Origin of the sequence: Huijunlia imazamoxiresistens (assembly GCF_037132455.1) — a bacterium.
Taxonomy (GTDB): domain Bacteria; phylum Bacteroidota; class Bacteroidia; order Chitinophagales; family Chitinophagaceae; genus Flavisolibacter; species Flavisolibacter imazamoxiresistens.
Map to the genome: position 1 here is coordinate 132,072 of NZ_JBBBEI010000009.1, position 57,671 is coordinate 189,742.

Consider the following 57,671-nt stretch of genomic DNA (forward strand, 5'->3'; position numbering starts at 1 on the left):
GAATGGTTCAAGGGCAGCGTCTACCAGGTGGTAAACAACGTGTACCTGAACACCGGTAAGGTAAAATATACCTTCGGCGCCGACGTCGCCTATACCCGCATGTACAACGTGTACGGCAGCGAAATGAATGGCCGCTTCTTCTTTACGGGGCTGGAAAATTTCCAGAACAAAACGCCCTACCGCTATGCACGTGAGATTGCCATTGTCGATGATCCTTCCACCAGGCTGCACCAGCTGGCTACCGGCATTTACGGGCAGCTGGAAACCCGGTTGGGCAAGGGCGTAAACCTGCTGGGGGGCATCCGGCTGGACAACACCCAGTACCTGAATGCGGCCAACTACAACCCGGTGGCGGATAAGGAGCTGGGCATCGCTACCGACAATAAGATCAATACACTGCAACTGCAGCCCCGGGTGGAGCTGATGTGGGATATCAACGAGAACAAAACGGACTTTATCCGGGCAGGTGCCGGGATCTTCGGTTCCAACCTGAACCCGTATTCCATGATCAACAACATCCTGTTTGACGGTACCAAGGTGGCGGCCGTGGACATGACCACCAACCTGCCCGCGGCGGACTTTGAAAGCTTCCGTGAAAATCCCGCCACGGCTCCCGGCAAAGAGCTGCTGAAGGATCCTTCCGTGGAAAAGCTGGTGACCATCAACACCAGCAGCAAGCAAGCCAAAGTGCCTACCGTGTATAAAGCCAGCCTTACCTATACGCACCTCTTTGGCGACAAGGTACGGCTGGGCATCAGCGGCTATGCCAGCTTTGCCCGCAACAACTACATGTACGTGGACCGCAACATGGTGGAGGACCCTTACTTCCGCATCGAGCAGGAAGGGGGCAGGGGCGTGTATGTGCCGGCTGCGAAGATCAATGCCCGCAACGGGGTGGCCAACTGGGTGGACAGTCGCAAGACGGCTGCCCTGGGCCGCGTGCTGGAACTGGTCAGCGATGGAAAGAAGAACCAGTATGCCGTGGTGATCGACGGAACCTACCGGTACTTTAAAGACGGCCAGATCACGGCCTCCTTTACCTGGAACGACAGCAGGGACAATACCTCCTATAACGGCAACGTGGCGAACTCCGCTACCCTCAGCCTGATGGTGAAGGACGATCCCCGCGACCTGGGCGGCATGGCCTATGCCGACAACCAGTTCCGCAGTAAGGTGGTGGTCTATGCCAATGCGCCCAGCATCCGGGGCATCACGGTAGGGGTGCGGTTCTCCGGCATGGGCGGCACCCGCTATTCGATGGCCGTGTCCGGCAACATGAACGGCGACTTTGTCAGCTCCAACGACCTGGCGTATGTTTATGATCCGAACAATGCGGCTACACCCAAATACATTGCCGACGGCATCAACGCCATCCTGGCCAACCCCGACGTGGAAAAGAATTTTAAAGAATACCTTACCCGGAACTATGGCAAGATAGCCGAAAGAAACGGCGGCATCAACGGGTTTTACGGCACCTTCGACATTCGCCTCGCCAAGAAAATGATGTTCTATAAAAAGCATGGCGTGGAACTTTCCGTCGATGTGTTCAACGTATCGAACCTATTCAACAAAGAATGGGGCGTCAACAAAAGCCTGGGCAAGCAAAACATCTATAACATTACCTCTTTCGATCCCAACAGCGAAACCTTCGGCTACCGCGTAAATACCACCACCGGCGTATCGGCCCTGGGCGGCACCCCTTTCCAGGCCCAGGTCGGCGTGCGTTATAGCTTTTAATGATTCAAAACTTTACAGACTTACCATGATCAACAAACGTTCACTGGCCCTGCTGCTGGCCCTGACAGCTGCGCACCTGCTTGGGTACGCACAAAGCAAACATGTAGTACTCATCAGCATTGACGGCTTACGCCCCGAGTTTTATAAAGATCCCAGCTGGGGCATGGTCAACCTGCGGCAGGCGCTGAAAAGGGGCTCTTATTCCGATGGCGTCAACGGTGTGTTTCCTACCGTTACCTATCCTTCGCATACGGCCATGATCACGGGCGAAAAACCCCTGAAGCACGGCATCTACTACAACACGCCCGTGGAAACCGAAAGCATTACCGGTAAGTGGAACTGGGACTATAAAACCATCAAAGTGCCGACCGTGTTCGACCGGGCAAAAGAAAAAAAACTGGTGACCGCCTCGGTCTTCTGGCCGGTATCGCTCAACGGCGCCGCCGATTACGTGGTGCCGGAATACTGGTACCTGCCGAAGAAGAAAGGGGAGGAGAAGGACGTATTGAATGCCCTGGTGGCCACCTCTACGCCCAAAGGATTGTTTACCGAGCTGCAGCAGCAGGCCACCGGCGCCCTGGAGGCTATTGACTTCAATGCCGATCATTACAGCATCGACGAGAATAATGCGCAGATCGCCTGTTACCTCCTGCGCAAGTACAAGCCCTCTTTGCTCTCGCTGCACCTGGTAACGGTCGATCATTTCGAGCACGAGCAGGGACGGGATGGCGATAAGGTGCGTGCCGCCCTCACCGTGGTGGATGCGTCCTTGCGCAAAATCGTGGAAGCCACGCAAAAAGCAGGTATTTATGAAAACACCACGTTTATCGTAACCGGCGATCACGGCTTTGTCAATATCCACCATACCCTGGCGCCAAATGTATTATTAAAGGCGGCCGGCTTGTACGCGCCGAACAGCGGCGATAACTGGAAGGCTTATTTTCATGCTTCGGGCGGCGGCACGTTTCTGCACCTGAAAGATAAAAACGATGTAGCCACGCTGAATAAGGTAAAAGCCCTGTTGGCGCAGCTGCCCCCGGACCAGCAAAAATACTTCCGCATAAAGGACCGCAAAGAACTGGATGCCATCGGCGCCGATCCCAACGCCGTACTGGCGCTGGCGGCGGAAAAAGGATACACCTTTACTTCCGACGCCAAAGGCGAATTTATCCGGGCCGCCAAAGGCGGTACCCACGGCTACTTTCCCGACTTTTCGGAAATACAAACCGGCTTTGCCGTATTTGGCAAAGGGATCAGGGCGGGCCAGGTAGTGCCGCAGATGAACCTGACGGACGTAGCGCCCCTGGTTGCCCACCTGTTGGGATTTTCCCTGGACAAGAACATTGACGGCAAGCTGTATCCGGAGATCCTGAACCATTAAGGTCACGTTGCTCCATCATCCAGGCATTCCGCTGTCCGCCGCAGGGGCAGCGGAATGCCTTTTTCATTAGCGGGCACCTGGTTTCGTTGCCTGCCGGGCGGGGACCGACATAATAAGGAAAAGCCTGCAGCGTAAACGATTGGCTTTTAGGTGTTTCTTCTTATTTTTCTTACTTTGCATTTCGTTAAAATTTTGGCTGCCGGGCTTACATCAGGGCGATGCAGGAAAAAACGGGCTACTTTTAGGTTACTGGGTATCCAGACCAATAAGCCTATGAATCAAGAACAGACTCCCGGCGCTTTCCAGCAGTTACTGGACGGCTCACCGGATGTGATTTGCTCCCTAAATACCGATGGAACCTTTATCCAGGTTAGCAAAGCCGCCTACCCGCTATGGGGGTACGACCCCGGCGAACTGGCCGGCAACTCCTTTTACAACTATATTCCGGCGGAAGACCGTCGGCAAGCCTTTTCCCTGCTGCAGGCATGCACAGGGGAAGCGGTGCACCCGTTTGAGCTGGCCTTTCTGCACAAAAATGGCTGCCCGGTACCGACAGCATGGTCGGCCCGCCGCCACGGCGACAACGGCCTGCTGTACCTCGTCGCCCGGCGCGTTTCCGAAAAAAAGGCGCCGGCTCGCCGGGAAGACGCCTCCAGCCCGGCAGGGCAAACCGGCCGGCAGTTAACGGAACTGCTGGAAAACCTGGGCGACGGCTTTTTTGCCCTGGACCGGGAGTTTACCATTACTTATTGGAACCGCAAGGCGGAGGACATTACGGGCCTGCCCCGGGCCGCCACCCTGGGGACCAGCCTCTGGCATAATTTTCCCGCCGCCGTCCACACGCAGTTTTTCCACCAGTATACCCTGGCCTTTGAAAAGGGCGCACCCGTACATTTTGAGGAATACTCCGCCACCGTGGACGAATGGTTCGAGATGAGCGCCTACCCCTCGAAGGACCAGCTGTTGGTGTACTTCCGGGACATTACAAAAAGAAAAAGGCAGGAACACGAACTGAAGGTCAGCAACGAGCGCTTCGAGTTCGTATCCCGCGCCACCAGTGATGCCATCTGGGACTGGGACATCGAAGCGGGCCAGCTCTATTTCAACGAGGCGTATACCCACCATTTTGGCCACTGTTGCACCGAAAATGCCGTGGACAGCTGGAGCGGCCACATCCTGGAAGCCGACCGCCAGCGGGTCGTAAAAGGAGTGGACGATGCCTTTGCGGACCCTTCCGCCACACACTGGCAGGAAACGTACCGTTTTTACCGCACGGATGGGTCCATCGCCTATGTGCACGCCCGGGGCTACATCATCCGCAATGAGGCCGGGCGGGCCATCCGCATGGTCAGCACGATGCAGGACATTACCCGGCGGAAGGAAGCGGAAACGGAGCTGCGAAAAAGTGAAAAACGCTTCCGCTCGCTGGTACAATCCGGTAAAGACATTATTGCCCTGCTAGATAAGCAGTTCTCGATCCTTTATATCAGCCCCAACTGCGGCCGCATCACCGGTTCCCCGGCGCACCAGCTGGAAGGGCTGGCTGCCGGTGCACTGGTGCACCCCGACGACCTAGAAAAGGTACGGGAAGCGGCGGCCCGGATCTTTGAGCAACCGCAGGTAGACCTGCCGCTGTTTCGCTACCTGACGCGGGAGGGCGACATCCGGTGGGGCGAAGCCACCCTGACCAACCAGCTGGAGGATGCCACCATAAACGCCCTGGTGCTCAATGCCCGCGATATTACCGCCCGCAAGGACGCCCTGGACAAGGTACATATGCTCTCCGCCGTGGTGGAAAATTCTCCCAACAGCGTGGTCATAACCGATACCCGGGGATGCATCAGCTGGGTAAACGAAGCCTTTAGCCGGAAAACGGGTTATTCCCTGCAACAGGCGGCCGGCCAACCTTCCCGCGACCTGGTGTACCCCGGACCGATCTGCCCGCAGACCCGTGCCTATATCGGGCAGCAGGTGCAACAGGGAGCGTCCTTCCGTTGCGAACTGGTACATTATACCCCCTCGGGCGAAAAGCGGTGGGCCGACATCCTGGGCCAGCCCATACGCGACGAACAGGGAAGGATCAAGCAGTACTTCAGCATCCAGACCGATATTACCGAACGCAAAGAATATGAACAGGCCCTGCACATCTCCGAACAGCGCTTCCGGCTGCTGTTCAACGAAAGCCCTTCTCCCAAATGGGTGTTCCATGCCGAAACCCTCCGGTTCGTGGAAATCAACGAAGCGGCTATCGGGCTCTATGGCTACAGCAGGGAGGAATTCGAGAACATGACGCTGCTGGACATCCGGCCCGAAGAAGACAAGGCCGGCTTCCAGCGCCAGCGCCAAGGCCGCAGAAAGACCGAAGGAACGGTCAACTGGGGCCTTGTGCGCCACCGCAAAAAAAATGGAGAGGTTTTCCAGGTGGACCTGGTGGCCCATGCCATCGAGTTGCCCACCGGCCTGCATTATATCGTAGCGGCTTACGACATGACCGAAAAGCTCCAGCTGCAGCAACGGCTCCTGGCCGAAAAGGTGGCTGCCGAACGCGAGATGGTCAAGGCCATTATCGCCACCCAGGAACGGGAAAGAAGCGAGATCGGCAAGGAACTGCACGATAACGTGAACCAGATCCTGACCACCGCCAAGCTGTGCATGGAGAACACCCGCTATTACCCGGAACACCAGGAGCGGTTCGCCGGCAAGGCCGTAGAGATGGTACAAACCGCCATCCAGGAGATCCGGGCGCTCTCGCGGCGGCTGGTCTGCCATTCGCTGGAGGACGTTTCCCTGACCGCTGCCCTGAAAGAGCTGGTGGAGCAATACGAGGCGCTGAACCGGTTCGGGCTGACAGGTCATTTTGCTTTTGGCGAACAGGGACTGGACCGGGAGCTGAAAACCACCCTGTACCGCATTGTGCAGGAGCAGCTGAACAACACACTGAAGTACGCCCAGGCGACGGAGGTGCAGTTGTCGGTGGTGGAAGAAGGTGCTTGTATAAAGCTGGTCATCGAAGATAACGGGGTGGGCTTTGACCCCTCGACCTGCAAAAAGGGGCTGGGGCTTTCCAACATCCGGAAAAGGGCCGAGCTTTTCAAAGGCAAGGTACGCCTGCGTTCCGCCTCGGGAAAAGGTTGCCGCCTGGAAGTGGTCTTCCCGGTGGCCCAGCCCGTTCCCGGCCGGCTCCATACCCGGCAGCGCAAGCATGCCGCCTGACGCCGCTCTTCGCTTCGTACGTTGATGCACTGCGCCATAACCGCAATAAAAAAACCAGGGTAAAATACCCTGGTTTTTTTATTCAGGGACGGCTGTCCAGCCTTACCCTTTTAGGTGGATGGACCAGGGTAAAGAGGAAGCCCGCAGGGCTTCACTGTGAATAGCCCCGGGTGCAACCCGGGGAATGGCCGAGGTTTATCACGACAACCCCGGATGGGGTTGATTGTGTCCTGCTTGATTTATAAAAGGTTTCAATCCTGAAAGATTTTTCGAAAAGCCTTTCTAGTCCCGGATTGCTTGTATGTTGAGGGTCCCACAATCAACCCCATTCGGGGTTGTCGTGATAAACCTCGGCCATTCCCCGGGTTGCACCCGGGGCTATTCACAGTGAAGCCCTGCGGGCTTCCTCTTCATGCCAGTCCATCCACCTAAAAGGGTATTAGGAATCGGCCTTTTTGCCTTCGGCGCCTTTCCGCATCCGGTTCATGTATTCCGAGGGCAGCATATCGTATTTGGCTTTAAAGGACTTTGCAAAATAGTTGGGCGTGGCAAAGCCCACCGAATAGGCCACCTGCGCTATGTTCATGTCGCTTTTCTCCAGCAGCACGGCCGCTTTCTCCAGCTTCACCGAGCGGATGTATTCCACCGGGGTCTGGCCCGTCAGCTCCCGCAGCTTATGATAGAGCGATACCCGGCTCATGCCCATCTGCCGGCTCAGGTCCTCCACGGACAGTTGCGAGTTGGTCAGGTTCTCTTCCAGGTACACCATGACCCGGTTCAGGAACTTGGCATCGTCCGATTCAATCTCCACTTCGGGCGTCAGCACCTTGATCTGCTTGGTATAGGTGTCTTTCAGGGTGCGGTTCAGCACCAGCAGGTTGTTGATCTTGGCGTTCAGCACCTCGAAGTTGAATGGCTTGGTGATATAATCGTTGGCCCCGGTTTCCAGCCCCTTGATCTGTGCCTCTTCCCCCGTCAGGGCCGTGAGCAGGACCACCGGGATATGGCCGGTCCGTTTATCGCCTTTGATCTTGCGGCAGAGTTCGATGCCGTCCATCAGGGGCATATGGATGTCGGTGACGATCAGCTGCGGGTGGTGGGCCAGGGCTTTTTGCCAGCCTTCTTTGCCGTTGGCCGCTTCGTATACTTTATAAAAAGCCTTCAGGTTGTCTTTGAGGTAAAACCGGAAGTCCTCGTTGTCCTCCACCAGTAAAATGGACGGAAGGTTGGACAGCACCGGCGCGGCGGCTGCGGGCGCTTCGGCCGGCTCGCTTACCGTTTCGGGTTCGACGGTTTCTTCCGGCACGGGTTCCGGTTCGGAAGCCGGCAGGAGCGGCGCTTCGGCTTCTGCAGCGGGTGCTTCGGCACTGGTGGCCGGTTCCGGCAGGGGCGTGAAAGGCAGGTGGATGGTAAAGGTGGTGCCCTGGCCCGGCTCGCTGGCCACCGCTATGGTGCCGCCGTGCAGGTGCACGAACTCCCGGGTGATGGCCAGGCCGATGCCGGTGCCCTGGTTCAGCACGGCGGCCGTGGTATCGCTTTGAAAGAAGCGCTCGAAGATCAGCGCCTGCTTGTCCGCGGGAATGCCGATCCCCGTATCGCAAACCTTCAGGGAGACCCAGTCGGCCCCGGACGGCTGCGGCAGGGGTTCCAGCTCCAGGCGGATCGAGCCGCCGGCCAGCGTAAACTTAAAGGCATTGGACAGCAGGTTGAACAGGATCCGCTCCAGCTTGTCCCGGTCAAAGGCCGTGTACAGCCGGTCGATGCTGCTTTCAAAGGTGAAGCTCACCTTTTTCCGTTCGGACAGGTCCCGGAACGAGTCGGAGACCTCGCGGGTAAAGGCCACCAGTTCGCCTTCGGATGGCTGCAGCTTCAGCTCGTGTTCTTCCATTTTCCGGAAATCCAGGAGCTGGCTTACCAGGTTCAGCAGCCTGCGGGCATTGCGTTTGATCATCTGCAGCTGGCCGGAAGCCCGTTCGTTCTTTTCCCCCGTCAGCAGCTGGTCCACCGGCCCCATGATCAGGGAAATGGGGGTGCGGAACTCGTGGCTCAGGTTGGTAAGGAACTTGATCTTCAGGCGGTCCAGCTCGCGTACCCGTTCCGCTTCCCGGCGTTCCTGTTCCAGCCGCTGGCGGGCCTGCAGCCGCTCCTGTTCCAGGGCGAATTTCCGCTTCAGCCGCTGGATGCCCTTGTGCCGCAGGTAGGCGACCAGCCCCGCCAGCGCCAGCACGTAAAAAATGTAGGCAGGTATCGTGCGCCAGAAGGGGGGATGGACAAATATTTTAATGGAGGTCTCCGCCGAATTCCAGGTGCCGTCGTTGCCGGCCCGTACGTGGAACACATAGGTGCCGGGATCGAGGTTGGTGTAGGAAGCGGTGGTGGCCGTTCCCACGTTGTTCCAGCCCTTGTCGAAGCCTTCCAGCTTGTAGGCGTACCGGTTTTGCTCGGGGGTGGTATAGTTCAGGGCCACAAAGCCCAGGGAGAAGTTTTGTTTGTAGTCCAGGTGGATCTCCCGGGCCACCGAAATATGTGCGGCCAGGGGACCTTTTTCGGAAGGGGCCACCGGCTTATGGTCCACCCGCAGTTCGGTCAGCAGGATGGAGGAGACGTTCTTGTTTTCTTTTTGCTGCCCGGGGTCGAAGTAGTTGAAGCCTTCCAGGCCGCCGAAGAACAGGGTGCCGTCCGAAGCGCGCAGGCCCGCTCCCCGCACGAAGTTGTTGTGCTGCACCCCGTTGTGGTAGGTGTAGTTGGAAAAAAGCTTTGCCTGCGCATCGAAGCTGCAGATGCCTTTGTTGGTGCTGGCCCAGATCTGCCCGCGCCGGTCCTCGGCCAGGGCGTATACGATGGTGCCGGGCAGGCCCTCTTTTTCCGAAAAGGTAGCGAAGCGGTTCGTTTTCCGGTCCCACCGGCTCAGGCCCCCGTTCAGGGTGCCGGCCCAGATGTTGCCCTGGCGGTCCTCCAGCAGCGACAGCACCGCGTCGGCGGCCAGCTGGCGGGTGCTCTTATTATAAATGGTGAATCGGCCGGTTGCCGGGTCAAGCACCGTGATGCCGCCGCCATGGGTGCCCAGCCAGATGCGGCCGTCGCGGTCTTCCACGATGGCCCGGATGTAATCGCTGCCGGGCAGCTGCCGCTCGTTGGGCCCCGAGGGGTGCGACACGTATTTGAGCACCAGCTGGTTGTCTGCATTGAACACATGGACGCCCTCGCCGTTGGTGCCCACCCAGATGTTGCCATGGCGGTCTTCGCGGATGGAGAACAGGTCATTGGAGGAGAGGTCTTCCGGGCGGGGGCCCCGTTTCAGCTGGCGGTAGGCGCCGGTGGCGGGGTCCAGTATAAAGAGGCCGTTGCCAAAGGTGCCGATATAGAGCAGGCCTTTGCGGCTCATTTCCAGGGTCAGGATGGACAGGCGATCCCGCCCCGCCTTGCCCTGGGGCTGCAGGGGAAACTGCCGAAAGACCTCGGTTTGCCGGTTGAACAGGCTCAGGCCGCCGCCGTCGGTGCCCACGAACACGTTCCCCGCCTTGTCTTCGGCAAAGGAGGTGACCACCGGGGCGTTGAGGCCCTTTTCGTCAAATACGTTGGCCTGCTTTAAGTGAAAGAGGTTCAGGTTCCGGTCGTATTTGTTGACGCCGCCCTGGAAGGTGCCCAGCCAGTAGATGCCGCCGTTGTCGATGTACACGCTGCGGATGGACTTGTCGGTCAGGCTGTGGATATTCCGAAGGTCGGGGGCATAGCGGGTGACGGCGCCGGTTTGGGTATCCAGGATATTCAGGCCTTCTTCGGTTCCCAGCCAGATGCGGTTGCCTTCGGTGGCGAGGGCATAAATATGGTTGCTGCTGAGGGCGTTGGGGGCGCCGTCGGCGGGCGTATAATCTATAAAGGTGCGGGCGCCGGCCCGCAGCAGGCGGATGCCGTCGCGGGTGCCTACCCACAGGTTGCCTTTTTGATCTTCCGCCAGGGCCAGCACGGAGTTGCGGCGGGCGGCAGGCGTTTCGCCGCCGGGGGCCAGCACCTGCTCGCAGCTGCGGGTTTGGGGCCGGTACAGGTACAGGCCTTCTTCCGATCCTACCCACATGCGGTGGCGGCTGTCTTCAAAGACGCAGGTAATGTTCCGGTTCGCCCCGGGCCGGCCGGGGGCCACCCTTACGGGCGACAGCTTGCCGGTGGCGGAATCCAGGATCGTCAGCCCGCCCCAGTGGGCGACCCATACCTTGCCCTCGTGGTCGCGGAAGACGCTGCGGATCACGCCGTTGTCGCCATTGGTCTCCATATCCAGGGGGTAGCGGGTAAAGGCGTCCTTCTTCCGGTCATAAAGGGCCAGGGAGCGGCTGTTGGCGCCCACCCATAAATTACCCGCCCGGTCTTCGTGCAGGGCCAGGATCTCGTTGGAGGGAATGCTGGAGGGGTCGCCGGGCCGGTGGCGGTAAACGGTAAAATTGGTGCCGTCAAATTTGTTCAGGCCGTCTTCGGTGGCAAACCACATCAGCCCCAGGCGGTCCTTCCGGATGTCGTTGATGGTATTGGAGGAAAGGCCGTCCTTGGGCCGCAGGGCCGTAAAATTAAGGGGCTGGGCTCCTGTGCGGAGGGCCAGTTGCAGCAGGCAAAAGCAGATGGTCAGGAATCGTTTCAGGAACATAGGGCGCAATAGCAAGCTTTAAAGCGGCGGGGGAAAACCGTTAAATAATCAACTGCAAATATATGTAATACAGACGGTTGTTGGCGAATGGAACAAATGTTTATCCTGAAGGGCTACAGACCGTTCCAGGGACGGGGCTAACAATTGTTCCATAGGTTTTAACATAAGTGGCTGCCCCGGTTGCAGGCGCTGACTACTTTTATTGCCGGAAGTGAAACCACGATGGCACTCCGGTTCCAAACGATTACTGATACAAAAAACTAAAAGTTTCTGCCATATGAAAAGAGTTACCTGACCCCTCCTTTCCGGAGTCCCGCCGCTCAGGCGCCCCTCCGATCCTTTTAATAGATGCACCTGCCCACCTTCCGGGCGAATCCTAAAACTTAATTCTAACCACAAGATGAATCAACGTAAACGAGGCCTGCCGCCCGGCGGGACCCGGCTGGCATTGAAATGCCTGATAGTAGCCAACCTCCACCTGCTGTCCCTTGTTCCCCTTTCCGCCTTTGCCGGCACCAACCCCCCGGCCCCCTGGGAGCAGCAGTCCCCCCGTTTTGCCGTTACGGTCAGCGGGAAAGTTACCAATGAAAAAGGCGAACCGCTGGCCGGGGCCAGCGTCACTGAAAAAGGCACGACCAATACCACGGTCACCAGGGAGGACGGATCCTTTACCCTGACCGTCAAAAGCGCCCGGTCGGTGCTGGCCATCTCTTATGTAGGCTATACGGTAAAAGAAATCGGCGTCGCCAAAGAGCTCACCGGCCTGCTGGTGCAGCTGGCCCCGCAGACCCAGGCCCTGGAAGACGTGGTGGTGGTGGGCTACGGCCGGCAAAAGAAAGAAGGCGTGGTGGCCGCGGTAAGCACCACCACCGGTGCCGTGCTGGAGCGCGCCGGCGGTGTTTCCAACATCGGCGCCGCCCTGACCGGTAACGTGCCGGGCCTCGTCACCATGCAAAGTACCGGCCTGCCCGGCGAAGAAGACCCGCAGATCCTGATCCGCGGCGGGGGTACCTGGAATGGTACGGCCCCGCTGGTGCTGGTGGACGGCGTGATCCGCCCCATGACCAGCGTGGACATCAGTTCGGTGGAATCCATCACGGTGCTGAAAGACGCCTCCGCAACGGCGGTTTTCGGTTCCCAGGGTGGTAACGGGGTGATCCTGATCACCACCAAGCGCGGCCAGGCCGGGAAGGCCTCTATCCGGGCCACGGTGAACACCGTCATGAAACGGCCTTCGAAGCTGCCCGGCAAATACGATTCCTACGATGCCCTGCGCATTCGCAACGAGGCCATCGAGTATGAGCTGGCCGCCTCTCCCGCCTCCTGGAACGAATACCTGCCCCAGGCGGTCCTGGACAAATACCGCAACCCGGCCAACCAGGCCGAGGCGGAGCGTTATCCCAACGTGGACTGGGCCAAAGCCCTGTTCAACGACCACGCCTGGGCCAACAACGCCAACCTGAATATCAGCGGCGGCAACCGGCTGGTGAAGTACTTTACCAGCGCCGATTACCTCTACGAAGGCGACCTGTTCAAAATATACGACAACAAAAGAGGCTACCAGCCCGGTTTCGGCTTTAAACGGCTGAACGTGCGCAGCAACCTCGACTTCCAGCTGACCAACTCCACCCTGTTCAAAGTGAACCTTTCGGGTTCGCACGGTACCCGGAAAAGCCCCTGGGGCTTCACCGGCAACCAGTACGGTCCCTGGATCGATGCCTACACCACGGCGCCGGACGTGTTCCTGCCCGTTTATGCCGACGGCTCCTGGGGCTACTACGCACCCAGCGAAGGCAGGGCCGAGAACTCTGCCCGTTCCCTGGCCATCGGCGGTATCCAGTACCAGACCACTACCCGCCTGAACACCGACTTCAACCTGGAACAGAACCTCGACATGCTGGTAAAAGGGCTGAAGTTCAACGGTATGTTTTCCCTCGACAACACCTTCCTGGAAAGCAACCGCGGTGTCAACGACCTGTTCAACGATACCCAGCGCAAGTGGGTCGACCCCGAAACAGGGGCGGTACTCTACCGGCAGGCCTTTGACGGGGTGACCAACTTCGACTTCCAGGAAGGCATCAAGTGGGCGTCGGCCCCCGGCTCTGCCACCCTGAGCCAGCGCCGTACGTTTTACCAGTTCCAGCTCAATTATGCCAAAACCCTGGCCGGAAAGCACAACATTACCGCCATGGGCCTGATGAACCGCAATATCACGGCAAACGGCAGCGAAGTGCCCCGCTACCGCGAGGACTGGGTGTTCCGTACCACCTATAACTATAATAACAAGTACACGGTGGAATACAACGGGGCCTATAATGGTACCGACCAGTTTGGCTCCGAAAACCGCTTCGGCTTCTTCCAGTCCGGCGGGGTCAACTGGATCGTTTCCAATGAACCCTTTATGCGCAACCTGAAGGCGCTCAACCTGCTGAAGCTGCGGGCTTCGTACGGGGAAGTGGGCAATGACGCTCCCCTCGGGAATAACCGCTGGCTGTACCAGACCCAGTGGGTCTATAACGGCAAGGCCCGGCTCGGGATGAGCAACGAGGCCGCGGAGCAAAGCCCCTTTACCTGGTATTATGTAGGCGCGGAAGGCAACCCGAACATCCAGTGGGAAGTGGCCCGGAAAATGAACGTCGGCGCCGACTTCGAACTGTTCAAGGGCCTGGTGCGCGGTAAGGCCGACATCTTCCAGGACAAACGCTCCAAGATCCTGCTGGGTACCCTGCCGGTTCCTTCCTACTTCGGTGCCACGCCCCCGGTGGTGAACCTGGGTAAGGTAAACTCCAAGGGGTATGAGCTGGAGCTGCATGTGAGCAAGCTACTGGCCAACAAGATGCGCCTGTATACCGACCTGAACATGACCCATACCGAGAACAAGATCATCGAGGCCGCCAACCCGGAGCTGCTGCCGAACTACCAGAAAAGCGAAGGCTTTGCCATCGGCCAGACCCGCAGCTATGTGAGCAAGGACTATTACCAGACCTGGGATGACCTGTATGCCAGCACCGTCCACAATACCAATGACGACAAGAAGCTGCCCGGCAACTACCACATCGTGGACTACAACGGCGACGGGGTGATCGATTCCCGAGATGAAGTTCCCTATGGTTTTTCCGGCGCCCCCCAGAACTCCTACAACGCCACCTTCGGCTTTGACTGGAAAGGCTTCAGCGCTTTCGTTCAGTTCTACGCGGTGAACAACGTTACCCGCCAGGTGGTGTTCAACAGCCTTGCCTCGCAAAGCCACACGGTGTTCAACGAAGGCACCTACTGGTCGAAGGACAACCCTACCGCCGATGTGCCCATGCTGCGCTGGCTCACCACGCCCGCCGGCTATTACCGGGGTACGCAGTACATGTACGACGGTTCGTATGTGCGCCTGAAGAACGCGGAGATCGCCTACACCTTAAGCGGCGGCCTGGTCAAAAGGATGCACCTTTCCAGCCTGCGCATTTACCTGAACGGCAACAACCTGTACGCCTGGAGCAAAATGCCGGACGACCGCGAATCCAACTTCGCCGGTACGGGCTGGGCCTCGCAAGGTGCCTATCCGACCGTGAAGCGTTTCAACCTCGGTGCTAACCTCAATTTCTAAACTACGATTATGAAAAATTATATAAAGATTGCTTTGGCCGCTGCGGTGATGACCACTTCGCTGGGACTCACTTCCTGTAAAAAATTCCTCGACCGGGAACCGCAGGCCATTGTATCGGATAAAGACGCTTTTAAGAACTATACCAACTTCCAGGGCTTTACAGAAGAACTGTACCACTGTATCCCGGATTTTACCAACGGCTACTGGACCAACTCCTGGAACTGGGGTGAAGACGAGATCCAGTCCACCGCCCGCGATTTCCACTTCGTGGTGAAGATCGACAACGGCGATTTCTGGGGCTGGCAGTCGCAGTTCGACGGCTGGCAGGCCGGCTGGATGGACCGCAACAGCAACTCCACCAACGACGACCGCTTTGCCAAGTCGCTGTGGAAGCTGGGCTGGTACGGCATCCGCAAGGCCAACATGGGCCTGGAAAACCTCGATAAGATGACCGACGCCACCCAGGAAGAAAAGAACTTTATCAAAGGACAGCTGCTGTTCTTCCGCGGCTGGTTCCACTTCCAGTTCATCCAGTATTTCGGCGGCCTTCCCTATATCGACCACCTGATCGCGGCCGACGAGAAAATGGAATTACCCCGGCTGAGCTACCACGAGAGCGCCGAGAAGGCAGCCCAGGATTTCCGCCAGGCGGCCGACCTGCTGCCGGTAAACTGGGACAATACCAAGACCGGCGAGCGCACCCTGCGGAAAAACCAGCTGCGCATTAACAAGATCATGGCCCTGGGCTACCTGGGTAAAAACTACCTGTGGGCCGGCTCCCCGCTGATGAACAAGGTGTCCACCGGCAACGCCTCCTACAATGCCGACTACTGCAAAAAAGCGGCGGCGGCCTTTGCCGAGCTGCTGCAGCTCACCGAAAGCGGGGAAGCGCCGTACAGCCTGGTGCCCTTTGCGCAGTATTACCTCAATTTTTATACGACCGGTCAAAACTGGGCCATGCCCGGCGGCACCGAAGCCATCTTCCGCGGGCCGTATTATGGCGCCAACAACTCCAACTGGGGTACCTCCAAGCAATACCAGCCGGCGCCGGTAATTGAAGGGGGCGACGTGAAGTTCCTGCCCACGGCCAACTACGTGGATAATTACGGCATGGCCAACGGCCTGCCCATCAAGGACCCCACCCAGGCCGACACCGAATCGGGTTACGACCCCCAGTACCCCTGGAGAGGAAGGGATCCCCGCTTCTACAACGATATCGTGTACGATGGGGTAAAAACCGTTCAGGGCGGTATTCCGGCTTCCGATGCGCCCACAGCGGGCAAACAGGATTCCATTCGCTATGCCAACCTGGCGACGAACGGCCTGTACCGCAACATCAGCACCGGCAGCCGCACCGGCTACCTGCTGTACAAGTTCATTCCCATCACCGCCAACAAGTACGACAACGGCTACAGCTATGATAAAAGCCTCAACATCCACCTGCCGTACATGCGCCTGGCCGATGTGTACCTGATGTACGCCGAAGCCGCCGCCATGGGGTATAACGCGCCCAACGGCAAAGCCGAAGGTTTTGGCAAAACCGCCGTGGACGCCATCAACGTCCTCCGCACCCGCGCCGGCGTAGGCCCTGTGGCCGCCCAGTTCCTGGGTTCGACCGAGGCGTTCCTGAGCGAGGTAAGGCGCGAACGGGCCGTGGAGCTGGCCTTCGAAGGCCACCGCTTCAACGACCTGCGCCGCTGGCTGCTGCTGACCCAAAGCCCCTACACCCTGAAAAAATCGCTGGAGTTCGACCGGGCCGGGGCCATCAACACGGCCAATCCGAAGGAGAACAAGGTGCTGAACCTGCGCGAAGTGACCATCCTGGAACGCAAGTTCACCGACAAGCATTACTGGCTGCCTTTAAAGAACGCCGATGCCAACATGTACCTGGAGTTCCGTCAAAACCCGGGCTGGTAAACCGGGACCTGTATCCCAAAACCTGAATTACTAAACGAGAAAATCACAATGAAGCATATAAAAACAGTATTGGTGGCCGGTATGGTTGCCGGGCTTTTCCCGGCTACCCTGTTCGCTCAGGATTCCACCACCATAAACACAGGCAGCGCTGCATCCAATGAAAAGGTGCAGGTTGCCTTCCGCAAGGAAGCAAAACGGGATGTGCTGGGTGCCGTATCATCCGTAAATGTCGCGGAGCTTTTAAAACAGAATTATACCACCTACAGCCTGGAGGGCATGGACGCCCTGGCGGCCGGCTTCAACGGCAACAGCATGTGGGGCATGGGCGGTTACCTGTTACTGATCGACGGCATTCCCCGTGAAGCCACCAACGTACTGCCCACCGAGATCGAGCAGATCTCCTTTCTGAAAGGCGCCGGTGCCGTGGCCCTCTACGGCAGCAGGGCCGCCAAAGGCGTGGTGGCCATCACCACCAAAAGGGGACAGCAGGGCAAAATCCAGGTCAATGTCCGGGCCAATGCGGGGGTCCATACGCCCAAGGCGTTCCCCAAATACCTGGGCTCGGCCGAGTACATGACCCTGTATAACGAGGCCCTCCGCAACGACGGGCTGCCGGCTATGTACAACGACGAAGCGATCTATAACCATGCTTCGGGGAAAAATCCGTACCGCTATCCCAGTGTGGATTATTATTCTTCGGACTACCTGAAAAAGACCTACAACCGCTACGATGCCACCGCGGAAATTTCCGGGGGCAATGAAACGGCCCGGTATTATACCAACATCGGCTACCAGACCACCGGCTCCCTGCTGAACTTTGGCCAGGGGAAAAACAACGGCTCCGAACGGCTGAACATGCGCGGGAACATTGATGTAAACATCAACAAATACATCAGCGCCAACGTGGATGCGGCCGCCATGTTCAACACCGGCAAGGGCGTGAACACCGACTATTGGAACAGTGCCGCCAACCTGCGGCCGAACCGCTTCTCGCCCCTGCTTCCCTTAAGCATGATCGAAGCGGACGACTCCCTGGCGCAGCTGCTGGTAAAGAACAGCAATAATATCATTGGCGGCCAGTATATGCTGGGCGGCACCCAGCTGGACCAGACCAATCCTATCGGCACCATATACGCCGGCGGCACCAACCGGGCCATCAGCCGCCAGTTCCTGTTCAATACGGGGGTGAAAGCGGACCTGGGCAATATGCTGAAAGGGCTGACCTTCCATACCGCCTTTGCCGTGGACTACGCCACTTCGTACAACCTGTCGTTCAACCCTACCTATGCCACCTACCGGCCGATCTGGAACAGCTATTCCGGCACCGACCGGTTCTCCCTCACCTCGAACAGCGGTGACAAATTCGGCGTGGACGGCAATAACGGTATCCAGAGCGTCAGCAACAGCTGGTACCGCCAGACCATCGCCGCCAACGGCCATTTCGATTATGCCAACAGCTTCGCCGGACAGCACCATGTCTCCGCCATGCTGCTGGTGAACGGCTACCAGCAATCCGAATCGGGTGTGTACCAGCGCACCACCAATGCCAACCTGGGCCTGCAGGCGGGCTATAATTTCAACCATAAATATTACGTGGATTTCAGCGGCGCCCTGGTCAATAGCGGCCGCCTTCCCGAAGCCAACCGCACGGCCTTTAACCCGACGGTGTCCCTGGGCTGGCGCCTCAGCAACGAAAAGTTCCTGGCCAACTCGCCCGTGGTGAACGACCTGAAACTGACCGCCTCGGCCGGTATCCTGCACACCGACCTCGATATCCCCGAATATTACCTGTACCAGGGCTATTATACCGGGGCGGGCCAGTGGTATGGCTGGAAGGACGGTACCGGTATCCAGGCCACCGAGTCGCGCCGCGGCGACAACCCGGACATGGTATTCCCCAAAAGGGAAGAAGTGAACCTGGGCGTGGAAGGATCGTTCCTCAACAACCTGCTCCGTGTGCAGGGATCGTTCTTCGTGAACAAAATGACCGGCATGGTCACCCAGGCTTCCGCCCTGTATCCGGCCTACTTTACCACCGGCTTCCCGTCCTCTTCCTTTATCCCCTGGGTCAACTCCAACGACGACAAGCGCGTGGGCTTTGACTTTGCCGCCAACCTGAACAAACAACTGGGAGCGGTGAACTGGTCGCTGGGCGTGATGGGAACCTATTACAATACCACCGCCACCAAACGGGCCGAGATCCCCATGGAAAGCTACCGCTTCCGCCAGGGCAAGGCCGTCGACGGCATCTGGGGCTTGGAGAACCTGGGCTTCTTCAAGGACCAGGAAGACATCAATAAATCGGCGCAGCAAACCTTTGGAACGGTGAAGCCCGGCGACATCAAGTACAAGGACCAGAACGGCGACAACATCATCGATATCAAGGACGAGGTGTTTCTGGGGAAAGGCGGCTGGTACGGCGCCCCGCTGACCCTGGGCGTGAACCTGTCGGCCAAATGGAAGAACCTGAGCTTCTTTGCCCTGGGCACCGGCCGGTTCGGACAGTTTGCCCTGAAGAACAGCTCTTATTTCTGGGTAGACAACCAGGATAAATACTCCGTGGTGGTCCGGGACCGCTGGACCCCCGAAACGGCTGCTACCGCCACTTATCCCCGCCTGACCACCGCCAACAGCGACAACAACTTCCGCTCTTCCGACTTCTGGATGTACAGCCGCAACGCCTTCGACCTGTCGAAGGTGCAGGTTTCCTACGACCTGAGCGGTCAGCTGAAGTCGAAAAAAATCGTGCGCGAGCTGGGCGTCTATGTCAGCGGCTTCAACCTGCTGACCCTGTCTCCCGAACGCGATGTCCTGCAGCTCAACGTAGGCAGCGCCCCGCAAACCCGATTGTTCAACCTGGGCGCAAAAGCTACCTTCTAAACCTGCCGTTTCACACAAAAAGACCTATTAAAATGACAAAAAATATCCTGATCGCCCTGGCCGCCACCCTGGCCCTGGGCGGTTGCAAAAAGCTGACCGATCCCGCTATCGAAAATTACCGGCAGCTTGATGAAACTACATACATACCCAGTGATGCCCGCTTTCCGTTCGGCATCCTGCTCAACGGCTACAACCGCATCCCCACCAACTCCTGGTCGTTCAACGACGTGGCGACCGACGATGCCGTTTCCAATGACCGGAACAATGCGTTCCTGAAACTGGCCAACGGGCAATGGACGGCCAATAACAACCCGCTGGACCAATGGACCAACAGTTATGCCGCCATCCAGTACCTCAACCAGATGCTGGTGGAGGCCGACAAGGTAAAATGGGCCACGGAAGAAGCCGCCAGCAACCTGTTTGCCAAGCGGATCAAAGGGGAAGCATATGGGTTGAGGGCCCTGTTCCTGTTCCACCTGCTGCAATCCCACGCCGGCGTGTCGGAAAGCGGCCAGCTGCTGGGCGTTCCCATCAACCTGGAACCCCAGGGCGCCAGCTCGAATTTCAACAAACCCCGGGCTTCCTTTGCCGATTGCATGAAGCAGATCTATGCCGACCTGGACAAAGCCGAGGAACTGCTGCCCCTGGATTACGATAACGTAAACAGTACCGGGCAGATCGACCCCAAGTTCGGTACCCTCACCACCGTACAGTACAACCGGGTATTCGGAACGGCGTTCCGCGGGTTCCTTACCGCCCGCATTGCCAAAGCCATCCGGGCCAAAGCGGCCCTGCTGGCAGCCAGCCCCGCTTATGCCGCCGCCAATGCCACCACCTGGGAACAAGCGGCCACTTTCGCCGCCAACGTGCTGAACCTCAAAGGCGGCCTTTCCGCCCTGGCCCCCAACGGTCTTACCTGGTATTCCAATACCTCGGAGATCGCCGGCCTGGCCGACGGCGCCAACCCGCCCGAGATCCTCTGGCGGAACAACTACGGCGACAACCGCGACCTGGAACAGCAAAACTATCCGCCCTCCCTGTTCGGCAACGGGCGGATCAACCCCACCGAAAACCTGGTGCAGTCCTTTCCCATGGCCAACGGTTATCCCATCACCGATGGGGCCAGCGGATACAATCCTAATGCGCCCTACGACAACCGCGACCCCCGCCTGAAGCTGTTCGTGCTGGTGAACGGCGGCACCGCCGGGCCGAGCAACACCGTCATCAATACGGCGGCCGACGGTCCCACCAACGATGCGCTGAACCGCGTGGAAACTTCCACCCGCACCGGTTACTACCTGCGCAAGCTGCTGCGCCAGGACGTGAACCTCAACCCGCAGTCGGCCAACAACCAGCGGCACTACAAGCCCCATATCCGCTATACCGAAGTGTTCCTGATCTATGCCGAAGCGGCCAATGAAGCCTGGGGACCCACCGGAACGGCAGCCAACACCCCGTATTCGGCTTACGATGTGATCAAGGCGATCCGCAGAAGGGCAGGAGTGGGCACCACCAACGGCGACCCCTACCTGGAAGCGGCCAAAGGCAGCAAAGAAGCCATGAGGGCGCTGATCCGCAACGAACGCCGCCTGGAGCTCAGCTTCGAAGGATTCCGCTTCTGGGACCTGCGCCGCTGGAAAGAGGCCCTGAACGTGCCGGCAAAAGGCACCAGCATTCAGGCCGGGAAGTTCAACTCCATCCAGGTGGAAGAACGGGTATTCCAGAACCACATGATCTATGGCCCCGTTCCCAACAACGAAATCCTGAAGTTTAACGCCTTGCAGCAAAACCAGGGCTGGCATTAATCAGGGCCCCTGGCAAATCTTGAATCTTATTAAAAAATTCCTTGAAAAATAAACGAATGAAAAAGCTTTTTATATCCCTTATGGCCCTGGCCGCACTGGCATCCTGCAATAAGGAAAAGGAGTTCCCCGACTACGATTACCAGACGGTGTACTTCTCCTATCAGTACCCGGTGCGCACCGTCACCCTGGGGGAGGATATTTTCAACACCGACCTGGATAACCAGCACAAAGTCAAAATCATGGCCACCACCGGCGGCGTTTATGAAAGCAAAAAAGACCTGACCATCGGCGTAAACGTCGATAACTCCCTGGTGGCGAACGGGCAGGTATTCAAGGGCTCCACCAACGATATCGTGGCCATGCCCGCCAATTATTATTCGCTTACCTCCAGCAGCATCCTGATCCCCAAAGGCAGCCTGACCGGCGGCGTGGAGGTGCAGCTGACCGATGCGTTCTTTAACGATCCGAAGGCGATCCGGAATTCCTACGTCATTCCCCTGCGCATGAACGCCAAGGGCGACGCCGATTCCCTTCTCGCCGGCAAGGACTTTATCCTCTACGCCGTCAAGTACGTCAATCCCTGGCACGGCAATTACCTGCGCCGCGGAAAGGATGTCCTCTCCGGCAGCGTTACCGGCACCACCGTACGGCACCAGCAGTACGTGGAAGACGACGAGGTGAAAAAATTGTCCACCCGCTCGATGCAGCAGGTGGAATTCCCCCTGGTGGTGAAGGATAAGAACGGCAACAACGTCAATTGCACGCTGCTGCTGACATTCGACGGCGCCGGCAAGTGCACCGTGTCGTCCGCCACTACGGGCATTACCGCCACCGGCAACGGGTCTTTTGTAAAAAGAGGCGAGAAGAACAGCTGGGGCAGCAAGGACCGCGACGCCCTGTACCTCAATTATGAAGTGGCCCTTACAGATATGCGGGTAGCCTCTACCGATACCCTGGTGATGCGCGACCGTGCGGTAACCATGGAAACCTTTACCCCCCAAGCCAAATAAACGAGCCGCATTAACCCAACTAACTCCGTTTTAAAATGAAACTACTCAATCAACTGACGATAGGTATTGCCACCCTGGTAACCGCCGCTTCCTGTGCCCGCTACGAGCCGCTGGACTTCCAGGTGCAAAAACCCGAAAGCATTGCCCTGCAGGAAGATATCGACGCCTACCCGGCGCTGAAAAGCTATATCAACCGTGCCGCCCATCCGAACTTCAAGTTCGGCGTGGCCATGAGCATCAATGATTACCTGGGCCAGGCGGTGAAGTACCGGCTTGCCAACAAGAACTTCGATGAGATCGTGCTGGACTACGCCATGAAGCATGGCGCCGTAGTGCAGGCCGACGGCAGCCTGGCCCTGGAGAATGTAAAGAAAATGCTGGAGTCGGCCAAAGCTGCGGGCATGTCGGTGTACGGCCATACCCTGGCCTGGCATGCCAACCAGAACGCGGCTTACCTGAAAGGGCTGATCGCCCCGCTGTCGGTGACCGCTCCCGGCTTTGCCAACGACCTGTCGCTGACGGGCCTGCAGGACGCTTCCTTCACCGGCTGGACCCGCACCAACAGCGGGGCCGGTATTTCGGTAGTGGCCGGACAAGGCATGGGCGCCGGCACCAAAGCCCTTCAACTGACCGCTTCCGCGGCTTCTTCCACACCGGATGCCCTGCAACTGGTAAGCCCCGCCATCCCGGTGCGGGCGGGCCGCAAATACGAGATCGTAGCCTACATCAAATCCGACAAGCCGGGCGAAGGACGCATTTCCTTTGAAGGCCTGCAAAACAACACCCCCAAGGTGGACTGGATGAAAAAAGGCACGGCCACCGAAACCTTTACCACCGGTATTTCCTGGAAGGAGATCCGCTTCCAGGTGAGCGATTTCACCGGCAGCAGCATCAAGCTCAAGTTTGACCTGGGCTACAAGCCTGGCGTTACCTATTACCTCGACGTGAACAACCTGTATGTATACGATACCCAGGGCACGCCCCTGATCACCAACCAGGTTGCCGGCGGCGACTTTGAGTCGGGCAGCGGCTGGGGCGGCTGGGGCGGTGCCTCTACCCGGGGCATTACCGCCGATGGCCTGGGGGTAAACAACAAAGGCAAGGCCTTTTTTGTCACCAATCCCACCAAAGCGGCCAACTACTGGGATGTGCAAACCACTTATTCCTTTGCCGAACCGCTCAAGAACAACGAAACCTACAACCTCAGCTTCTGGGTGAAAGGTACCGCCCCGGGGATCATCCGGCCCGAGCTGCAAAGCGCCAACTACTCCTCCAACGGCTTCGGCCAGGTGTCGGTAACCACCGACTGGCAGAAGGTAAGCCTTTCCACCACCGCTACCGCCGCCGACCGGAGCCGGCTGATCTTCAGCTATGGCGAATTTGCCGGAACGGTGTATATCGATGACGTGGTGCTGAGCTCCTCCAAAGCCGCCGGCGGCAGCACCACGGTGGAGAAAACCGCGGCCGAAAAGGACATCATCCTGACCGAAGCCCTGGAAAAATGGATCACCGGCATGGTCAGCGCCACCAAGGGCCAGGTGAAAGCCTGGGACGTAGTGAACGAGCCCATGGACGACGCCCGCCCTTCCGAGCTGAAAACCGCCGCCGGCCGGACCTCCATTGCCGCCGACGAGTTCTTCTGGCAGGACTACCTGGGTAAGGACTACGCGGTAAAAGCCTTCAAGGCTGCCCGCCAGGCCGGCAACCCCACCGATATTCACTTTATCAACGACTACAACCTCGAGTACAGCCTCGATAAAACCCGCGGCCTGATCGAGTACGTGAAGTACATCGAAAGCAAGGGCGCCAAGGTGGACGGCATCGGCACCCAGATGCACATCAGCACCACCTCCGACAAGGACAAGATCGCCGAAATGTTCCGCCTGCTGGCAGCCACCGGTAAGCTGATCAAAATCTCGGAACTGGACCTGGGCGTGGGCGTGAAGACCACCGAGGCGAAGGCCGAACATTACAAGGCGCAGGCCGACATGTACAAATACGTGATTGAAAAGTACTTCGAGCTCGTTCCTGCCGCCCAGCGCTACGGCATCACCATCTGGAGCCCGCTGGACAGCCCCGCCGGCACGGGCTGGAGAGCCGGCGAGCCGATAGGCCTGTGGACGGAAGCCTTTGTGCGCAAACAGGCCTATGCCGCCGTGGCCCAGGCACTGGAGAAAAATACCAAGTAAAAACCAACCATTCATTCGTACAACCATGACAGAAAACATTCCCGGCCCCTTCGGACCGGGATGTTTTTTCTCAACCCTGCACCGCCCGGGGCGTTTGCCCGCGTGCAGGATCCGCTAAACCATATAAAAACATGAAGCAATCCTATAACCGGATATTCGGACTTTTAAGTTTATGCCTCGGCGCTTCTTTCGGCGTTGCGGCGCAGAACAGCATTCCCCCTTCGGTTTCCCCTTACCAGCAGGTGAGCACCTATGTCAATCCCGTGCTGCCGGGCGACCATCCCGACCCCACGCTGCTGAAGGTCGGCGATGACTTTTATCATTGCGGCTCCAGCTTTCATTTTACCCCCTACCTGCCCATTTACCATTCCAGGGATCTGGTGCACTGGCAGGAGATCAGCAGGGTAGTGCCGCCCTCCAAGGCCGGCTTTGTTTCCGACAAGCCCTCCGAAGGCATCTGGCAGGGCGCCATCACCCACTTTTACGGTTCGTACTGGATCTATTTCTCCGCCGGCGGGCAGTGGTTTTCCAAGGCCTCGTCGCCCCAGGGACCCTGGTCCGAGCCGGTGCGGGTACAAACCAATCCGACCACGGGACCGCTGGGCTACGACAACTCCATTTTCGTGGACGATGACGGCAAGCCCTATATGGTGATCAAGAATATGCAGAAGGTCAACCGCCTGCAGGCCCTGGGCCGCGACGGGCAGCTGACCGATACGGTGATCAACCTCGACTGGATCAATGCCAAACAGCAGTACAGCTGGGCGGAAGGACCGGTGATGTGCAAGCGCAACGGCTACTATTACTATTTCCCGGCCGGCGATGTTTCCGGCGGGCAGTACGTGCTGCGGGCGTCGGCGCTGACCGCCGACTCCACCAAGTGGGAACGGCTGGGCGAATTTTTCAAACCCATCACCGACCCCCAGACGGGTTTCCGCCGCCCCAACCATATTGCCGCACCCGTACAACTGGCCGACGGCACCTGGTGGACCATCGGCCAGAGCTACGAGCGGCTGGGTACGGACGACTGGTCGGGTATGGGCCGGCAGACCTCCCTGTACCAGGTGATCTGGGAAGGCGACCGTCCCTGGGGCGTGCCCCCGACCACCGCGCCGGTGCTGAAGCCCGACCTGCCCAAGGGCGGTATTCCCTGGAGAAGCGTCCGCACGGATTATTTCGACGGCAACGGGCTGAAAGCCGGCTGGCACTTTTTGACCAAACGGGCCGAAAAGCAGGTATCCCCGGCGGCCAGGCAGGGCTGGCTGCGGCTGTTGCCCGACACGGCGGCAGCGCACCTGGTGCAAAAAGAAACCGACCATTACTATACCGCCCTTACCCGCTTGGCCCTGGACGCCGCCCGGCCCGCCGACAAGGGCGGCCTGTACCTGACCAACGGCAACCAGAAGGTGACCGTGAAACTGTACAGCGGCTACGACAACGGCAAAAAGATCATCTTCCAGCTGGATACGGCGACCCGCAGCCTCCCGAACCGTTTTGGCAAAGAGGTGTGGCTGAAGCTGGAACGGAAGGAGCACCAGTTGACGGCTTATTGCAGCGGCGATGGAAAGGAGTGGACGGCGGTAGGAGCCCCCATCAGTGCGGTGGCCCTGGACAAGACGCAGCCCAACTACAATTCCTGGGTAGGCACCAGCGTGGGGCTGTTTGCCGAAGGACAGCCGGCCGATTTTGACTTCTTTGTGTGCAAGGACGGCTTTTCGTGGCTGCCCGCCGCCGGCTGCAGCAATTATTTCGGCGTGCAAAAGCAGGGCCCCGACAAGGTGGTGACCACCACCTCCGATAAAGGAGGATGGTTCATGATCTCCGGGGTGGACCTGGGCAGCGGCGGCCGCACTGCGGCGCAGCTGGAGCTGCAGGCGTCCGCACAGGCAGATGGCAAGCTGGAGATCTGGCTGGACGACCTCGTTTCCGGGAAGCTGGTGGCCACCGTGCCGGTTCGGGCCACGGGAGGGGACACCAATAGGAAGGTATTCCGCCAGGCCCTGAAAAATGTCTCCGGGCAGCATGATGTGTTTGTGCGCTTTCCTGCCGGCAATGCGCAGGCCATCAAGGTACAGGCCTTGCGCTTTTTACCGGCCAAATAACAAGGGCAGATGGAAATATTTTGGGGTGCGCCGGCTGCCGGGCACCCCAAAACTATTTTTAGCCGCTACTGCGGCTTTTTTGTCGGGAACAGGTAGTTGACGTGGAACTGGAATCCCGTGGTACTTATGTTGTATATCCTGTAGTGATCCATAATGGTGGCGGGAAAATAAAGAAAGGAGGCTTCGAGCCGGTTCCGGTAGACAACGCCCACACGGCCCAGGACGTTCCGGGACACCTTCTTTAAATCAAAATAATTATCCTTGGCCGGGCCTTCTTTCCCGCTGCGCAGGTCCACCTCGCTATAGTAGTTTTTCGAAAAGCTGCTCAGGCTGTAACCCATGCCGGCACCCACCGGGATCTTCACCGCCGGCGAATGGTACACATTAAAGATCACCTGGGGATACAGGGTGATGGTGGACATCGATAATTCGTAAGTGGCCTGGTAGCCGGAGGGACGGGTGGTGGTCAGTTTCGAGCGGTTGGTTTGATACCCGCCTTCCAGCCGGAAAAGCAATTTACCGACATGGGGATTCACCAGCAGGTCCGCTCCCGCGGAAAACCGCGGACGGAGGGCCGAGGTGCTCTGGGTATTGGCCGCGAAGAAATGGTCGCCTGTAACGGCAAGCTTATTTTGCTGCAGGCCGGCGCCGGCAAAAAACCGTACCGAGGAGGGCTGCTTTGCTTTCAGGTGCTTTTCCTCCTGCTTTTTCATCCCTTCCATCTGGTAAACCACTTCTTTCAGCGCCTTTTCTTCATAGGGGACCGTCTCTATTTTATCCGCCAGTTTGGGGGTGTACAAACCCCGGGTATACAGGATGTTTTTCAGTTGCTGCTGAAAGGTTTTTTCCCGTACCAGGGCATCCGTGGAATAATCATCCAGCGAGGTGCCCTTATAAAATTCCCGGTACACCAGTTCTTCCGGCCCCGCCGCTCCTTCCTGGAGTACATAAAACCGTTGCTTGATCTTGTCGGCATAGGAATATAAGCTGAGGGATTTTCCCCGGTATAACACTTTCAGAAAGACAGTGGCGGTTTTCGTGGACGTGTCCCGGCCGCGGAGGTCACTCAGCTGGACCGGGTCCAGGCTTATTTTGAGCAGGTGGCGTTCATAGGCTTCTTTGTTCCGTACCTCGAAGGACCGAAGGGTAGTGGCATTGTATTCGGCGGCCCCTTCGCCGCTGGCATCAGCGCTGAATCTTATCCGTTCGGGGTTCTGGTTCCATTCCCGGAAATCGATGAAGCCCCTCAGGGTGTCCCCGGGGGAAGTGACGATATGCCCTTCCTGGAAATTTTTCTGTGCGGACAGCAGGAGGGGAGAAAAGAAAAGGCAGAATGGCAGCAGATGTCTCATGGTTGTTTTGGTTGTGTTTTAAATATAGTAAAAAAGCAAAGGCCGTTACCGGCCTGGTAAAAATAGCAGCGGGTGCTTTACGGCAATGGCTGCCTTGTTCAAAAGAGGGGCGGGAATGTTAAGGAAGCGCTGAAGATGCGGGGGATGGATTTACAATTGTGGCCTTTTTTTGTACAAACGTGCTCTCCCGGGCACCAGGCCCTGGCTACTTTTACCTGCTCCCGGAAGTGGAGCGCATCCACACCCATTTTTATCACAAAACCGATTGCCTTGCAAAGAATACTGAAAACGGTTGCCCAGGGCCTCGTGGCCACCCTTCTGCTGCCTTTTGCCGTTCAGGCCCAAAACCCCATTGTTCAAACTATCTATACCGCCGACCCGGCGCCTATGGTGCATAACGACACCCTGTTCCTGTATACCGGCCATGATGAGGACAAATCCACCTGGTTTACCATGAAGGACTGGCACGTGTACGCCACCACCGATATGGTCAACTGGACGGACCGGGGCGTGGGACTTTCGCTGAAAACATTCAGCTGGGCGGATAAAGATGCCTGGGCGGGACAGTGCATTTACCGGGACGGGAAATTCTACTGGTACGTGCCGGTGCATGCCAAAGGCGTGGGCATGTCCATCGGCGTAGCCGTTTCCGACAAGCCTACCGGCCCCTTTACCGATGCCCTCGGCAAACCCCTGGTGCATAGCGGCAACGGGGATATCGATCCGACCGTTTTCATCGACGACGACGGGCAGGCATACCTGTACTGGGGCAATCCTTATTTGAAATATGTAAAGCTCAATAAGGACATGGTCTCTTATTCGGGCGAGGTGGTGACGGTTCCTTTGAATAAAGAAGGGTTTCACGTACGCTATAAAGACGCCGATAAACGGCCCTCCGCCTACGAAGAAGGCCCCTGGCTGCACAAGCGGAAAAATTTGTACTACCTGCTTTATCCTGCCGGCGGGGTTCCGGAGCACCTGGCCTATTCCACCGCACCTGCCGCTACCGGGCCGTGGACCTACCGGGACACGATCATGACGGTCATCAAAAAAGGCGGGGCCTTTACCAACCACCCCGGGATCGTGGAGTACAAAGGCAAATCCTACTTCTTTTACCACAATGGCGCCTTACCCGGCGGCGGCGGGTTTACCCGGTCGGTTGCCGTGGAGGAATTCCGGTTTAACAAGGATGGCTCCATCCCCCGGATCCAGCCTACCGCCGGTATCGAAAAAGCGGTGGGCACGCTCAACCCTTTTAAAGGGGTAGAGGCCGAAACCATTGCCTGGGAACAAGGCGTGGAAACGGCAGCCGACAGCACGGGCAACATTTATGTGACCGACATCGATAACGGCGATTACATCAAGGTGCGCAGCGTGGATTTTCAAAAAGGGGCCACCGCCTTTGAAGCCGAGGTCCGCCCTTTGTCGGGAGGCACAATAGAAATCCGGCTGGGCGGGGTAGACGGGGCCTTACTGGGTACCTGCCCCGTTCCGAAAACAGCAAAAACCTGGCAAACGGTGTCCGCTCCCCTGCAAAAGGTGAAGGGGGTTCAGGACGTATACTTCGTCTTTAAAGGCGAAGCGGGTCCCCTGTTTGATTTTAACGGGTGGCGGTTCAAAAAATAAAAAGTTGCCGGCATCATTTCACAACAACACCAATGATCAGCCATATGAAAATCGTACGCAGTTTACTTGTTTGGGCAGCATTGCTCTTTTGCGGCACCACCGCTTTTGCGCAGGATCAAAACTTTTATGTCTTCCTGAGCTTCGGGCAATCGAACATGGAGGGCAACGCCAAATTTGAAGCACAGGATACTACCGGCGACAGCCGGTTCCGGGTGCTCGAAGCGGTGGATTGTCCCAACCTGGGCCGGGAGAAGGGAAAATGGTACACGGCCGTCCCCCCTTTGTGCCGGTGCCGTACCGGCCTTACCCCCGCCGATTACTTTGGCCGGACGCTGGCCGCCCATCTTCCTGAAAAAATAAAGATCGGCGTCATCAACGTTTCCATCGGCGGCTGCAAGATCGAGCTTTTTGATAAAGACCATTACGAAACGTATACGGCCACGGCGCCTTCGTGGATGACCGGTATGATCAAGGAATACGCGGGCAACCCGTATGCCCGCCTGGTGGAGATGGCAAAGCTGGCCCAGAAAGACGGGGTCATCAAAGGCATCCTCCTGCACCAGGGCGAATCCAATACGGGCGATACCACCTGGCCGCGGAAAGTAAAAGGCGTGTACGACCACCTGCTGCAGGACCTGCACCTGCAGGCCAATTCGGTGCCCCTGCTGGCCGGCGAGCTGGTGCCGGCCGACCAGGGCGGCGCCTGCGCCAGCATGAATAAAATTATCGGCACCCTGCCGCAGACCCTCCCCAACGCCCATGTCATTTCCTCCGCCGGCTGCACCCGGGCGGACGACAAGCTGCACTTCGATGCCGCCGGCTACCGGGAACTGGGAACGCGATACGGAATGAAAATGCTGGCCTTACTGGGCTACAAACCCTAATTCGTTTTAAACAGAAAATATATGAAAACACTAAAAAGCCTGTTGGTGGGCGCCGCCGTCATTTCCCTGTTGGGCGGCTGCTCCGGCAGCGGAAAGATGGGCCAGGTAAAACTCCGGAAGGCCCAGGGATTGAAAGACTACTACAAGGATTATTTTACCATGGGCGTGGCCGTGGCGCCCCAGTCGCTGCAGGGGGCGGATTCCGCCCTGATCGTGGAGCATTTCAACAGCCTTACCGCTGAAAACGCCATGAAGATGGAGCCCCTCCATCCCCGTGAAAACGAATACCGCTGGAAAGACGCCGACCTCATTGCCGCCTTTGCCCAAAAACACGGCATGAAGCTGCGGGGCCATACCCTGTGCTGGCACGCCCAGGCACCCGGCTGGATGTTTAAAAATGCCACCGGCGACACGGTTTCCAAAGCGGTGCTGCTGCAGCGCCTGAAAGACCATATCACCACCGTGGTGCACCGCTACAAGAAGGCGGTCTATGCCTGGGATGTGGTAAACGAAGCGATCGACGACAAGGAAAGCGTCTTTTACCGCCCTTCGGCCTGGTACAACATCTGCGGCGAGGAGTTCATTGCCAAAGCCTTTGAGTATGCCCATGCGGCGGATCCCAGGGCCGTTCTTTTCTACAACGACTACAATACCGAGAACCCCAAAAAACGCGAAAAGATCTACCAGATGGTGAAGCGCCTGAAAGAAGCCGGCGTTCCCATTCACGGCGTGGGACTGCAGGGCCACTGGTCCGTCAACAACCCCTCGCGGGAAGAGCTGGAAAAGTCCATCGAAATGTTTTCTTCGCTGGGCCTGCAGGTGCAGGTAACGGAGCTCGATGTGTCGGTTTATGCCGGCCGTCAGGGCGGCCAGTTGATCAACGGGCAGCGCCGGGATTCCACCAGTGCCTTTACCCCGGAGATGGAACAGCAGCAGCGGGAAAAATACAAGATGGTGTTTGACGTGTTCCGCCAGCACGGGGGCAAGCTCACCGGGGTGACCTTCTGGAATGTCAGCGACCGCTACAGCTGGCTGGACGGCCGCGGCCGCAAGAACTATCCCTTATTGTTCGACAAGGACCGCCAGCCCAAGAAGGCGTACTGGGACGTGGTCGGCTTTACTTCAAAAAAATAACTGATCCTATGCTTCGGAATATGATCCTGGGAGGCCTGTTGCTGGCCTCCCAGCTTTCCTTTGCCCAGACCGCTGTAAAGCAGGGCCCCAAAAGCGCAGCCCGGGCGGCGGAAACACCTGCCTTTTCTTCGGGAGTATATCCCAACCTGTTCCGGGAGGCCGGCTACAGCCAGGCTGATATCGACAAAAAACTGGCCCGGGCCTATTACGATGTGTTCGAGGGACCCAACCGGGTGTATTTCGAAGTGGGCGATTCGATGGGCTATGTATCCGACGTCAAGAACAACGACGCCCGCACGGAGGGACTTTCGTACGGCATGATGGTGGCGGTGCAGCTCAATAAAAAAGAGGTGTTCGACCGCATCTGGCGCTGGTCGAAAAAATACCTGCAGCACCAGCAGGGTCCCCGCGAGGGCTACTTTGCCTGGAGCATCGAGCCGAAAACTTTAAAGAAGAATTCCGAAGGCTCCGCCTCCGACGGTGAGCTGTACTACATCACCAGCCTGCTGTTTGCCGCCAACCGCTGGGGCAACAACACCGGCATCCATTATTACAACGAAGCCCGCCGCATCCTGGACGCCATGTGGCAGAAGAACGGTACCGGCGGTGTGTATAACCTGATCAATACTGAGCACAAGCAGATCACCTTTGTGCCCGAAGGGGATATGTACCACTGGACGGATCCCTCGTACCACCTGCCGGCCTTTTACGAGGTGTGGGCAGCCTACGCCAAAGACGGCCACGAACAGTTTTACCGCGATTGTGCCGACACCTCCCGGGCCTTCCTGCACCGGGCCTGCCACCCGGTAACCGGCCTCAATGCCGACTATACGGAATTCAGCGGCCAGCCCCATCCCACCCCGTGGATGCCGCCGGCCTTCCGCTACGATTCCTGGCGGGTACCGATGAACATGGCCATGGACTACGTGTGGTTCGGCAAGGACAAGGCCTGGCAAAAGGACTATGCCCGGCGCTTCCAGGGTTTTTTGCGCTCGAGGGGTATGGACACCTACGACGACCAGTTTAACCTGGACGGCTCGCGCCCCGACTTTATCCTGCCGGCCGGTACCGTCAAAAAGCTGCGGCATTCGCTGGGCCTGGTGGCCACCTCGGCTTCCGCCTCCCTCATGAACCGCGACGACCGAGATTTTGTGCACGCCCTCTGGAATGCCAAACTCGAACCCTATGAAGACGGCTACTTCGACCCGTATTATGACGGCCTGCTGTACCTCTTCAGCCTCATGCACCTGAGCGGGAAGTACCAGGTAATCCACCCATAAGTAGGTAGTGAATACTTAGCGCCGGTCCAGCCTTAGGCTCGACCGGCGCTTTATTTTGCATTTGCCGGCCGTTTTTATCAGAATGGCGTACCAGGTTTCTGGCTATGCTGCTAATGACAAGTAGGGCAAAGTGCTACACTAAGACTGTCATCTGGCTTAAGATTGTTGCCCCGAAATGGATCATTTCAGTCAAAAGTCTGATGGTTAAGCTTCTTATGATTAAGGTAGTATTCAGATGCTGTACGTCCCGCTAGGGACGTCTGGTGGGTAGAAGGGGTTCCATCAGAAGATCTCCGTCCCGCTAGGGACGGCTGGTAATTGCAGCCTACCAACCGTTCCTAATGGAACGGAGGCTTCAGGTTGAAACTTTTCTACCCATCACTTGTGCCTAGCGGCACAAAGCATCCCACTGCTGAAAGCCACTCCATGTCATCACTAAATTTTTCCCACCGCATGCGCATGTTCCTATATGGAGAGCGAGCAGGGTAGGGAACAGAACCGCTTAAAAATCTTTTGTAATGCATCGGCCAGCAAGGTTACCTCCCAGGGCTTTTCCAGGTACTGCTGCGCCCCCGCCCGGTAGGCATCGGCAACAATGGCCTTCAGGCTGGAAGTGCTCCAGAGCACCACCGGGATGTGGCGGTAGGCCGGGTGCGCTTTCAACTGGTGCAGCCAGTAAATACCATCCTCTTTCGGCAGCTTGTAATCCAGCACGATCAGGCCGGGCATCCGGTCGGCCATCGTTTCCCAAAGTTCCCCGGCATCGTCCAGCCACGTCAGCGCCGTTTGCGGCGCCACACGGTCCAGCGCTTCCTGAAGCAGGAAGCAGTCATCCCGGTCGTCATCAACCAGGAGAATACGAAAAGTCCTGTTGGTTTCTTGCATACCTGACGATTAAGACCTAAAGGTCACCCTGCCCGCCGGCAAAGAGGGGCACAAACCGTGAGAAGAAGGGAACGTTTGTGCAAAGCGGACAACGGTCCCGACCACCTCAAAATGCCGGAAATCCCTTATATAAGACCATAAGAGAACCCTGAGGGAAGGGAACAACGGTGCAGCCGGGGCCAATAGACAATTGTTCTCAAGGTTTGGACAAATGTGCCCTCCCCGCTCTGGCCCGCAGGCTAATTTTACCCTGTCGAAAAGGGAGGATGCCTTCATTATCAACTAATAACCAATTCTAAACAATGTTTCAATTGTTACAACGAAAACGCTTTGCCATTAACCTCCCCCTGCTGCTTTTCTTCCTTTCCCTGCTGGCGGCTGCCTGCCAGAAGGGCTACAAGGAATACTACGGGGGCGAAAACCCCAAAGGGGGATTTCTGTACAACAAGATCAAGGACAACCCTTCCTTCAGCCAGTTTTCCCGGGGACTGGAACGGGCCGACCTGGTCAAATACATCAACCAGGGCGGGCTGTACACCGTATTCGCCCCCACCAACGAGGCTTTTGACACCTACCTGAAGGCCAATAATTACAATACCATCGACGACGTGCCGGTAGACCGGCTCTTCACCGTCCTGAGCTTCCACATCGTCAACAACATGTGGTACTACTACGACCTCAAGACCCGTTTTGCCACCAACAAGCAGACCCTCTACCTTACCCGCAATAAAAAATTCCTGAATATCGATGTGACGGCCGCCGATACCATCAAGGCCAACGGCATCCCCGTGGTCAACAGCCTGAGGGACATCGACGCGGAAAACGGCGTGATCCACGGCATCGGCCAGGTGCTGGTGCCCCTGCCCAGCCTGGAAGACGTGCTCCAGGGCGACCCCGCCCTGAAGAACAGCACCTTCTACCGCCTGATGCAGGTGCTGGCCGACAAGGCCTACGACCGCTTCAACAGCTACGACAAGGACCGCGACGGCCAGCTCGACTCCATGTTCTACAAGGTGTACCCGCTGCTGACCAACGTGAATACCTCCATCGAGTTTAAGCAGAATACCGCCGTGGACAACCAGGGCGGCGACCCGGTCTTCAACACCATCCTGGTGCCTTCCGACGATTCGCTGAACGCCCAGATCGCCCCGGCACTGGCCCGGATCGACAATAACGTGACGGACAAGATCGCGGCCCTGTCGCCGGCCTACGTGGAAGCGGTGCTCAAATCCTACTTTATTTACGATACGTCCCGCACCTACAGCGCCGAAGCCCTCATCAACCGCCCGGCTACGCCCATCCTCCGCTCGGTAAACAGCGAGGCCCTGCCCGCCCTCTCGGACGCCCAGTTCCTGCGCAAGGACATCCCGGCCAGCAACGGCGTCATCCACCTGATCAACCGCACGTTCCCCGCTTCGGAGCAATTAAGGAGCGCCCTGGGACAGGCGTCGATGGACCCCCAGCTGTCGCAGTTCATGATGGCCCTTCAAAAGGCCGGCCTCATGGGCACCTATGAGAACCTGGCAAGGGCAGGAACGTACCTGGCGCCTACCAACGCCGCCTTTGCCGCCGCCGGCATCGATGCGAAGACCCAAACCATGTTTGGCAGCGGCATCAGCAATACCGACTTTGCCCTGCTGGTGAAGAACCACATCATCGAATCGAACCTGGCGCCTTCCGGCCTCACCGGCACCAAGGTCACCGCGGCTGCCGCCCCCTACCAGCTGGTATTCACCAACGGGGGTGCTACCGTCACCACCAACACGGGCCTGGTGGCCACCGTGCAGCTGCCCGAAGCGACCAAGGGCGCCAATAACGTGGGCTATGTGTACAAAGTGGACAAGGTGCTGTTCCCCAAATAAAAAGCCTCTATCCGAAAAAACGTATAACTGCTATCTGCTCAACTATTATCGAACTTGTCTATGAAGAAAATTGAACTGCTCACCAGGAGCCTGCTCGTCCTGCTGGCCCTCCTGTATATCGGGCATCCTGCGGCCTTCGGCCAGGGCCCTATCGTCATCAAGGGAACGGTTACCGAAGGGCCTTCCGGCGGCGGCCTGTCCGGGGTGACCGTGGTGGAAGTGAACGAAAACGACCGCCAGCTGGCCGGCGTCAACACCGACGAAACCGGCAGCTACACCCTTCGGGTGTCGGATCCGAAACACAAGCTGCGCTTTTCCTATATTGGTTTTGAAACGAAAACCGAGGCCATCGGCGGCCGTACGGTTGTCAATATAACGTTGGCCCGGGCGTCGAAAAACGACCTGGACGACGTGACCGTGATCGCCACCCGCAAGGATGTGTCGCTGGGCTTCGGCAACACCTCCAAGCGCGACCTGATCGGCTCGGTGGCCTCCATCAAGGGCGAGACCCTGTCCGAGCAGCCCGCCACCTCCATCGACCAGATGATGCAGGGACGCGCCGCCGGCGTGCAGGTAGTGACCAACTCCGGCGATCCCGGCTCGGGCGTGGACATCCGCATCCGCGGCGCCGGCTCCATCTCCGGCGGCAACGACCCGCTGTATATTGTCGATGGTATTCCCATCATCTCCACGCCCTTCGACCCCTCCAACGACAAAGGCGCCGTGGCCCGCATCAACCCCATCGCCGACATCAACCCCAGCGACATCGAGCGCATCGATATTTTGAAAGATGCCAACGCTTCCGCCATCTACGGCGCCCGTGCCGCCAACGGCGTGGTGATCATCACCACCAAGAGGGGTAAGAAGAACGTGACCAACATCACCTTCAACTCGCAGCTCAGCCTGCAGGCCGCCCCCGCCGCCATCCCCGTGCTGGACGGCCCGGCTTATAAAGTGATGCGCCTGGAGGCCGAGCAGCATATCGGTAACATCAACCCCTCCAACGCCACCCTGCAGCCCCTGGTGGACGATCCTGCGTATCCTTATTACATTTACTACCAGAGCAATACCAACTGGATGAAGGAGCTGCGCCAAACCGGCCTGGCGCAGGTGTACAACCTGTCGGTCAGCGGCGGGGGAGAGGCCATGCGCTACAACTTCAGCACCTCCTACACCAACCGCAAGGGCGCAATGGTCAATACCGGCAATACCCGCATGACCGGCCGCTTCAACCTCGATTATACCGTGTCCAAAAAGCTGCGCTTCTCGGCCAATATTTCCTTTGCGAGAAGCAAGGTGAACAACTATGCCGACTACGGCCAGGGCTCGGTGTATTATACCGCCCTCGTACGCAGCCCGGCCATGCCCATCTACGACGTGGACGTGAACGGCAACCCCCTGCCCAATTACTTTTCCCTGGGCGGCGTGCATACCGGCATGGACAACCCCATCGCCTATGCCAACAGCATCACCAACGATGCCTACAGCACCAACCTGAAGCCGAATATCCGGGCCGAGCTCGACATCCTGCCGGGCTTGAAATACACCTCCAACGCCTCGCTGGACTTCGTGGGCGAGAACGGCCTGCTGTTCCTGCCGCCCGATGCTACCGGCCTGATCTGGAACGACCAGAACTTCAACCGCGTGGACACAAGGGATTTCGAGCGCCAGCAGATGATCCTCGACAACCTGCTCACCTATACCCGGGGCTTTTCGAAGATGAAGACCAGCTTTATCCTGGGCAACACCTTCAATACCTTCAACTCCAACCAGCTGGTGGCCAGCGCCTACGCCACCGGTTCCAGCCAGCTGCAAAACCTGGGCTCCGCCGCCGGCTACCGCAGCCTCACCTCCTCGAAAGCCACCGAAACCATCGTGTCGGGCTTTGCCAAGGCCGACCTGGTAATCGATGATAAATACGGCTTCAACGCCACCATCCGCCGCGACGGCTCCTCGAAGTTCGGCGGCGCCAACAAGTACGGCAACTTTCCCTCGGTGGGCGCCTACTGGCGGGTTTCTTCCGAAAACTTCATGAAGTCGCTGCCGGCCGTTTCCGACCTGAAGTTCCGCGCCTCCTGGGGCCGCCTGGGCAACAGCGGCATTCCCAACTACGCCTACATCAGCCAGTTCTCTTTAGGCGCCAACTACATGGGCTATAACGGGGTACGACAAACGAACCCCTCGCTGAACGACCTGCGCTGGGAAACCAACGAAAGCACCAACCTGGGTATGGACCTGTCGCTGTTCCGCAGCCGCCTCAACGTGACCCTCGACTGGTACAACAAGGACACCAAGGACCTTTTATACACGCAGCCCCTGCCGGCCTCCAGCGGCCTGGGCTCCATCCTCACCAACCTGGGCACTATCCGCAACCAGGGCGTGGAGCTGGACGTGAACATCGACGTACTGAAAAAGAAGAAAAACGGCAAGGGCGTCAACTGGAACCTGGCGTTCAACCTGGCCCGCAACGACAACGAGGTGCGGTACCTGCCGGGCGGCTCGCTGGCCATCAACGCGGGCTACGCCAACTTTACCTCGCAGGTAAAGGCCGGCGATCCCCTGGGTACTTATTACGGCCTGGTGTACAAGGGCGTGTATGCCTATGACGCCGACGCCGTGGTACGCGACGCCAAGGGCGCCACCGTGTACGAGCTGGACGGGCAGACGCCCCGCATCATGCGGATCGGCAGCGAGACCGGCGAACTGTTCAAGGGCGGCGACGCCATCTACGAAGACTTCAACCACGACGGCATCATCAACGACCAGGACAAGGTGCTGATCGGCAATGCCAACGCCAATTTCTTTGGCGGCTTCAACAACTCCTTCGACTATAAAAACTTCGGCCTGCGCTTCTTCATACAATTCCAGGAAGGCAACAACGTGATCAACGGCCTGCGCTACTACCTCGAAGGCATGACCGGCACCGAGAACCAGGCCATCACCACCCTGAAGCGCTGGCGCAAGCAGGGCGACGTGACCAACATGCCGCGGGCGCTGCGCACCGACACCCGCAACACCCAGGCCTCCACCCGCTGGATCGAGGACGGCTCCTATGCCCGCCTGAAGTTTGTGACGCTGAACTACCGCTTCCCGCAGGCCCTGGTGAAGAAGGTGCGGATGAAGGGCATCGATGCCTTCGTTACCGCCAACAACCTGCTTACCTGGACCAACTATACCGGTGCGGACCCCGAGGTGTCCATCGGCTGGAACCCGGCCCTGATCGGCATCGACCGCGGCCTCACCCCGCAGACCCGGGGCTATACGCTGGGCATCAACGCCCGCTTCTAAGTGACGTCTTCAACTCAAAAACGAACGCATTCCATGAAAATCAAAAATAACCGCTGGATCACCGCCCTTTGCCTGTCCGCACTGCTGCTGACGGCAGGCGGCTGCAAGAAATACCTGAACCAGGTACCCGATGATTCGCTGACCCGCAATGAATTTTTCCGCACCAAAGCCGACGCCACCTCCGCCATCATGGGCGTATACGACGGGCTGCAGGCCTGCGCCGACAAGTTTTTAAGCTGGGGCGAGTTCCGGGCCGACCTGATCTCCCCGACCTCCAATACCGATGTGACCTATCCTTATTATGAATTATTCGACCCCCTGCGCCCGGCCTCGGACTGGACGGCGGTGTATAACCTGATCGGCCGCGCCAATATCGTCATCGAAGCGGTGCCGGACATCCCGGCGAGGGACAGCCGTTTTTCGGTGGAGGAAAGCAACGCCATCGTAGGCGAGGCCCTGTTCCTGCGGTCGCTGGCCTACTTCTACCTGGTACGCACGTTCAAGGAAGTGCCCCTGGTGGTGACAGCCCCCAGCAACGATGCCGTGGATTATTTCCCTGCCAAGGCTTCCGCGGATTCCGTGCTGAATAAGCTGGAAGCCGACCTGAAGGTGGCCGAAGCTTCGGTACCGGTGGAGTACGCCAAAAGCGACGAGACCCGCGGACGGGTAACGAAGGGAGCTGTCCACTCGCTGCTGGCCGACGTCTACCTGTGGCGCGCCAAATACGCCGAAGCGGCGGCTGCGGCCCAAAAAGTGCTGGACAACAAGAGCCTCTACACCCTGGTGCCCGGCGCCAGCTGGCTAAGCATCTTCGCGCAGAAGAATACATCGGAAAGCATTTTCGAGATCCAGTACAACTACGTGCTGTCGGAAAACAACAGCCTCAAAGGCAATTCCGGTGCCTTCAACATGAACAACGTGCTCTACGACATGTTCACCGGCGAGCAGGACCTCGTGCGCGGCGCCAACAACACCTATACGGCTATCGGCGCCCGCGTGTTTTGGAAGTACCGCGGCCTCACCACCGACAACATCGAGCGGGCCACCAACGATCCCAACTTTATCGTGTACCGCCTGCCCGACGTGATGCTGCTGCAGGCCGAAGCCCTGGCCCACCTGGGTCCCGACGAAAAGGCCGAAGCCGTCCGCCTGCTCAACGCCGTACGCGAGCGGGCCGGTCTTCCCATCTATGACAACTACGACGGCAATACGCCCCTGGGCCTGATCATCGAGGCGCTGCTGAAGGAACGCGCCATGGAGCTGGCCATGGAAGGCAAGCGCTGGTTCGACCTGGTACGGGTAGCCACCAACGAAAACAATCCCGACATCCTGGTAAGCCGCGTCCTGAACTCGCGTACGGTAGGGGAGCGGTCGCTGATCCGCTCCCGCATCATCGATCCGCGGAGCTGGTACCTGCCCATCGCCACCACCGAGATCCAGCGCAACAAGAACCTGGTGCAAAATCCTTTCTACAAATAAGAGCTCCTTTAAAACCGATTATTCAAGCCATATAGATTTTTTATGAGAAACAATAATATTTCATCCGTCGGTATCCGTTTGCGGGCTGCCCTCCTGGCGCTGCCGCTGGTGCTGCTGGCCGGCCTGCAGGCCTGCAAGAAAGACCGCTTCTCCTACCAGGTGAATGAACGACAGGTGCTGATGCTGGACATGATCCGGCAGGACACGTCGCTGAGCCTGGCCGTGCAGGCACTGGAAAAGGCGAAGATGGCGCCCACCCTCAACACCTATGGCCCCTTCACCTTCTTCGCCCCCGATAACAACGCCTTCCGCAAGCTGTTTGCCGTACAGGGCAAAAAAGGACTGGAAGACTTTTCAGAAGAAGAGCTCCGCACCATCATGACCTACCATATCCTGCCCACGCGCCTGAAAGCCTCGGAGTTTGTGCAGGGCCCCCAGGGCACGGCCACCGGCAGGGGCGATTTTATTACCCTCGACGTGTCGAAGGGATACAAGTACAATACGCTGGCCAACGGCGTCGCCAACGTGTACCAGACCGACATCGAATATGCCAACGGCTTTCTGCATAAGATGGACGCGGTGCTCAACCCGCCCACCCTCACCATCGGCCAGTTTCTGGAACAAAACCCCGACCAGTACAGCATTTTGGTAGGCGGCCTGCGCCGGGCCGGCATGCTGGATACCCTCACTGCCCTGACCGATGCGCAAAACAACCGCATCCGCCTGACGCTCTTTGCCGAAACCAACGACGTGCTGAAGGCCGCCGGTGTTTCCAGCTACGACAACATGCCCGTGGACGAACTGCGGAAGCTCCTACGCAACCACATCATCGCGGGTAGCAACTTCAGCTCCAGCTATACCAAGTTCACCCCCGCCCTGCCGGGCCTGAAGGTGGTGGAGCGCTGGGACAGCACCATCCTGACCCTCGACCGCCAGGACTGGCTCTACTTCAACCTGGCCGGCAAAAACCTCATCAACGAGACCGCCAACTTCGCCGCCAGCGACGTGATCATGCGCAACGGCATGGTGCACAATGTGGACAAGCCCCTGAGCTTTGACCCGCCCAGCAAGCGCACCCAGATCTACCACAAGTTCTGGACGGCCACCAATTTCGCTTACGGCATCCCGGGATTCACCTCCACCCAGCCCCCGGTAGCCAACGCCTCTTCGGGCAACTGGCGCTACTACTTCGAGGGCACCCCCGGCCATCCCCGCGGCGAGAACTTTTTGTTCATGAACGCCGACACCCCGGGCGACTCGCTGGTGACGGTGGTCAAAAACATCAAGAGGGGCAAATACCGCATTGAAATGAGCTTCAAGAACGGCAACCGCGGCACCTTCCAGCTGAAATGCGGCGACGACCTGATTGGTGTACCGGTCAACTACGGCAACGGCCTGCCCGTCAGCACCGGCTCGGTGCCCACCTTCGAGCAAAAGCTGGCCGTAGGCTCCTACACGTTCAAGACCAGCGGCGACCAGCGCCTGGCCTTCGTGTGCACGGTGGCCGGCGGCCTGAACGTGGAAGCCATGGTGCTGACCCCGGAATATTAGTGATCCTTTGAACAACCTTTCCCAACCATTACCCCCTTCAATGCTCCTTATGCTTTCTTCTAAACGCTATTCGATACGTACGCTGGTGCTGCTCCTTTCCGGCCTGGGCCTGAACCCGGCGCTGGCCCAGAAAAAGGCGGCCCAGGCGCCGACCCCGGCCGACTCCCTGGCGCCCGCTTCCGAGCTGGTGCAGGTCGGCTATACCTCGGTTAAAAAACAGGCCCTGGCCGGCGCGGTTTCCGTCCTCCCTGGCAATGCCATCAAAGAACGGACGCCGGTGTCGGTGGATGCCCTGCTGCAGGGACAGGTCGCCGGCGTTCGCGTAGTGCCCTCTTCCGGGGCGCCCGGCGCCGGGGCCCTGGCCTTTATCCGGGGCGCGGCTACCCTCAACGGCGGCGCCCTTCCGCTCTATATCGTGGACGGCGTGCCGGTAAAAGCCTCCCGCTTCAACCCTTCCCTGGCCCCCAATGCCGACAATAACCCCCTGGCCGACCTCAACCCCGAGGACATTGCTTCCATTACCGTGCTGAAGGACGCTGCCGCCACCGCCGTTTACGGCGTGCGGGCCAGCGGCGGGGTGGTGCTGGTGACCACCCACGGCGGTACGGCCGGCCGCACCTACCTGGACTTTTCGGGTTATTCGGGCCTGATGCAGGCACCTGAGACCGTTCCGGTCTTTGATAGCCATCAATACCGGGCGTATGCCCAGGAGCTGGCCAAGGCCAGCGGCCAGAGCGATGCGCAAATCAACAATGGGATTGGGCGCTACCTGCTGCTGTCCACGCCCGAAAACCAGAAGGAGCGCTACAACAACAACACCGACTGGCAAAAAGAAGTGCTGCGCAACGGCATCCTGAATAATTACCACCTCAACCTCCGCGGGGGTGATGCCGTGGCCAAGTACTCGCTGAACGTGGGTTATACCAAACAAACCGGCGCCATCAAGGAGTCGGACTTCAGCCGGTTCAGCACCCGCTTCAACCTGGATTATAAAGTAGGCCGGAAGCTGAGCTTCCTCAATACCCTGGCCTATACCAAGACCGATAAAACGCTTACCGACGAGGGCAACGCCTTCAATACCAACCCCCTGTACCTGGCGGCGCTGAAAAGCCCCGTGCTGACCGCCTTCCAGCAGGACCCCACCGGCACCAACCTGCGCGACCTGGACAGCGCCGATTATGCCGGCCGCAACAACCCTTACGCCGTCATCAACCGGATGAGCAACACCAACAATACCAACCGCATCACGGGCAAGGTGATTGGCCAGTACACCTTTTCGCCCCGCCTGAACCTAAGGGTGGGCATTGCGGCCGATTATTTCCGCCTGTCGGAAATGCGGTTCCGTCCCTCGGCGGGCTTTGTGCCCGAAGGCTACGTGATCCGGGCCTCCTCGCAGGGCAACAGCTCGGAGCTGATGATGCTGAACGAGAACAGCCTGAACTACAATAAAACCTCTAAATCGGGGCTGCATGCCGTAACGGCCTTCGTGGGCAATGCGGTACAATTAACCAACCAGGAAACCAAGCTGGCCCGGTCCATCAACTCCGTTTCCGACGAATTCAGCAGCCTCACCAGCAGCAACCCGCAGAACCTCGACTCCATCGGCTCTTTTTCGCCTTCCTGGAAGCTGTTGTCCTTTTTCGGCGGCGGGCAGTATGCCTTCAAGGGAAAGTATATCGTCAACGCCAGCCTGCGGGCCGACGGCTCCAGCCGGTTTGCCCCCGAACAGCGCTGGGGCTATTTCCCGGGCCTGGCGGCCGCCTGGCGCCTGGGCGAGGAGTCCTTCCTGAAGGACAAAACCTTTATCAACGAGCTGAAGCTGCGCGCCAGCTGGGGCATTACCGGCAACCAGGAAGTGGGCTATTACAACGGCTACAACATCCTCATCCCGGCCTCGTACAGCAATTATTCCAGCGTGCGCTTCGGCAGCCTCGGCAACCCCGACTTCCAATGGGAGGAAACCCGCCAGTACAACGCCGGCCTGGACCTGGAAGCCTTCCGCGGCCGCCTGGGCCTGAGCCTGGAGGTGTATGACCGCCAGACCGACAACCTGCTCAACCGGATCAACCTGCCCGGCATCAGCGGCTTTACTTCCTACGCCGTCAGCGAGGGATCGGTACGCAACCGGGGCGTAGAGCTGACCCTGACCGGCAAGGTGGCCAAAGGCACCTTCGGCTGGCAGACCGCCCTGAACGCGGCCTACAACAAAAACACCATCCTGTCGCTGCCCGACAAGCTGGCGCCCGTAACGGCCTGGGGCAACTTCGCCACCATCGCCCGTCCCGGCGGCTCCATCGGCGACTTTTACGGCTACAAGGCCACGGGCGTGTATAGCCGCACTTCCGACGTGACCCTGAAAAACGGAGCAGACAATGCCCGCCCCTTCCAGGGCGGCGACATCATCTTCCAAAACCTGGATGGCAAGGACGACGTGATCGACGAGAAGGACCGCACCGTCATCGGCAATGCCACCCCGGATGTGTTCGGCGGCTTTACCAACGTCTTTTCCTACAAGGGTTTTGACCTGACGGTGTTCGTGGACTTTGCCGCCGGCCAGGAGGTCTTCAACGCCCAACGGGCGGCACTGGAATCGATGTCTACCTGGGACAACCAGCTGACCACGGTGAACAGCCGCTGGCGCGCCGAAGGCGACGTGACCGCCATGCCCCGCGCCCTGCTGGGCGATGCGGTGGGCAACACCCGCTTTTCCAGCCGCTGGATCGAAGACGGCTCCTACGCCCGCTTCAAAGCTGTGACCCTGGGCTACAACTTTCCCCTGGACAAGGGCCCGCTGAAAAACGTGTTTAAAAATGCCCGCGTGCTGGTGACCGGCCAGAACCTGTACACTTTTTCCAAATACAAAGGCTTCAGCCCCGAAGTAGGCAACGTGTACAACCCCGTGGCCTACGGCGTGGATTACGGCAACCTCCCCCAATTAAAAACCTTTATGCTGGGCGTTCGCCTCGGCCTGTAACCAAAACTTCAAAAACATTTTGATATGAAAAATCAGTTGATGAACCGGGTACCGCGCAAAGCGTTGCTCCTGCTGCTGGCGGTGGTGGCGCTCGCGGCTACGTCCTGCCGGAAATTCCTGGATCCGAAGCCCAAGGACGTTATCCTGGACAAGGATTACCTGAACGACTACTGGGATGCCCAGTTTCTATTGCGGGGCGCCTACCAGGCCCTGCAGCCGATGGTGGACTATATGTTCGTGCTGGGCGAGATGCGCGGCGACTGGGTAAAACCCGGCACCGGCGCCGATAAGGACCTGCTGGAGCTGGCCGAGCATAAGGTAACGCCCACCAACCGCTACACCAACTGGAGCGTGTTTTACGACCTGATCAACCGGGCCAACTACGTGATCAAGAACGTACCCCGCATTCCGCTGGACGCCAACAATTTTTCGGAATTCAACCGGAAGCAGTACATAGGCGAGGCGAAGTTCCTGCGCTCGCTGGCCTACTTCTACCTGGTGCGCAACTTCGATGCGGTGCCCCTGGTGCTGGAGCCCACCGATTCCATTCAAAAGGTGGCCTACCTGCCGGCTATCGCCGGCGATTCGATCCTGAATTTCATTGAAAAAGACCTGAAAGACGCCTATGAAACCACCGACATCCAGATCTGGGTGCCCAACAGCTTCGATGCCGGCTTAAGGGTGAGCGGGGAAATGACCCGGGCACGGGCCACCAAAGGAACGGTTTGCGCCCTGCAGGCGGAAGTTTACCTGTGGCGCAACAAATACGCGGAGGCTGCCGCCGCCTGCCAGGCCTGGCAGAATACCGGCCAGTATCCCTTTATCCTCAACGGCACCACCGCCTGGTTCAGCATCTTTACGCTCGACAACCAGCTGTTCAATGAGCAGATGTTTCAGGTCATTTTCACCTTTGCCAGCCGCGAGACGTCCTCGCTGATGAAGCTCACCTCCAATGATCCCGCTTCGGGCGGCCAGTATATGGTGGCGCCTTCGGAAGTGGCGGTGAAATCCTACAACCCCAACTGGCCCAACAGCATCGGCACCTCCAACACCACCGACGAACTGTACCGGGGCTTTGGAAATTCGTATGCCGGCAGCGCGCCCTTTTACAACCGGGTGAACAGCAACCCCGTGATCTGGAAGTTCAACGGGCTGGCCACGGTCAAGCCGGCCAACGTGGATGTGCCGGCCAACGTACGGGCGCCCTACCAGAGCGATTACCGCTGGCACGTGTACCGGCAGGCCGATGTGTACCTGTTGTGGGCGGAGGCCCTCAACCGCCTGAACGATAAAGCGTCGGCTATCGCCCGGATCAACAGCGTGCGCAGCCGCGCCGGCATGACGATGCCCGCCAGCATCACCGCCACCTCCAGCACCGAAGCGATCGAAGACTTTATCCTGAAGGAGCGGGCCCTGGAGCTGGGCTTTGAAGGCAGAAGGTGGTTCGACCTGGTACGCATGGCCCGCCGCGGCCGGGTGCCGGTGCTGATCGATGCGGTCAAAAAGCGGGCGCCGGCCGCCCTGCACCCGCACCTGGAGGAAACCCTGGCGCAGTCCAAAAACTGGTATTTACCCTATAATGCCGAAGAACTGCGCCTGAACCCGCAGCTGAAGCCCAAGCCCTGATGATGTTGGTAGAAATAACAAAAGCCCTCCGGTTGCCTTGCGGCCGGAGGGCTTTTGTTTGTGCGGATGCTTGTAATAAAAAAAGCCGGCCCCTTGGGGCCGGCGGGCGTTTATTTGTTGCCGTAAGGATCGATGGGGATGATCCTCCCGTTGGCATCATAGGTCAGTTCGGTCACTTTAATGTTCCTCAGGTGGGTTTTGCCGTTGGAAAGCTGCGTATCGTGGTAAAACAGGTACCATTTCCCTTCGATGGGCACGATGGAGTGGTGCGTGGTCCAGCCGACTACCGGCTTTAAGACAACCCCCTGGTAGGTAAACGGTCCGTAGGGGCTGTCGCCGGTGGCATAGCAGATCTGGTGCGTATCGCCGGTGGAATAAGAGAAATAGTACTTGCCGTTGTATTTATGCATCCAGGCACCCTCGAAGAAGCGTTTCTGGTGATCGCCTCCCTTGAGGACTTCTCCTTTTTCGTCCAGGAGCACCACGTCTTTCGGCTGCCCGGCAAACTGCAGCATGTTGCCGCTCAGCCGGGCCACTTTCGGCGCTATGGCGGGGGCATCGTCCTGGTTTAAGTCCGATTTGGAACCCTGGTGGTCGAACTTCCCGTCCTTCCATTGCTGCAGTTGTCCGCCCCAGATGCCGCCGAAGTACATATAGTGCTCGCCATCCTCGTCGCGGAATACGGCGGGGTCGATGCTGCCGCTGCCGGGGATCGGCGCGGGCTGGGCTTTAAAAGGGCCCTGGGGCCGATTGCTCACGGCGACGCCTATGCGGAAAACGCCTTCCTTGTCTTTGGCGGGAAAGTATAAGTAGTACCTGCCGTTCTTATAGGCGGCGTCGGGCGCCCACAATTGCTGGCCGGCCCAGGGGATGGCGGGCAGGTCCAGGCCGATGCCGTGGTCGGTGACCTTTCCCCCGATCTTATCCAGGGAGAAAACGTGGTAGTCCTTCATGGCGAACTTCCCGCCGTCCCTGTCTTCGGTCATGGGGACTTCGATATCGTGGGAAGGGTAGATGTAGATCTTCCCGTTGAAGACATGGGCGGAAGGATCGGCCGTATACATGCCGGTCACCAGCGGTTGGGAAATGGAACCGTCAAAAGGGGTGTTGGCGTCCCTGGTGTTTTTGGCAGCTCCTGGTTCTTCGGGGGCTTTGGCCAGGCCCTGGGCCGAACAGGTGGCCATGGCCATCACCGAGGCAAGCGTCATGCCCAGTAAATGCTTATTCATGAAATTTTATTGTTTTAGTGGTTAAGAGCATACGTTTTAGCAGTGGTCAGGATGGTCCGGAGGCTGCGTGCAGCCTCCGGCTTTTACTGATAATAGCAGCGGAACAAAAGTATCAGGGCCACCCCTGAAGCAAGGGCAGCCCTGTATAAAAGAAGGGATGAAATGTTTAAGCAGCGGTGGTGGGGGAGGGGGGAAATTGGGATAAGATGGGGGGCGAGACGACGGGTGAGGTCTATTCCTCCTTCTTTTTCTCGCCCTTCCGCATTTTGGCGAGGTATTCCGAAGGCAGCATGTTGTATTTGGCCTTGAAGGATTTTGCAAAATAGTTGGGGGTGGCGAAGCCGGCGGAATACGCCACCTGGGCGATGTTCATGTCGCTTTTCTCCAGCAGGAGGGCGGCCTTTTCCAGCTTCACCGACCGGATGTATTCCACCGGGCTCTGGCCCGTTACCGCAAAGAGCTTGTTGTACAGCGAACCCCGGCTCATGCCCATATGCTTGCTCAGGTCTTCCACCGACAGCTGCGAGTTGGTCAGGTTTTCTTCCAGGTACAGCATCACCCGGCTCAGGAATTTTTCCTCTTCCGATTCCATTTCGATTTCCGGGGCCAGCACTTTGACCTGCCGGGTATAGGTGCTTTTTAAGGTGCTGTTCAGCACCAGCAGGTTCTTTACCTTGGCATTCAGCAGCTCCGCGTTGAACGGCTTGGTGATGTAGTCGTTCGCACCGGTTTCGAGGCCTTTGAGCTGGTCCTGCTCGCCGCTGAGGGCGGTCAGCAGGATCACCGGGATATGAGCGGTCCGTTTGTCGCCCTTGAGCTTGCGGCACAGCTCGATGCCGTCCATGTACGGCATGTGCACGTCGCTGACCACCAGCTGCGGGTGCTGCGACAGGGCTTTCTGCCAGCCTTCCTTGCCGTGGGCGGCCTCTACCACCCGGTACTGCGACCGGAGGTTGTCCTTGAGGTAAAACCGAAAATCCTCGTTGTCCTCCACCAGCAGGATGGTGGGTTGCTCCGCCTGCTCGCCCAGCGGGCTGGTAGCCGGCGCTGCTTCGGGGATTTCAAGGGCTTCGGGCGCTTCCGCCAATGCTTCCGCTTCCAATGCTTCTGCTTCGGGTGCTTCGGAGACCTCGATCATAGGTTCCGGCTGCTGTTCCGGGGCGGCCAGGGGCGTGAAGGGCAGGTGGAGGATAAAGCTGGTGCCTTTACCGGCTTCGCTTTCCACTTCGATGGTGCCGCCGTGCATCTGCACGAATTCCTTTGTAATGGCCAGGCCGATGCCGGTGCCCTGGTTGAGCACGGCGGCCGGGGTGGCGTGCTGGAAAAACCGGTCGAATATGCGCTCCCGTTGCTCCGGGGGGATGCCGATGCCGGTATCGCTGACCTTCAGGGTTACCCAGGTGCGGGAGGGGTCGGCAGGCTGGTGCACGCGGTCCAGCTCCAGGCGGATACGGCCGCCCTCCAGGGTGAACTTGAAGGCGTTGGACAGCAGGTTGAACAGGATGCGCTCGATCTTGTCGGCGTCGAAAGCCGTATGCAGGCGGTCGATGCGGCTTTCGAAAACAAAATCGATCTTCTTGCGCTCCGACAGGTCCTTGAACGAGTCGGACACTTCTTTCACGAAGGAAACGAATTCGCCTTCCGACGGGTGCAGCCGCAGTTCGTGCTCCTCCATTTTCCGAAAATCCAGGAGCTGGTTTACCAGGTTCAGCAGCCTGCGGGCATTGCGCCGGATCATCTGCAGGTGGCCGGAGGCCCGATCGCCCTTTTCGCCGCCGAGCAGCTGGTCCACCGGCCCCATGATCAGGGAGATGGGGGTGCGGAACTCATGGCTCAGGTTGGTGAGAAACTTGATCTTCAGGCGGTCCAGCTCACGTACCCTTTCGGCCTCCACCCGTTCCTGCTCGATCCGCTGTTCCGCCTCCCGCCGCTCCTGTTCCAGCCGCTGGCGGGCCTGCAGCCGCTCCTGCTCCAGGGCGAATTTCCGCTTCAGCCGCTGGATGCCCTTGTGCCGCATATACAGCAGCAGGCCGGCGAGGAGGAGCACGTAAAAGATGTAGGCCGGTATGGTGCGCCAGAAGGGCGGGTGAACGTAGATCTTGATGGAAGTGGCGGCCGTATTCCAGGCGCCGTCCTTGTTGCTGGCCCGTACCTGGAACACATAGGTGCCGGGGTCGAGGTTGGTATACGAGGCGGTATTGGACGTGCCCACGTAGTTCCAGTCCTTATCGAAGCCTTCCAGCTTGTAGCTGTACTGGTTTTGTTCGGGCGTGGTAAAGTTCAGGGCCACAAAGCCCAGGGCGAAGTTTTGCTTGTAGTCCAGGTGGATTTCCCGGGCCACGGAAATATGCTCCGCCAGGGGACCGCTTTCCGAGGGCGCCACCGGTTTATTGTCCACCCGCAGTTCGGTCAGCAGGATGGTGGAAACATTCCGGTTTTCCTTCAGCTGCTCCGGTTTGAAATAATTAAAGCCTTCCAGGCCGCCGAAGAACAGTTCGCCATCGGAAGTCCTGAGGCCGGCGCCGCGGACGAAGTTGTTGTGCTGCACCCCGTTGTGGTGGGTGTATTGGGTGAACTTTTGGGTGCGGGCGTCAAAGCTGCTGATGCCCTGGTTGGTGCTGACCCAGATCCTTCCTTGTTGGTCTTCCAGGATTTCGTAGACGATGGTGCCCGGCAGCCCGTCTTTTTCGGAAAAGTTCACAAAACGGGACGTTTGGGGGTCCAGCATGCATAAGCCCCCGTTGAAGGTGCCGATCCAGAGGGCGCCCCGGCTGTCGGCCAGCAGGCAGTGGAGGGCATCGCCGGGGAGATCGCTGTTGCCATGGTTGTACACCGAGAACTTCCCGCTGGCCGGGTCCAGCATCGCCAGTCCGGCTCCATAAGAGCCGATCCAGATGCGGCCCTGGCGGTCTTCCTCGATATCGCGGATATATTCATTGACCGGCATGGCGACCTCGCCGGCCGCCTTCGGGTGGGGCACATAGGTCACCCGCACCTGGTTGTCGGGGCCCAGTACGTTGACGCCGCCGCCGTTGGTGCCCAGCCAGATGTTTCCCTTGCGGTCTTCTTTGATGCAAAAGATCTCGTTGGAGTTGATGGCCCCGGGGCCGGCGCCTGCTTTCAGCTGGCGGTAGCCGCCGCCCGGCTCCAGCACAAAAAGGCCGTCGGTAAAGGTGCCCATGTACAAGCGCCCGTTCCGGCTCCGTTCCAGGGCCAGAACGGCCAGCCCGTCCGCGGGGCCCTTGCCGGCGGCGGTTACCGGCAGGTGCTGCAGCGCCCCGGTTTTTCGGTGAAACAGGCGCAGCCCGCCGCCATCGGTGCCGACGAAGATGTTGCCGGAGGGGTCTTCCGCAAAGGACGTGACCACCGACACGTTGCTGCCGTTTTCATCCAAGGCGTTGAGTTGTTTGAAATTGAACAGGTTCAGGTTCTTATCATATTTATTAACGCCGCCGCGGTAGGTGCCCAGCCAGGAGATGCCGCCGTTGTCGATGAGGATGCTGCGGACCGACTTGTTGGTCAGGCTGTAGGGGTTCCGGTTGTCGGGGCGGTGCCGGGTGGCCACGCCGGTGCGGGGATCCAGGATATTCAGGCCTTCTTCCGTGCCCACCCACAAGCGGTTGGCCGCATCCACCGCCAGGGAAAAGATGAAGTCATTGCTGATGCTGTTGCCGTTGCTGCTGTGCCGGTATGCCGTAAAGCCCTTTCCGTCCGGGTGGAGCCGGTTGAGGCCTTCCGTGGTGCCCACCCACAGGTTGCCCTGTTTGTCTTCGGCCAGGGCCTTGATCACATTATGGCTGATGCTGGACGGGTCCGCGTCGGCATGCTGGAACCGGGTAAAGGATCTTGTTTCCCGGTCGTACCGGAACAAGCCCGCGTTGGTGCCCACCCACATCCGGTGCCGGCGGTCTTCGAACAGGCAAAGGACTTTTCCCGTGGACAAAGCGCCCGGCCGGCCGGCGTCTACGGCAAACCGCTCGATCGTATTGGTTTTGGGGTCCAGCACCTGCAGGCCGCCAAAGTAGCCGATCCATAATTTGCCCTGGTGGTCGCTGCAGATGGCGCGGGTAATATTCCGGTTTTGCGAGGTGGTGGTGGGGTTGAAGGGGAAGTGCTGGAACACGTCCTTTTTGCGGTCGTAACGGCTGACCGCCCCGGCGACGCCGCCGATCCACAGGTGGCCCCACCGGTCTTCGTGCAGCGCCATGATCTCGTTGGTCTGCAGGCTGGTGGAGTCGCCGGGCTGGTGGCGGTACACGGTAACATGGGTGCCGTCAAATTTGTTCAGGCCGTCTTCGGTGGCAAACCACAGGAGGCCGTAGCGGTCTTTTACAATGGCATTGATGGTATTGGAGGAAAGGCCGTCCTTTGGCCGCAGGGAGGTAAATTTGATGTCCCCGTCCTGGGCCGGCGCCGGGACCGCCAGCCATAAGATACAGCAGCAAAGGAAAAGGAAGTTCTTCATCGTCATATGGCGTCGCTCGGAATCTATACTAAATTTTGGAGGATCCCTGCAAATATAACCCGGCAGGGGGGCAAAGAATGCTGCAAAAGGGGGAACAAATGTTCTAAACGGCGAAAAGGGAGCACTCTTTTCTCCCTTTTTCCCTGCTTTTTCCAAAAGTATTTACAAATGTTCTGTTTATTTCTACAAATGAACCCTTTCCGGCACGAGGCCCTTTCTACTTTTAAACCCTTCGGGGGCGGACTCCGCCCGCAATATTGGTTCGTTTAAGTTACAGACAAGCATGGACACGGAAGGGGTTTCCACTCCTTCCTCTTTTCCAAAACCTGTGGGAAGGAAGCCTTGAAGCGGCTGCCGGGGTTTTCGCAAAGAAGTTAAATTGACAAAAAATTCCAGAAAAAAATAAAATGAAAAAGAATAAGTTTCCATCCGTGGTCCTGAAAAAGCTGCCGCAGCTCCTCTTGTGGGGCGGGCTGCTGTCGGCCGCCCCTGCATCGGCGCAGGGCAATAAGGTCGCGTCCAAAGACGCCCCCCTCTTCAGCCAGTTTACGTACCGCGGCAACGACCGTATCTACAACGAAAACCCGCTGCAGCCCGGCGAATTTTATACGCCCGTCCTGCAGGGCTGTTATCCCGACCCCAGCATTACCCGCAAGGGCAATGATTATTACCTGGTGAATTCCTCCTTTGCCTTCTTTCCCGGCGTGCCCATCTTTCATTCCAACGACCTGGTCAACTGGAAGCAGATCGGCCACGTGCTGGACCGGCCCTCGCAGCTGAAAGTGGAAAAGTCGGGCATCTCCGCCGGCATCTATGCCCCGGACATCAAGTACAACCCCTATAACAACACCTTCTACATGATCACCACCCAGATTGCCGGCGGCATGGGCAATATGGTGGTAAAGACCAAAGACCCGGCCCAGGGATGGAGCGACCCCATCAAGCTCCAGTTTGCCGGCATCGACCCCGCCCTGTTTTTTGACGATAATGGCAAGGCCTACGTGGTGCACAACGACGCCCCGGACAAAGGAACCGAGCGCTACAACGGCCACCGGGTGATCAAGATCTGGGAATATGATTTGGAAAAAGACCAGGTGATCGCCGGCTCCGACAAGATCATCGTGGACGGGGGCGTGGACCTTTCCCAAAAACCCATCTGGATCGAAGGGCCGCACCTGTACAAGAAGGGCGGAAAGTATTATTTAATGTGCGCCGAAGGCGGCACCGGCGACTGGCACAGCGAGGTGGTGTTTGTCGGCGACAGCCCCAAGGGGCCCTTCCGGCCGGCCGGCAACAACCCGATCCTCACCCAGCGGCATTTTCCCAAAGGCCGGAAGGACCAGGTGAACTGGGCCGGCCATGCCGACCTGGTGGAAGGTCCGAACGGTCAATACTACGGCGTGTTCCTGGCGGTCCGCCCCAACGAAAAGAACCGGGTGAATACCGGCCGGGAGACCTTTATCCTGCCGGTGGACTGGAGCGGCGAGTTCCCCATCTTTCAAAACGGGCTGGTACCGCTGAAGCCCAAGGTGAAAACGCCCGGCGGCGTCACCAACCAGGCCGGCCAGAACGGCTTTATGCCGAACGGCAACTTCACCTTTACGGACAACTTTACCGCCGGCAAGCTGGATTACCGCTGGATCGGCATGAGAGGCCCCCGCGAAGGATTTGTCAGCACCTCCAAAAGCGGGTTAACCATCAGTCCGTATGCCGTCAACATCAAGGAGGCGGTGCCCACCTCGGCGCTCTTCCACCGGCAGCAGCACAATGCCTTTGATGCCACGGTGACCCTGAAGTACGCGCCCAAATCCGAAAAGGACCTGGCCGGGCTGGTGTGTTACCAGAGTGAAAAGTTCAACTACGTATTCGGCGTGACGAAAAAAGCGGCCGACTACTACCTGGTGCTGGCCCGGACGGAAAAGGGTGCTTCCCAGGTGATCGCCAGCGAGAAGATCAGCCTGCGGACGCCGGTGCAGCTGCAGGTAATGGCACAGGGCGACGAGTACACCTTCAACTATTCCACCGACGGGCAGAACTTTAAAAATCTCGGGGGCACGGTTTCCGGGGACATCCTTTCCACGGATGTGGCCGGCGGCTTTACGGGCAGCTTCATCGGCCTCTATGCCACGGCGGCCAATGACCTTCAGCCGTAGGAAGATTTGAGCACATACATCTCTTTTGGTTTTTTTTGCACGGGCAGTTCCGATTGGGGCTGCCCTTTTTCTGCGTATGTGCATTTGAGAAGTTCTTATGAATTGCGGCTTTTAGAGCGTCTGTTTTTTGAATTATTCCTTCGGTACCCGAAGGACAATATCAAATAAAAAGCTCTCTTAAAAGCATTAATTCATAAAGCTTTCCAGCAAATATTCACGACCAACAAACAACAAAAATGAAACCTATAGCATACTAACGGTAACGTATAATCCCTTACCAAAGCGGTAGGACAATCCTTCTCTAAGTTTGCCTAAATGTAGCATCCCTCCCGAAAACCCTGCTCTACTTTTACCTGCACCCCAACAATCCTGAAGGGTGCATTCCTCTCTTTTATTAACTATCAATTGCTCCATTATGAAAAGAACGTTACGTGCCTGCCACGTGCTAAAGGTCCTGCTATGCCTGTTCCTGCTGGCGGGTACCGTCGCCGCACGGGCGCAAACAAACCGCTACCTGCGGCGCCCAACCTCGCCTTCCAGCCCCATGTGGATCATCCACATCGACACCTGGAACTATGCCGACCCCCAGAAGATCATCGATATGGTCCCGGCCGACATCCGGCCGTACGTGGTGTTCAATATTTCCCTCTCCATCAGCCACGACGCCACTACCGGCAAGTGGAACCAGGTGGAATACGGCTATGAAACCGTCAAGTCCTGGCTCCGTACCTGTGCCGAAAACCGCGTATGGGCCATGGTCCAGCAATCCAGCGGCGGCTTCCAGCACTTTTCCGATTTCGACCTGGGCGTCTATGAAGAGCTGTACCGGGAATATCCCAACTTAATCGGTTTTAACTATGCCGAACAGTTCTGGGGCTATGACGATCCTTTTTCCGTCAGCTGGACCCAGCGCATGGCCCTGTTTACCAACCTGCTGAAATTGAGCAATAAGTACGGCGGCTACCTGGTGGTCAGCTGGTGCGGCAACCAGTGGAGCCCCAACATCAACCCCATGGCCATGATGAAACGCAATCCCGACTTTGCGGCGGCCAGCCGGCAATACACCCAGAACTTTATCCTTTGTGAAAAATACACCCAGCAGTCCTACCAGTCCGATATGGAAAGCCTTTGCCTGGGCGCCTACCTTTCCGGTTTCAGCGGGCAGTACGGCATCCGCTACGACGCCACCGGCTGGACCGACGCCACGGGCGTGAACGCCAACTTCACAATGGCCACCGCCGGGGCGCCCCACCTGGAGCACGTGATGCTGACCGGCGAAACCATCATTGACGGACCCGAAACCATCCCGGTGGAGCAGTCACGGGAGATCAGCGCCGGGCCGGCCACCGATGGCTTTACCACCCGGCGGTGGGAGTTCTATCCCCAGTTCTATAATGTGACGCTGGATATCTTCAGAAAGATCCTGGACGGAACGGTGCGGATTCCCAGCCGCAGGGAAGTGATCGACCGGACGAAGGTCGCCATTGTTCATGACGTGAATACCGGCAGCATCGACGACATGTACAGTACCCCCCAGACCCTGTTCGAAGGGCTCTACCGCATGGACGGCGACGGCAACCTCCGGGACAATAAGACATTTTTCAAAAAGTCGGGGCGCTACCCCACGGTACCCGTCGCCTTTCAGCTGGCGGATGCCGACGCCCGGTCCTTTGCGGTGCAGGTGAACCAGTCGGCCTATGGCAGCCGCTGGCCCAATACGGCTGCCAAGGTAGCCGAGTTCAACAGCCTGTTTCCGCAGGAATATACCGGTGATCTCTATGCGGGACGCCATGAGAACGGGTGGGTGGTGTACAACCCCTATAAGACCGGCCAGGCGGCCAGCGGGCGCATTCCCTTTCAATACAATACCTGCGACAGCATGGAGCTCACCTTTTCGCAGTACACGGCCGGCGTGGTCAAGGAAACGGCCCACCAGCTGAAATTTTATTTGAATAACTATGACAATGTCGTCAATACCGGCCTGAAGACCGATGTGATCAGGATCTACGGCAGCTCGGCGGAGCCTGCCTATACATTCACGGACCGGGGCAACCACCAGCCCAGCGAGGTGACGAAAAGCTGGTCGGGCGGCGTGCTGACACTGACCATCCGCCACAACGGCGCCCTGGACCTGGCGGTGAACTGTTCCGGTGCGGCTACGGGCCGCCGGACGCAGTACACCACCGCTTCCCTGCTGGCGCCGGGCATACCGGCCGCCTATACGGGACCGAGGCAGTACGAAGCCGAGTATTTCGATTACAAGAGCATTGCGGGCAACACCACCAGCGGCATCAACAGCGGCGTCAGCAGCTATACCGCCCAAGGGTTTTTACGCTTTGGCACCAATGCCGCTGCCGGCATCCGCAAAACCGTTACCGCCCTGCAGCCCGGCGCCTACCGCCTGCAAACGCGGTACACGGCCGTGGGTGGAGACGTCACCTCCGTGGACCTGTATGTCAACGGTGTCCAGGTGGCCACGCCTGTCTTTTCCCAGACCGCCACTACCAGCGCCTGGAACGTCAACGAGCAAACCATTACGCTGAAGGCCGGGGCCAATACCCTGGAGTTCCGGGCAAGCCGGGCGGGCTCCTTTGCCCTGAACCTCGATCATATCGTGCTGTCGGCTGCCGGCGGGGGCAACTACCATTTCGACCAGGATGCGGTCACCAGCGGTCCCGCCAACCCGCCGGCCCGCCTGGTGACCCTGCGTTCCGGTACGGCCGGAGTGGTGGCTTATACCGATGCGCAAAACTTTTCCAGCAACGGCTTCCGGGCCTATGGCGGCGGGGTGCTGAGCGGTACCGGCGTGGCCGACCTGGACCTGTTTCCTGTTGCCGCCAATTATTCGGTCACCTGGAAGGAGTATTATACAACGGCGGGCGGTAAGAAGGGCGTGCTGCTCCGCGCCAGCAATGGTGCCTGCCCCTATGCCGGCGGGATGAAGCAGGGCTATTTGTTTGTGGCTTCCTCCAACAGCGACCAGACCGTGACCCTGCAGCCGTATATTGCCGGCGCCGGCGGGCTAACGCCCCGGCCGTCCTTTACGTCTTCCTTTACGGTAGGGGCCAACACGGCCTGCTGGTACCGAGCCTCCGCTATCGGGAACACCCTGAAATTCGAATGCTCCCGCGACAGCATTCACTGGGAGGGCGGCGCCGCAACCACCTTTGCGGACGGGACGTATCCGGGCGGGACCACCCAGCTTTTGTGGGGTTTCGGGGCGCCGGACGGCTCCTGGATTGTCGATAACATCAGCTGCCAGGCGTCGTACCTGTCTGCCTCGAAGCTGGAGCTGTCCGGTTTCGCTTACCTGCAGGACGCGGGGCCGTCTGCCGGACAGGTAGTGACCGTCAGCGGCCGCTCGATGAGCGCACCTGCGGTAGTAACCGCCTCGCCGAATTTCGAGCTGTCGTTG

At 58.5% G+C, this 57,671-nt stretch carries 27 protein-coding genes (2 of these 27 cut by a window edge); 22 read left to right on the forward strand and 5 right to left on the reverse strand.

The annotated features are described in order from the left end of the window. From V9K67_RS13130 to V9K67_RS13140, 3 genes are all read left to right on the forward strand, one after another. Window positions 1-1,737, forward strand: the 3' portion of a protein-coding gene (locus V9K67_RS13130) for a TonB-dependent receptor (RefSeq protein WP_336723158.1). It extends 1,416 nt beyond the left edge of the window; the window shows 1,737 of its 3,153 coding nt (coding positions 1,417-3,153); the start codon falls outside the window, past its left edge; it ends in the stop codon at window positions 1,735-1,737. Between the two features lie 25 nt (window positions 1,738-1,762). After that, on the forward strand, window positions 1,763-3,118 hold the full coding sequence (locus V9K67_RS13135; RefSeq protein WP_336723160.1) for an alkaline phosphatase family protein: 1,356 nt from the start codon (window positions 1,763-1,765) through the stop codon (window positions 3,116-3,118). A gap of 273 nt (window positions 3,119-3,391) precedes the next feature. Further along, window positions 3,392-6,331, forward strand: coding sequence for a PAS domain-containing sensor histidine kinase (locus V9K67_RS13140; RefSeq protein ID WP_336723161.1), 2,940 nt, complete (start codon window positions 3,392-3,394; stop codon window positions 6,329-6,331). Between the two features lie 439 nt (window positions 6,332-6,770). Here the strand turns inward: V9K67_RS13140 and V9K67_RS13145 are convergent, their stop codons facing one another. Continuing rightward, window positions 6,771-10,967 (reverse strand): hybrid sensor histidine kinase/response regulator transcription factor, encoded by a 4,197-nt coding sequence (locus V9K67_RS13145; RefSeq protein ID WP_336723162.1) that lies wholly within the window; start codon window positions 10,965-10,967, stop codon window positions 6,771-6,773. A 400-nt stretch (window positions 10,968-11,367) separates the two neighbouring features. Here V9K67_RS13145 and V9K67_RS13150 point away from each other — a divergent pair, with 400 nt between their 5' ends. From V9K67_RS13150 to V9K67_RS13180, 7 genes are all read left to right on the forward strand, one after another. Further along, a complete protein-coding gene (locus V9K67_RS13150) occupies window positions 11,368-14,565 on the forward strand; it encodes a SusC/RagA family TonB-linked outer membrane protein (RefSeq protein ID WP_336723163.1) in 3,198 nt (1,065 codons plus the stop codon). 9 nt (window positions 14,566-14,574) lie between these two features. Next, a complete protein-coding gene (locus tag V9K67_RS13155) occupies window positions 14,575-16,482 on the forward strand; it encodes a RagB/SusD family nutrient uptake outer membrane protein (protein ID WP_336723164.1) in 1,908 nt (635 codons plus the stop codon). Between the two features lie 48 nt (window positions 16,483-16,530). Further along, on the forward strand, window positions 16,531-19,362 hold the full coding sequence (locus tag V9K67_RS13160; RefSeq protein ID WP_336723166.1) for a SusC/RagA family TonB-linked outer membrane protein: 2,832 nt from the start codon (window positions 16,531-16,533) through the stop codon (window positions 19,360-19,362). A gap of 32 nt (window positions 19,363-19,394) precedes the next feature. Continuing rightward, a complete protein-coding gene (locus V9K67_RS13165) occupies window positions 19,395-21,167 on the forward strand; it encodes a RagB/SusD family nutrient uptake outer membrane protein (RefSeq protein ID WP_336723167.1) in 1,773 nt (590 codons plus the stop codon). A 56-nt stretch (window positions 21,168-21,223) separates the two neighbouring features. Then, window positions 21,224-22,177 carry a DUF5627 domain-containing protein gene (locus V9K67_RS13170; RefSeq protein ID WP_336723168.1) on the forward strand — a complete coding sequence of 318 codons (954 nt, stop codon included), beginning with the start codon at window positions 21,224-21,226 and terminating at the stop codon, window positions 22,175-22,177. 35 nt (window positions 22,178-22,212) lie between these two features. Next, the gene (locus V9K67_RS13175; RefSeq protein ID WP_336723170.1) at window positions 22,213-24,366 is read left to right on the forward strand and encodes an endo-1,4-beta-xylanase; all 2,154 of its coding nucleotides are present in this window, start codon (window positions 22,213-22,215) and stop codon (window positions 24,364-24,366) included. A gap of 131 nt (window positions 24,367-24,497) precedes the next feature. After that, window positions 24,498-26,468 carry a family 43 glycosylhydrolase gene (locus tag V9K67_RS13180; RefSeq protein WP_336723172.1) on the forward strand — a complete coding sequence of 657 codons (1,971 nt, stop codon included), beginning with the start codon at window positions 24,498-24,500 and terminating at the stop codon, window positions 26,466-26,468. Window positions 26,469-26,533: 65 nt separating this feature from the next. On the opposite strand, the gene V9K67_RS13185 is transcribed toward V9K67_RS13180, so the two are convergent. Beyond that, entirely contained in the window at window positions 26,534-27,820 is a 1,287-nt protein-coding gene (locus V9K67_RS13185; RefSeq protein WP_336723173.1) for a hypothetical protein, read from the reverse strand. Between the two features lie 270 nt (window positions 27,821-28,090). Between V9K67_RS13185 and V9K67_RS13190 the strand changes: the two genes are divergently transcribed. Genes V9K67_RS13190 through V9K67_RS13205 form a run of 4 tightly spaced genes read left to right on the forward strand, consistent with a single transcriptional unit; the run spans window position 28,091 to window position 32,744 of the window. After that, complete coding sequence (locus V9K67_RS13190; RefSeq protein ID WP_336723174.1) at window positions 28,091-29,446, forward strand: glycoside hydrolase family 43 protein; 1,356 nt, start codon at window positions 28,091-28,093, stop codon at window positions 29,444-29,446. A 44-nt stretch (window positions 29,447-29,490) separates the two neighbouring features. Continuing rightward, window positions 29,491-30,330, forward strand: a complete 840-nt coding sequence (locus V9K67_RS13195; RefSeq protein WP_336723175.1) for a sialate O-acetylesterase — start codon at window positions 29,491-29,493, stop codon at window positions 30,328-30,330. 21 nt (window positions 30,331-30,351) lie between these two features. Beyond that, window positions 30,352-31,464, forward strand: coding sequence for an endo-1,4-beta-xylanase (locus V9K67_RS13200; RefSeq protein WP_336723176.1), 1,113 nt, complete (start codon window positions 30,352-30,354; stop codon window positions 31,462-31,464). Between the two features lie 8 nt (window positions 31,465-31,472). Next, window positions 31,473-32,744: a family 8 glycosyl hydrolase gene (locus tag V9K67_RS13205; RefSeq protein WP_336723178.1), complete on the forward strand. Its 1,272-nt coding sequence runs from the start codon at window positions 31,473-31,475 to the stop codon at window positions 32,742-32,744. Between the two features lie 465 nt (window positions 32,745-33,209). On the opposite strand, the gene V9K67_RS13210 is transcribed toward V9K67_RS13205, so the two are convergent. Further along, window positions 33,210-33,629, reverse strand: coding sequence for a response regulator (locus V9K67_RS13210; RefSeq protein ID WP_336723179.1), 420 nt, complete (start codon window positions 33,627-33,629; stop codon window positions 33,210-33,212). 302 nt (window positions 33,630-33,931) lie between these two features. On the opposite strand from V9K67_RS13210, the gene V9K67_RS13215 reads away from it, so the two are divergent. From V9K67_RS13215 to V9K67_RS13240, 6 genes are read left to right on the forward strand one after another with little or no spacing between them, the layout of a single operon-like run. Further along, on the forward strand, window positions 33,932-35,491 hold the full coding sequence (locus V9K67_RS13215) for a fasciclin domain-containing protein (RefSeq protein WP_336723180.1): 1,560 nt from the start codon (window positions 33,932-33,934) through the stop codon (window positions 35,489-35,491). A gap of 60 nt (window positions 35,492-35,551) precedes the next feature. Further along, a complete protein-coding gene (locus tag V9K67_RS13220) occupies window positions 35,552-38,779 on the forward strand; it encodes a SusC/RagA family TonB-linked outer membrane protein (RefSeq protein ID WP_336723181.1) in 3,228 nt (1,075 codons plus the stop codon). Window positions 38,780-38,812: 33 nt separating this feature from the next. Next, complete coding sequence (locus tag V9K67_RS13225) at window positions 38,813-40,258, forward strand: RagB/SusD family nutrient uptake outer membrane protein (protein WP_336723182.1); 1,446 nt, start codon at window positions 38,813-38,815, stop codon at window positions 40,256-40,258. A gap of 42 nt (window positions 40,259-40,300) precedes the next feature. Further along, the gene (locus V9K67_RS13230) at window positions 40,301-41,809 is read left to right on the forward strand and encodes a fasciclin domain-containing protein (protein WP_336723184.1); all 1,509 of its coding nucleotides are present in this window, start codon (window positions 40,301-40,303) and stop codon (window positions 41,807-41,809) included. Between the two features lie 49 nt (window positions 41,810-41,858). After that, window positions 41,859-44,783, forward strand: coding sequence for a SusC/RagA family TonB-linked outer membrane protein (locus tag V9K67_RS13235; protein WP_336723186.1), 2,925 nt, complete (start codon window positions 41,859-41,861; stop codon window positions 44,781-44,783). 24 nt (window positions 44,784-44,807) lie between these two features. Next, window positions 44,808-46,409: a RagB/SusD family nutrient uptake outer membrane protein gene (locus V9K67_RS13240; protein WP_336723187.1), complete on the forward strand. Its 1,602-nt coding sequence runs from the start codon at window positions 44,808-44,810 to the stop codon at window positions 46,407-46,409. A gap of 110 nt (window positions 46,410-46,519) precedes the next feature. On the opposite strand, the gene V9K67_RS13245 is transcribed toward V9K67_RS13240, so the two are convergent. Both V9K67_RS13245 and V9K67_RS13250 read right to left on the reverse strand, forming a co-directional pair. After that, entirely contained in the window at window positions 46,520-47,638 is a 1,119-nt protein-coding gene (locus V9K67_RS13245) for a glycoside hydrolase family 43 protein (RefSeq protein ID WP_336723189.1), read from the reverse strand. Between the two features lie 232 nt (window positions 47,639-47,870). Then, window positions 47,871-52,109, reverse strand: a complete 4,239-nt coding sequence (locus V9K67_RS13250; protein WP_336723192.1) for a hybrid sensor histidine kinase/response regulator transcription factor — start codon at window positions 52,107-52,109, stop codon at window positions 47,871-47,873. Between the two features lie 401 nt (window positions 52,110-52,510). On the opposite strand from V9K67_RS13250, the gene V9K67_RS13255 reads away from it, so the two are divergent. Next, complete coding sequence (locus tag V9K67_RS13255; protein WP_336723194.1) at window positions 52,511-54,256, forward strand: glycoside hydrolase family 43 protein; 1,746 nt, start codon at window positions 52,511-52,513, stop codon at window positions 54,254-54,256. Window positions 54,257-54,671: 415 nt separating this feature from the next. After that, window positions 54,672-57,671: the 5' end (the start) of a glycoside hydrolase family 98 domain-containing protein gene (locus tag V9K67_RS13260; protein WP_336723196.1), read on the forward strand. Its footprint extends 3,576 nt past the window's final position; 3,000 of the gene's 6,576 nt are visible here — the first part of the coding sequence; its start codon is at window positions 54,672-54,674; its stop codon lies beyond the right edge, outside the window.

Coding starts and splice junctions, on each gene's coding strand:
- V9K67_RS13135 (WP_336723160.1), top strand. CDS start 1,763: ATGATCAACAAACGTTCACTGGCCCTGCTGCTGGCCCTGACAGCTGCG.
- V9K67_RS13140 (WP_336723161.1), top strand. CDS start 3,392: ATGAATCAAGAACAGACTCCCGGCGCTTTCCAGCAGTTACTGGACGGC.
- V9K67_RS13145 (WP_336723162.1), bottom strand. CDS start 10,967: ATGTTCCTGAAACGATTCCTGACCATCTGCTTTTGCCTGCTGCAACTG.
- V9K67_RS13150 (WP_336723163.1), top strand. CDS start 11,368: ATGAATCAACGTAAACGAGGCCTGCCGCCCGGCGGGACCCGGCTGGCA.
- V9K67_RS13155 (WP_336723164.1), top strand. CDS start 14,575: ATGAAAAATTATATAAAGATTGCTTTGGCCGCTGCGGTGATGACCACT.
- V9K67_RS13160 (WP_336723166.1), top strand. CDS start 16,531: ATGAAGCATATAAAAACAGTATTGGTGGCCGGTATGGTTGCCGGGCTT.
- V9K67_RS13165 (WP_336723167.1), top strand. CDS start 19,395: ATGACAAAAAATATCCTGATCGCCCTGGCCGCCACCCTGGCCCTGGGC.
- V9K67_RS13170 (WP_336723168.1), top strand. CDS start 21,224: ATGAAAAAGCTTTTTATATCCCTTATGGCCCTGGCCGCACTGGCATCC.
- V9K67_RS13175 (WP_336723170.1), top strand. CDS start 22,213: ATGAAACTACTCAATCAACTGACGATAGGTATTGCCACCCTGGTAACC.
- V9K67_RS13180 (WP_336723172.1), top strand. CDS start 24,498: ATGAAGCAATCCTATAACCGGATATTCGGACTTTTAAGTTTATGCCTC.
- V9K67_RS13185 (WP_336723173.1), bottom strand. CDS start 27,820: ATGAGACATCTGCTGCCATTCTGCCTTTTCTTTTCTCCCCTCCTGCTG.
- V9K67_RS13195 (WP_336723175.1), top strand. CDS start 29,491: ATGAAAATCGTACGCAGTTTACTTGTTTGGGCAGCATTGCTCTTTTGC.
- V9K67_RS13200 (WP_336723176.1), top strand. CDS start 30,352: ATGAAAACACTAAAAAGCCTGTTGGTGGGCGCCGCCGTCATTTCCCTG.
- V9K67_RS13205 (WP_336723178.1), top strand. CDS start 31,473: ATGCTTCGGAATATGATCCTGGGAGGCCTGTTGCTGGCCTCCCAGCTT.
- V9K67_RS13210 (WP_336723179.1), bottom strand. CDS start 33,629: ATGCAAGAAACCAACAGGACTTTTCGTATTCTCCTGGTTGATGACGAC.
- V9K67_RS13215 (WP_336723180.1), top strand. CDS start 33,932: ATGTTTCAATTGTTACAACGAAAACGCTTTGCCATTAACCTCCCCCTG.
- V9K67_RS13220 (WP_336723181.1), top strand. CDS start 35,552: ATGAAGAAAATTGAACTGCTCACCAGGAGCCTGCTCGTCCTGCTGGCC.
- V9K67_RS13225 (WP_336723182.1), top strand. CDS start 38,813: ATGAAAATCAAAAATAACCGCTGGATCACCGCCCTTTGCCTGTCCGCA.
- V9K67_RS13230 (WP_336723184.1), top strand. CDS start 40,301: ATGAGAAACAATAATATTTCATCCGTCGGTATCCGTTTGCGGGCTGCC.
- V9K67_RS13235 (WP_336723186.1), top strand. CDS start 41,859: ATGCTTTCTTCTAAACGCTATTCGATACGTACGCTGGTGCTGCTCCTT.
- V9K67_RS13240 (WP_336723187.1), top strand. CDS start 44,808: ATGAAAAATCAGTTGATGAACCGGGTACCGCGCAAAGCGTTGCTCCTG.
- V9K67_RS13245 (WP_336723189.1), bottom strand. CDS start 47,638: ATGAATAAGCATTTACTGGGCATGACGCTTGCCTCGGTGATGGCCATG.
- V9K67_RS13250 (WP_336723192.1), bottom strand. CDS start 52,109: ATGACGATGAAGAACTTCCTTTTCCTTTGCTGCTGTATCTTATGGCTG.
- V9K67_RS13255 (WP_336723194.1), top strand. CDS start 52,511: ATGAAAAAGAATAAGTTTCCATCCGTGGTCCTGAAAAAGCTGCCGCAG.